General features: G+C 68.0%; 39 protein-coding genes. 17 read left to right on the top strand and 22 right to left on the bottom strand.

The window, feature by feature from the left end; translation table 11 throughout:
* Positions 1-160: 160 nt before the first annotated feature.
* Genes sufB through V7702_RS06225 form a run of 3 tightly spaced genes read right to left on the bottom strand, consistent with a single transcriptional unit; the run spans position 161 to position 3,218 of the window.
* Positions 161-1,630 (bottom strand): Fe-S cluster assembly protein SufB, encoded by a 1,470-nt coding sequence (gene sufB / locus V7702_RS06215; protein ID WP_335649271.1) that lies wholly within the window; start codon positions 1,628-1,630, stop codon positions 161-163.
* A gap of 11 nt (positions 1,631-1,641) precedes the next feature.
* Positions 1,642-2,784, bottom strand: coding sequence for a cysteine desulfurase family protein (locus V7702_RS06220; RefSeq protein ID WP_335649272.1), 1,143 nt, complete (start codon positions 2,782-2,784; stop codon positions 1,642-1,644).
* Entirely contained in the window at positions 2,781-3,218 is a 438-nt protein-coding gene (locus V7702_RS06225; protein ID WP_335649273.1) for an Rrf2 family transcriptional regulator, read from the bottom strand. The genes V7702_RS06220 and V7702_RS06225 overlap by 4 nt, the downstream gene beginning before the upstream one ends.
* 155 nt (positions 3,219-3,373) lie before the next feature.
* Here V7702_RS06225 and V7702_RS06230 point away from each other — a divergent pair, with 155 nt between their 5' ends.
* Entirely contained in the window at positions 3,374-4,024 is a 651-nt protein-coding gene (locus V7702_RS06230; RefSeq protein ID WP_300576728.1) for an alpha/beta hydrolase, read from the top strand.
* A 27-nt stretch (positions 4,025-4,051) separates the two neighbouring features.
* Here V7702_RS06230 and V7702_RS06235 read toward each other — a convergent pair whose 3' ends face one another.
* Both V7702_RS06235 and V7702_RS06240 read right to left on the bottom strand, forming a co-directional pair.
* On the bottom strand, positions 4,052-5,368 hold the full coding sequence (locus V7702_RS06235; RefSeq protein ID WP_335649274.1) for an amidohydrolase: 1,317 nt from the start codon (positions 5,366-5,368) through the stop codon (positions 4,052-4,054).
* 2 nt (positions 5,369-5,370) lie between these two features.
* On the bottom strand, positions 5,371-6,501 hold the full coding sequence (locus tag V7702_RS06240; RefSeq protein ID WP_442958400.1) for an anhydro-N-acetylmuramic acid kinase: 1,131 nt from the start codon (positions 6,499-6,501) through the stop codon (positions 5,371-5,373).
* A 258-nt stretch (positions 6,502-6,759) separates the two neighbouring features.
* Here V7702_RS06240 and tyrS point away from each other — a divergent pair, with 258 nt between their 5' ends.
* The 4 genes from tyrS (at position 6,760) to V7702_RS06260 (ending at position 10,489) form a co-directional block, all read left to right on the top strand.
* Positions 6,760-8,019, top strand: coding sequence for a tyrosine--tRNA ligase (gene tyrS, locus V7702_RS06245; protein ID WP_442958402.1), 1,260 nt, complete (start codon positions 6,760-6,762; stop codon positions 8,017-8,019).
* Positions 8,020-8,046: 27 nt separating this feature from the next.
* Positions 8,047-8,517: a peroxiredoxin gene (locus V7702_RS06250; RefSeq protein ID WP_335649277.1), complete on the top strand. Its 471-nt coding sequence runs from the start codon at positions 8,047-8,049 to the stop codon at positions 8,515-8,517.
* 258 nt (positions 8,518-8,775) lie between these two features.
* Positions 8,776-9,942, top strand: a complete 1,167-nt coding sequence (locus V7702_RS06255) for a M23 family metallopeptidase (RefSeq protein WP_335649278.1) — start codon at positions 8,776-8,778, stop codon at positions 9,940-9,942.
* Entirely contained in the window at positions 9,920-10,489 is a 570-nt protein-coding gene (locus V7702_RS06260; protein WP_335649279.1) for a bactofilin family protein, read from the top strand. The genes V7702_RS06255 and V7702_RS06260 overlap by 23 nt, the downstream gene beginning before the upstream one ends.
* Before the next feature lie 82 nt (positions 10,490-10,571).
* On the opposite strand, the gene prfB is transcribed toward V7702_RS06260, so the two are convergent.
* From prfB to V7702_RS06275, 3 genes are all read right to left on the bottom strand, one after another.
* Positions 10,572-11,685 (bottom strand): peptide chain release factor 2 gene (gene prfB, locus V7702_RS06265; RefSeq protein WP_335649280.1). Its coding sequence is split into 2 segments (ribosomal slippage): positions 10,572-11,615 and positions 11,617-11,685, totalling 1,113 coding nucleotides; the frame shifts between segments, so codons are not numbered across the junction.
* A gap of 86 nt (positions 11,686-11,771) precedes the next feature.
* A complete protein-coding gene (locus tag V7702_RS06270; protein ID WP_335649281.1) occupies positions 11,772-14,120 on the bottom strand; it encodes a penicillin-binding protein 1A in 2,349 nt (782 codons plus the stop codon).
* A gap of 155 nt (positions 14,121-14,275) precedes the next feature.
* Positions 14,276-15,466: an N-acetylmuramoyl-L-alanine amidase family protein gene (locus V7702_RS06275; RefSeq protein ID WP_335649282.1), complete on the bottom strand. Its 1,191-nt coding sequence runs from the start codon at positions 15,464-15,466 to the stop codon at positions 14,276-14,278.
* A 428-nt stretch (positions 15,467-15,894) separates the two neighbouring features.
* Here V7702_RS06275 and V7702_RS06280 point away from each other — a divergent pair, with 428 nt between their 5' ends.
* The 3 genes from V7702_RS06280 (at position 15,895) to V7702_RS06290 (ending at position 20,945) form a co-directional block, all read left to right on the top strand.
* Positions 15,895-18,615 carry an Rne/Rng family ribonuclease gene (locus V7702_RS06280; protein ID WP_335649283.1) on the top strand — a complete coding sequence of 907 codons (2,721 nt, stop codon included), beginning with the start codon at positions 15,895-15,897 and terminating at the stop codon, positions 18,613-18,615.
* A gap of 89 nt (positions 18,616-18,704) precedes the next feature.
* Positions 18,705-20,147, top strand: a complete 1,443-nt coding sequence (locus tag V7702_RS06285; RefSeq protein ID WP_442958401.1) for a M48 family metalloprotease — start codon at positions 18,705-18,707, stop codon at positions 20,145-20,147.
* Positions 20,148-20,219: 72 nt separating this feature from the next.
* Positions 20,220-20,945, top strand: a complete 726-nt coding sequence (locus V7702_RS06290) for a DsbA family protein (RefSeq protein WP_335649284.1) — start codon at positions 20,220-20,222, stop codon at positions 20,943-20,945.
* Positions 20,946-20,963: 18 nt separating this feature from the next.
* On the opposite strand, the gene V7702_RS06295 is transcribed toward V7702_RS06290, so the two are convergent.
* Positions 20,964-21,764 carry a thiazole synthase gene (locus V7702_RS06295; RefSeq protein ID WP_335649285.1) on the bottom strand — a complete coding sequence of 267 codons (801 nt, stop codon included), beginning with the start codon at positions 21,762-21,764 and terminating at the stop codon, positions 20,964-20,966.
* A gap of 1 nt (position 21,765) precedes the next feature.
* Positions 21,766-21,966: a sulfur carrier protein ThiS gene (gene thiS / locus V7702_RS06300; RefSeq protein ID WP_304714711.1), complete on the bottom strand. Its 201-nt coding sequence runs from the start codon at positions 21,964-21,966 to the stop codon at positions 21,766-21,768.
* A gap of 88 nt (positions 21,967-22,054) precedes the next feature.
* On the opposite strand from thiS, the gene V7702_RS06305 reads away from it, so the two are divergent.
* The 4 genes from V7702_RS06305 to aat are packed head-to-tail and all read left to right on the top strand — an operon-like array spanning position 22,055 to position 24,996.
* Entirely contained in the window at positions 22,055-22,492 is a 438-nt protein-coding gene (locus tag V7702_RS06305; RefSeq protein ID WP_305289252.1) for a type II 3-dehydroquinate dehydratase, read from the top strand.
* A 27-nt stretch (positions 22,493-22,519) separates the two neighbouring features.
* Positions 22,520-22,987 (top strand): acetyl-CoA carboxylase biotin carboxyl carrier protein, encoded by a 468-nt coding sequence (gene accB, locus V7702_RS06310; RefSeq protein WP_335649286.1) that lies wholly within the window; start codon positions 22,520-22,522, stop codon positions 22,985-22,987.
* Positions 22,988-22,991: 4 nt separating this feature from the next.
* Positions 22,992-24,344 (top strand): acetyl-CoA carboxylase biotin carboxylase subunit, encoded by a 1,353-nt coding sequence (accC, locus tag V7702_RS06315; protein WP_335649287.1) that lies wholly within the window; start codon positions 22,992-22,994, stop codon positions 24,342-24,344.
* Positions 24,345-24,348: 4 nt separating this feature from the next.
* Complete coding sequence (gene aat, locus V7702_RS06320; RefSeq protein WP_335649288.1) at positions 24,349-24,996, top strand: leucyl/phenylalanyl-tRNA--protein transferase; 648 nt, start codon at positions 24,349-24,351, stop codon at positions 24,994-24,996.
* Here the strand turns inward: aat and V7702_RS06325 are convergent.
* Together V7702_RS06325 and V7702_RS06330 are read right to left on the bottom strand one after the other, a co-directional pair.
* Positions 24,942-25,547 carry a DUF2155 domain-containing protein gene (locus V7702_RS06325; RefSeq protein ID WP_335649289.1) on the bottom strand — a complete coding sequence of 202 codons (606 nt, stop codon included), beginning with the start codon at positions 25,545-25,547 and terminating at the stop codon, positions 24,942-24,944. The two genes, aat and V7702_RS06325, sit on opposite strands and share 55 nt — an antisense overlap.
* A gap of 10 nt (positions 25,548-25,557) precedes the next feature.
* On the bottom strand, positions 25,558-25,953 hold the full coding sequence (locus V7702_RS06330; protein ID WP_335649290.1) for an NADH:ubiquinone oxidoreductase subunit NDUFA12: 396 nt from the start codon (positions 25,951-25,953) through the stop codon (positions 25,558-25,560).
* Between the two features lie 168 nt (positions 25,954-26,121).
* Between V7702_RS06330 and V7702_RS06335 the strand changes: the two genes are divergently transcribed.
* From V7702_RS06335 to V7702_RS06345, 3 genes are all read left to right on the top strand, one after another.
* Positions 26,122-28,614, top strand: a complete 2,493-nt coding sequence (locus V7702_RS06335) for a TSCPD domain-containing protein (RefSeq protein ID WP_335649291.1) — start codon at positions 26,122-26,124, stop codon at positions 28,612-28,614.
* A gap of 74 nt (positions 28,615-28,688) precedes the next feature.
* Positions 28,689-29,180 carry a pentapeptide repeat-containing protein gene (locus V7702_RS06340; RefSeq protein ID WP_335649292.1) on the top strand — a complete coding sequence of 164 codons (492 nt, stop codon included), beginning with the start codon at positions 28,689-28,691 and terminating at the stop codon, positions 29,178-29,180.
* 75 nt (positions 29,181-29,255) lie between these two features.
* Complete coding sequence (locus V7702_RS06345; RefSeq protein ID WP_335649293.1) at positions 29,256-30,137, top strand: pentapeptide repeat-containing protein; 882 nt, start codon at positions 29,256-29,258, stop codon at positions 30,135-30,137.
* Between the two features lie 25 nt (positions 30,138-30,162).
* Here the strand turns inward: V7702_RS06345 and aspS are convergent, their stop codons facing one another.
* From aspS to pyrE, 10 genes are all read right to left on the bottom strand, one after another.
* Positions 30,163-31,944, bottom strand: a complete 1,782-nt coding sequence (aspS, locus tag V7702_RS06350; RefSeq protein WP_335649294.1) for an aspartate--tRNA ligase — start codon at positions 31,942-31,944, stop codon at positions 30,163-30,165.
* 111 nt (positions 31,945-32,055) lie between these two features.
* On the bottom strand, positions 32,056-33,384 hold the full coding sequence (locus tag V7702_RS06355; RefSeq protein ID WP_335649295.1) for a serine hydrolase domain-containing protein: 1,329 nt from the start codon (positions 33,382-33,384) through the stop codon (positions 32,056-32,058).
* A 92-nt stretch (positions 33,385-33,476) separates the two neighbouring features.
* Positions 33,477-35,726 (bottom strand): DNA topoisomerase IV subunit A, encoded by a 2,250-nt coding sequence (gene parC, locus V7702_RS06360; RefSeq protein ID WP_335649296.1) that lies wholly within the window; start codon positions 35,724-35,726, stop codon positions 33,477-33,479.
* A 43-nt stretch (positions 35,727-35,769) separates the two neighbouring features.
* On the bottom strand, positions 35,770-36,501 hold the full coding sequence (recO, locus tag V7702_RS06365; protein WP_335649297.1) for a DNA repair protein RecO: 732 nt from the start codon (positions 36,499-36,501) through the stop codon (positions 35,770-35,772).
* Positions 36,502-36,514: 13 nt separating this feature from the next.
* Positions 36,515-37,447: a GTPase Era gene (era, locus tag V7702_RS06370; RefSeq protein ID WP_335649298.1), complete on the bottom strand. Its 933-nt coding sequence runs from the start codon at positions 37,445-37,447 to the stop codon at positions 36,515-36,517.
* Entirely contained in the window at positions 37,444-38,142 is a 699-nt protein-coding gene (gene rnc / locus V7702_RS06375) for a ribonuclease III (RefSeq protein ID WP_335649299.1), read from the bottom strand. The genes era and rnc overlap by 4 nt, the downstream gene beginning before the upstream one ends.
* A gap of 10 nt (positions 38,143-38,152) precedes the next feature.
* On the bottom strand, positions 38,153-38,932 hold the full coding sequence (lepB, locus tag V7702_RS06380) for a signal peptidase I (RefSeq protein ID WP_335649300.1): 780 nt from the start codon (positions 38,930-38,932) through the stop codon (positions 38,153-38,155).
* 120 nt (positions 38,933-39,052) lie between these two features.
* Complete coding sequence (gene acpS / locus V7702_RS06385; protein ID WP_335649301.1) at positions 39,053-39,451, bottom strand: holo-ACP synthase; 399 nt, start codon at positions 39,449-39,451, stop codon at positions 39,053-39,055.
* Positions 39,448-40,209 carry a pyridoxine 5'-phosphate synthase gene (locus V7702_RS06390; RefSeq protein ID WP_335649302.1) on the bottom strand — a complete coding sequence of 254 codons (762 nt, stop codon included), beginning with the start codon at positions 40,207-40,209 and terminating at the stop codon, positions 39,448-39,450. Before V7702_RS06390 ends, acpS begins: the two co-directional genes overlap by 4 nt.
* A complete protein-coding gene (pyrE, locus tag V7702_RS06395; RefSeq protein ID WP_335649303.1) occupies positions 40,206-40,790 on the bottom strand; it encodes an orotate phosphoribosyltransferase in 585 nt (194 codons plus the stop codon). Before pyrE ends, V7702_RS06390 begins: the two co-directional genes overlap by 4 nt.
* Positions 40,791-40,882: 92 nt before the next feature.
* On the opposite strand from pyrE, the gene V7702_RS06400 reads away from it, so the two are divergent.
* Together V7702_RS06400 and V7702_RS06405 are read left to right on the top strand one after the other, a co-directional pair.
* Positions 40,883-41,428: a GNAT family N-acetyltransferase gene (locus V7702_RS06400; RefSeq protein WP_335649304.1), complete on the top strand. Its 546-nt coding sequence runs from the start codon at positions 40,883-40,885 to the stop codon at positions 41,426-41,428.
* A 121-nt stretch (positions 41,429-41,549) separates the two neighbouring features.
* On the top strand, positions 41,550-42,682 hold a 1,133-nt coding region (locus tag V7702_RS06405; protein WP_335649305.1), incomplete at its 3' end, for a penicillin acylase family protein.

Here is a 42,682-nt window from a genome sequence, read left to right on the forward strand (position 1 = left end):
TGGCCCAGAGCCGCCTCCAGCGCCTCGGCGCGGCCGAGATCTTCGGCCTGGCGCTGCATCTCGGCTTCCTCGCGGGCGCGGCGCTCGTTTTCGCGGCGCGTGAGTTCGGCTTCGAAGGCGGCTTTGAGGGTCATCAATTTGGTCCGGCTTGGTTCCTGGGTCATCCGACGGACCCTTCCAGAGAGATGGCGACCAGCTTCTGGGCCTCCACCGCAAATTCCATCGGCAGGGTTTGCAGCACGTCCTTGACGAAACCGTTGACCAGCAGCTGGACCGCCTCCTCCTGGGAGAGGCCCCGCTGCATCACATAGAAGAGCTGGTCGTCGGACAGACGGGTGGTGGTGGCCTCGTGCTCGAAAACCGACTGGCCGTTGCGCGCCTCGATATAGGGCACGGTGTGGGCCGCGCTCTCCTTGCCGATCAGCAGGCTGTCGCACTGGGTGAAGTTGCGCGCGCCCTTGGCCTTGGGGTGGGCCGAGACCAGGCCGCGATAGGTGTTGGACGAGCGGCCCGCCGAAATCCCCTTGGAGATGATCCGCGAGCGGGTCCCCTCCCCCAGATGGATCATCTTGGTCCCGGTGTCGGCCTGCTGGCGGCCATTGGTGATGGCGATGGAATAGAACTCACCGACGCTGTCATTGCCGCGCAGGACGCAGGACGGGTACTTCCAGGTGATGGCCGAGCCGGTCTCCACCTGGGTCCAGGCGACCTTGGAGCGGTCGCCACGGCAGTCGGCCCGCTTGGTGACGAAGTTGTAGATGCCGCCCTTGCCGGTTTCCGGATCGCCCGGATACCAGTTCTGGACGGTGGAATATTTGATCTCCGCATCCTCCAGCGCCACCAGCTCGACGACCGCGGCGTGCAGCTGGTTCTCGTCGCGCATCGGCGCCGTGCAGCCCTCCAGATAGGAGACGTAGGCGCCCTTGTCGGCGATGATCAGGGTCCGCTCGAACTGGCCGCTCTCGGCGGCATTGATGCGGAAATAGGTCGACAGCTCCATGGGGCAGCGGACGCCGGGCGGCACATAGACAAAGCTGCCGTCGGAGAAGACTGCGCTGTTGAGGCAGGCGAAGTAGTTGTCCGAGGCTGGCACCACCGAGCCCAGATACTTCTTCACCAGCTCGGGATGCTCGCGCACCGCCTCGCTGAACGAACAGAAGATCACCCCGACCTCGGCCAGCTCCTTCTTGAAGGTGGTCACCACCGAGACGCTGTCGAACACGGCGTCGACCGCATAGCGCGGGGCGCCCTGGACGCCGGCCAGGACCTCCTGCTCGCGCAGGGGAATGCCCAGCTTTGCATAGGTGGCCAGCAGCTCGGGATCGACCTCGTCCAGGCTTTTGGGTCCCTCCTTCGCCTTCGGCGCGGCGTAGTAATAGGAGTCCTGGTAGTCGATCCTCGGGAAGCTGACCTTGGCCCAGTCGGGCTCTTCCATGGCCAACCAGCGCTCATAGGCCTCCAGCCGCCAAGCGAGCATCCATTCGGGCTCTTCCTTCTTGGCGGAGATGAAGCGCACGATGTCGGCGCTCAGGCCCTTGGGCGCGAACTCCTGGTCGATCGAGGTGATGAAGCCATGCTGGTATCGCTCCAGGGCTTCCACATGTTCGACGGTCTGTTTGACAGCAGGCATCGCAGTTTCCTTCAGGCCGCAGGCGCGCGACGGCGCGCGGCGTGGCGGTCGTAGGCCGTGATCCAGGCTTCGACCATCAGTTTCCAGTCTTCGGGCTTGGTGGACCACCCGCCGCTGACGCGGATCGCCGCGCCGGCCAGCTCGGTCTGGCCCATGGCTTCCAGCACCCGGCTGGCCTTGACCTTGCCCGAAGAGCAGGCCGATCCGGCGCTGACCATCACGCCGGCCAGGTCCAGCGTCATGACCTGAAGCTCGGCCGGAAAACCGGGACCGGCGAAGCACAGGGTGTTGGGCAGGCGCGGCGCGCCCTGGCCCATGATCACCGCGCCGGCCTTGACCAGAGCCTGCTCGGCGGCGTCGCGCCAGGCGACCTGGTCGGCGGCCGCGGTCAGTTCGCCCAGCGTCTGAGCGGCGGCGGCGCCAAAGCCGGCGATGGCCGGCACATTCTCAGTTCCGGCCCGACGGCCCCGCTCCTGCCCGCCGCCGTGCAGGCGGCGCACGAGGGTGGCGCGGGGTCCGAAGGTCAGCGCACCGGCGCCCGGCGGGCCGCCGATCTTGTGGCTGGAGATCGCCAGGGTGTCAGCGCCCAGGGCCCGGCTGTCGACGGGAATGCGCCCGGCGGCCTGAACGGCGTCCACATGCAGCCAGCCTTCGGCCTGGCGCACCAGGACCGCAGCCTCAGCCACCGGCTGGATGACGCCGGTTTCGTTGTTGGCCAGCATCAGGGCGACGAAAGGCCGGCCGTCGGCGGCGTCCCACGCCTCCAGGCGGGCGGCCAGCCAGCCGAGATCAGCCTGGCCCGAGCCCTCTACAGGCATGAGCTCGACCGCGGCGCCCGACGCTCGGGCGGTCTCGAGAACGGCGTCATGTTCGATGGCGCTGAGGATAAGCCGCCGTGAACCGGTGGCCACGGCGCTCTCGATCGCCAGGGCGTTGGCCTCGGTGCCACCTGAGGTGAAGATGACGGTGGAGGCCGGCGCAGCGATCAGCTCGGCCACCTGGGTCCGAGCCTGCTCCATCCGCGCCCGGGACGCCCGCCCCGCCGCATGGACCGAGGAGGGGTTGCCGCCGGCGATCATCGCTTCGCTGGCGGCCGCCAGGGCTTCGGGCCGGATCGGCGCGGTGGCGTTATGGTCGAGATAGACGGCGCTCATGCGGCCACCGTCCCCCGGTCGGCCAGCCGCCCCTGGACCACATCGGCCAGGGAGACCGATTCGAGATAGGTATGGATCTGGCGGCCCATCTCTTCCCACAGGTCGTGGGTCAGGCACTTCTCGCCACTGAGCATGCAGCCCTGGCGGGCGTCCTGCCCGCAGCGGGTGGCCCGCAGGGGCTCGTCCACGGCCAGTACGATCTGGGCGATATTGGTCTCGCTGGCGGTGCGGGCCAGTCGGTAGCCGCCGCCGGGACCGCGGGCGCTGACCACCAGGCCCTCGCGGCGCAGGCGGGCGAAAAGCTGTTCCAGATAGGAGAGCGAGATTTCCTGCCGCTGGGCGATTTCGGCCAGGGCGACGGCCTTGTCGCCCTCCCGCCGCGCCAGATCGGCCATGGCCATCACCGCGTAACGTCCCTTGGTGCTCAAGCGCATTGGGTCTGGCCCGCCCTGCAGTTTTCCCGCGCATCGGATTGAGCCTGTGTTACAAGCCCCGGCTTCGCAGCGGCGGTTTTTCCGATTGAACGCATGGGTGCGATCTAGGAAGACCCAGCTGCTTAGTCAAGTATTCGGCGGCACGAGAGGATGGCATGCCAGAGGTTGTTCTGACCGGCGCGGCTGGACGGATTGAAGGGCGCTACGCCCAGGGCAAGACGGAAAATGCGCCGGTGGCGCTGATCCTCCACCCCCATCCCAAGGCCGGCGGCCAGATGAACAATCCGGTGGCCGTCCAACTCTATCACCTGTTCATGAAGCGGGGCTTCTCGGTCCTGCGCTTCAACTTCCGCGGCGTCGGCCGCAGCCAGGGCGAATTCGATTCCGGCATCGGCGAGCTGGCCGACGCGGCCACGGCGCTGGACTGGCTGCAGTCGACCAACCCCGCGGCCTCGCAATGCTGGGTCGCCGGCTACGATTTCGGCGCCTGGGTCGGCATGCAGCTCCTGATGCGCCGGCCGGAGACCGACGGCTTCATCTCGGTCTCGCCGCCCACCAACATGTACGACTTCAGCTTCCTGGCCCCCTGCCCGGCCTCGGGCCTGATCCTGCAGGGCTCGGCCGACACCGTGACCCCACCGGTGGAGGTGGAGCGCGTCGTCTCCAAGCTGCGGACCCAGAAGGGTATCGTGATCGACTACGACCTCGTCGACCAGGCCAACCACTTCTGGACCGAGCAGCTTGTCGAGGTCGAAACCCGCGTCGGGGCCTATCTCGACAAGCGCATGGCGGCCTCGGAGGCCTGAGGCCTCCGAGCGCCTGGGGCGATCGCCTCAGTCGGCCGGGTTGCTCGCCACCCGGTCGAGATAGTCCAGCGCCGTCAGCACCTGCGCCCGCACGCCCACCTCCAGCGCCGCCTCGTCGATGGTGAAGAAGGGCGAATGGTTGGTGCCCGGCGGATATCCCACGCCCAGCCGGTAGAAGAGGCCCGGGACCACCGCCTGGAATTCCGCAAAGTCCTCGGCCCCGGTGATCAGGGCGGTTTCCGTCTCCGGCTGGCCGACCGCAGCGGTCGCCAGGGTCGGGGCCATGGCGCGGGCGAGGTCCGGGTCGTTGCTCACCACAGGCGTTGAGCCGCCCATGGTCAGCTCACCCTTTGCGCCGTAACGCGTCACGATGCTGTCCACCGCAGCCTGCATCTTCTCGATGGTCGCCTGGCGCATGTCGGGATCGAAGGTTCGAAGGGTGCCGGCCATCATCATGTCTTCAGGGATGATGTTGTGGCGCACGCCGCTCTGGATCACCGCCACGGTGATGACGGTGGGCGAGCGGGCCACGTCGAGCTGCCGCGAGGCGATCTGGTTGAAGGCCTGGACGATCTCGGCGCTCAGGGAGGCCAGATCGACCCCGTCCCAGGGCCGCGCGCCGTGGGTCTGCTTGCCCTTGATGCGGATCTCGTAGGAATCGGCGGCCGCCATCATCGGTCCGCTGCGATAGACGATGGCCCCCACGTCGCCGGGGCTGACATGCAGGCCGAAGATGGCGCCGGGCTTCGGGTTTTCCAGGGCGCCCTGCGCGATCATCATGGCCGCGCCGCCCTCTTCTCCGGGGGGCGCCCCTTCCTCGGCAGGCTGGAAGATCAGAACCACCGTGCCGGCGATCTCCTCGCGCATGCCGGCCAGGACCTCGGCCGCCCCCATCAGGATCGCCACATGGGCGTCGTGGCCGCAGGCGTGCATGACCGGGGTCGGCTGGCCATTATATTCCCCCACCACCTTCGAGGCGAAGGGCAGGCCGGTCTTCTCCTCCACCGGCAGGGCGTCCATGTCGGCACGCAGGGCGACGACGCCACCGGGCTTGCCGCCCTTCAGGGTCGCCACCACGCCGGTGTGGGCCACGCCGGTGCGCACCTCGTAGCCCAGGGCGCGGAGGTGATCGGCCACCAGGGCTGAGGTGCGCACCTCGCGGTTGCCCAGTTCCGGGTGCTCGTGGACATCACGGCGCCAGGCCACGACCTTGGGCTGCAGGGCCTCGGCGGCGGCGAACACCGCGCTCTTGTGCGGGCTCTCCTGAGCCAGGGCCGGCGCGGCCCAGGTCAGGGTCCCGAAGGCCACGCCCATCAGCGCGCCCCTGATAATGTTCCGAGTCATGGTCAGCCCTCCTCCTGGCCCTTGCCGGTCGGCGTGACGATGCGTCCGCCCTTCATCGGCGAGGGCGCCCCCGTGGTGCTTGGAAATGAAATCGGCAGGTCGCGCGCTGTGCGGGCAGCCAGATAGGCGAAGGCCTCGGCCTCGATGGAATCGCCGCGCCATTCGACATCTTCGGCCGTGACCACCTGCGCCTTCAGCCGCTCGCGCAGGGCCTTCATGATCTCGGGATTGTGCCGTCCGCCGCCACAGACCACCACCATGGTCGGGGCGGTCTCCAGCTTCTCGAACCCCATTCGGACCGCCTCGGCGGTGAAGGCGACCAGGGTGGCGGCCGCATCCTCCAGCTTGAGGTCTTCCAGCGGGTCGAGGGAGAAGTCGTAGCGGTCCATGGACTTGGGCGGCGGAGCGTCGAAATAGGGATGGGCCATCAGCGCCCGCAGCAGCCCCTCGTCCACCATGCCGACGCTGGCATAGTTGCCCTTGTCGTCATAACGCCCAGCCCCGCGGGCCTGGACCAGCAGGTCGATCATGCCGTTGCCGGGGCCGGTGTCGAAGGCGGTCAGTTCGCCCACCCCCGACCAGAGGGTGACATTGGCCACGCCGCCGATGTTCAGCACCGCGATGGGCGGGCTCATCTCAGAGGCCCTGGCCCGCGCCAGGTGATAGACCGGCGCCAGCGGCGCCCCCTCCCCCCCGGCGGCCACATCGGCGCTGCGGAAATCGAAGGCGACAGGAACGCCGGTAGCCTCGGCCAGCCAGACGGCATCGCCCAGCTGCACGGTCCGCCCGATCTGGCCATCCTTGGGGCGCTCATGCAGCACGGTCTGGCCATGCATGCCGATCAGGTCGATGTCGGCCCAGCTCAGGTCGTTCTCGGCGAGGAAGGCTTGGGCGGCCTCAAAATGCTCCTTGGCGACAGCCGCCGCGGCCTGGGCAAACACCTCCGGCTCCGGCGCCCCCCGCGGCCAGTCCCGGGCCGCCTCGGTCGCGGCCAGCACCACCTTGCGCACGGCGTCGGAAAGCTTGCGCTCACCGGCCGGGCCAAAGGCCTCGATCGTCTCGCCGTCGGTCTCCAGCACCGCCATGTCGACGGCGTCCAGGGAGGTTCCGGTCATGAATCCCAGTACACGCATGCCCATTGACTGCCATGGCTTGAAGCCGCTAGCTAGCCGCCATGATCGACGCCCGCGCCCACACCGGCCTCTATTACCGCGCCCCCTAAGCGGCGCGGCTCGATCCCCTTGCGCCCACCACCCCTGGTCGGCGCGCCCTTCGAACTCCTCGAATTCAGCGTTTCCGGCCCTGCGCCACCGGAGACTGCTCAGATGACTCTCGAACTATCCGATCCCAGCGTGCTAGAGCCCGGGCCTTCCCACTCGAAGCCCGGCGCCATGACCAGCGAACCTGCGTTCAAATCCGAATTCCTGCGTCTGATGCAGACGCGCGGTTACATCCACCAGATCACCCATCCGGCGGAGCTGGATGAGGCTGCCTCCAAGGGCGTCGTCACGGCCTATATTGGTTTTGACGCCACCGCGCCGTCCCTGCACGTGGGCTCGCTGATTCAGATCATGATCCTGCGCCGGCTCCAGCAGAGCGGCCACAGGCCCATCGTTCTGATGGGCGGCGGCACGACCAAGATCGGCGACCCTACGGACAAGGATCAGTCGCGCCCCCTGCTCACAGAGGCGCAGATCCAGGCCAATATTGCGTCCATCAAGACCGTGTTCGCCAAGTTTCTGACCTTTGGCGACGGGCCGACCGACGCCATGATGGTCGACAACGACGCCTGGCTGTCGAAGTACGGCTATGTCGAATTCCTGCGCGAGTTCGGCGTGCACTTCACGATCAACCGGATGTTGGCCTTCGATAGCGTCAAGACCCGGCTGGAACGCGAACAGCCGATGACCTTCCTCGAGTTCAACTACATGCTCATGCAGTCGGTGGACTTCCTGGAACTTGAGCGCCGCCACGGCTGCGTCCTGCAGATGGGCGGGTCAGACCAGTGGGGCAATATCGTCAATGGGGTGGAGCTGATCCGCCGCGTCGACGCAAAGCCCGCCTTCGGCCTGACCACCCCCCTGCTCTCCACGGCGTCCGGCCAGAAGATGGGCAAGACGGTTGGCGGGGCCGTCTGGCTGAACGCCGACATGCGCAGCCCCTACGACTACTGGCAGTTCTGGCGGAATACCGAGGACGCCGATGTCGGGCGTTTCATGCGGTTGTTCACCGACCTGCCCCTGGACGAGATCGCCCGGTTGGAAAGCCTCGAAGGCGCGCAGATCAACGAAGCCAAGAAGGTGCTCGCCAATGCGGCGACCACCTTGCTGCACGGCGAAGAGGCCGCCCAGGCGGCCGAGGCGGCTGCGGTCGCCGCCTTCGAACAGGGCCAGCTGTCCACCGACCTGCCGAGCTTTGAGATCCCGCGCGGCGATCTCGAGGCCGGCGTCGTGCTGGCCGCCCTGGCCGCCGATGCGGGGCTTGCCGCCTCCCGCGGCGAGGCCCGGCGTCTGGCGCAGGGCGGCGGCCTGCGGGTCAACGACACGGCTGAGACCGACGCCAACCGCACCCTGAGCGCCGCCGACCTGGTCGATGGCGTCATCAAACTGGCGGCGGGCAAGAAGAAGATCGTCCTGGTCCGGCCCGTCTGAGCCGGCTCCCTTTTGCGAGGAACCAACATGGCTGAACTTGAGGTGGGCGCTGAGGCCCCAGCCTTCGAACTGGAGGGGCCTGAAGGTCCGATCCGCCTGGCCGATTTCGCTGGCCAGACCCTGGTGCTCTACTTTTATCCCAAGGACGACACCTCGGGCTGCACCAAGGAGGCGATCGATTTTTCAGAAATGTTGGACGCATTCCAGGCGGCCGGCGCCGCGATTCTGGGCGTCTCCAAGGACTCTGTCGGCTCCCACGGGAAGTTCGCGGCCAAGCACGATCTGAAGGTCGCCCTGGGGTCGGATCCCAGCGGGGCGGTGGTCGAGGCCTACGGGGCGTGGGTCGAAAAAAGCATGTATGGCCGCAAATACATGGGAATCGATCGCTCGACCTTCCTCATCGACAACGCCGGAAAGATCGCCGGTATATGGCGTAAGGTGAAGGTTCCTGGTCATGCCGCCGCAGTGCTCAAGGCGGCGCAGGCGCTCAAGGCCTGAGCGGGCCCACAGCAACAACACCGGCCGATGGAACCTTTCGCCATCGGCCGGTGTTGTAGAATTGTCGCGTGACGCCGGAATGTAGAATCGCGCGGCGAGGCGCCTCTGATCCGTGTGGCGCGCCGATTCAGTCTCGTTTAACGAGACGTTCGCAATGTCGGCGATTTGCGGCCCTACGCTCTCTTGTGGCGGGAAGGGTCTTGCGCGCCGCATGCGTCTCATTGCATATCGTGCTCACTGCTCCTGGTCACTGTAGCGATGAGCATGACACGCATAACGCGCCTCCGCCGTTCGCTCGAAGAGCTGTTCCCCGAACGCCATCTCTATGTCCGTTCCGGCGGCGAGATGCGCGCCTACGTCCTCACCACCTCCAAGCAGCTTATGGCCGCCGCCGGCGTCGGCGCCGCAGCGCTCTGGATGGGGATCTGCACCGCGGCCATGATGGTCAACGGCATGCAGATGTCGGCGAGCGACCAGGAAATCGCCCGCACCCAGGCCAAGTACGAACGCTGGATCGCTGATCGGCAGGCCCGGCTGAACAGCGCCGTGGCCCAGTTGAACGCCACCAATGGCTCGATCGACGATCTGGCCCTGTCGGTGGAGAAGCGCCACGCGGCGCTGGCCATGCTGCTCAGCGACTACAAGACGACGCCGGGCGCCGCCGACGCCCTGGCTCCGGAAATTCATAAGGCGTCTGCCGACCTCAGCGTCACCGATCCGGTGCGCCGGATCGAACTGGTCCGCGCCGGCCAGGAGCGTCTGCTGGACTCCGCCGACTCCTTCGCCAAGGGGCGCGCCGAGCGCCTGCGCATGGCTTTCCGCCTGGCCGGCCTCAGCCCCAACGGCTATGCGCCCAAGTCCGGCGAACTGGGCGGCCCGTTGATCGAGGCCAAGGACCCCAGCGCCCTGGCCGCTGTTCTGGACGTGGACGAGGACTTCGCCGCCCGCATTCAGCACGCCGCCACCAACCTTTCGGAAGCCCGCACCCTGGGCGCCGCCGCCGAGAAGCTGCCCCTGGCCAAGCCGACTTCGGCGGGCCGGCAGTCCAGCGGGTTTGGCGTCCGCTTCGACCCCTTCACCAAGCGTCCGGCCTTCCATTCCGGCCTGGATTTCGGCGGTGGCTTCATGATGCCGATCCTGGCCACCGGGCCAGGCGTGGTGTCGTTCGCCGGCGTCCGCTCGGGCTATGGCAATACGGTCGAGATCGACCACGGCCAGGGCTTCAAGACCCGCTACGCCCACATGCAGGCCATTGCGGTCAAGCCCGGCCAGCGCGTGGCGGTGGGTCAGCGGGTCGGCGGCATGGGCTCCACCGGCCGCTCCACCGGCGTGCATCTCCATTATGAAGTCTGGGTCAACGGCCGGGCGCAGAACCCCAGCCGTTTCGTGAAGGCGGGCGAGTATGTTCAGCAAGCAGCAGACTAAGTCGGACCCGGCCAAGTCGCCGGCCAAGTTCGATCCGCCGGCGCTGTCGGCCCCTGACGCCGGCCCGCCCCGCAAGACCGCCCCCAAGGTCGCCTCCCTGGTGGCCGAGAACATCACCCTTGAGGGCTCGATCAGCGGCGAAGGCGAGCTTCACATCGACGGCGTCGTGCGCGGCGATGTTCGCATCGCCAAGCTGACCATCGGCGACACCGGTCATGTCGAAGGTGCGATCTACGCCGACGTGGTCGAGGCCCGCGGGCGGGTGATCGGCTCCATCACCGCCAAGCAGGTGCGCCTCTATGGCACCTCCTATGTGGATGGCGACATCACCCACGAACAATTGGCCATGGAAACCGGGGCCTTCTTCCAGGGCCGCAGCCTGAAGTTCCAAAGGCCGCCCGCGCCCCAGCCGGCCGCAGCCTCGCCGTCTTCCTCCTCGGCGCCCGCATCCCCCGCCAAGCCGACGGACCCGACGCCGGCCAAGTCCAGCCTTGACGTCCCGGCCGCGCCGTCCAGCAGCGCGCCGCAGCCCAAGCCGGTCTTCTAAGGCTTCAATCCTTGCTGGCGGCGTCAGGCGCCGATCGGCCGCTTCAAGACGAGGCGCAGGATCACCTGCGCCTCGTTTCGACTCAGGGCTCGCGGGTGACGCCGACCCGCTGGGCCAATGAGGCGCCCATGAAGGCGTCCAGATCCCCGTTCAGAACCCCGTCGGTGTCGGAGGTCTCCACGTCGGTCCGCAGATCCTTGACCATCTGGTAGGGCTGCAGGACGTAGGAGCGGATCTGATGGCCCCAGCCGATGTCGGTCTTCTGATCTTCCAGGGCCTGCTGCTCGGCCTCGCGCCGCTGCAGCTCCCGCTCATAGAGCCTGGCCCGCAGCATCTTCCAGGCTTCTTCCCGGTTGGCGTGCTGTGAACGGCCCGCCTGGCAGGCGACCACCACGCCGGTTGGCACGTGGGTCAGGCGCACGGCGGAGTCGGTCTTGTTGATGTGCTGGCCGCCGGCGCCCGAGGCCCGGTAGGTGTCGGTTCGCACATCGGCCGGGTTGATCTCGATCTCGATGGTGTCGTCCACCACCGGGAAGACCCAGACCGAGGCGAAGCTCGTATGCCGCTTGGCGTTGGCGTCGAAGGGCGAGATGCGCACCAGGCGGTGGACCCCGGCCTCGGTCTTGAGCCAGCCATAGGCGTTGGCGCCCTTGACCTGCAGGGTGGCTGACTTGATGCCCGCCTGCTCGCCTGAGGTTTCTTCGATCAGCTCGACGCTCATGCCGTGCTGCTGGGCCCATCGGCTGTACATGCGCAGCAGCATGCCGGCCCAGTCGTTGGACTCGGTGCCCCCGGCGCCGGAATTGATTTCCACATAGGCGTCGTTGCCGTCGGCCTCGCCGGAAAGCAGGGCTTCCAGCTCGGCGCGCGCGGCGCGGTCCTTGATGGCCCGCATTTCGGCGCGGGCTTCCTCCAGGCTATCTTCGTCGCCTTCTTCGTCGGCCATCTCGGCCAGGGCGACAGCGTCCTCAAGACCCCGTTCGAGGCCACGCACCGCATCGATCTGGCCAGCCAGACGCTGGCGTTCGCGCATCAGAGCCTGGGCCTGGGCCGCATCATCCCAAAGAGTCGGATCCTCGACCCGGGCGTTCAGTTCGTCGAGGTGTCGAAGGGAAGGTTCCCAGTCAAAGACGCCTCCTGAGCAGTCCGATGGACTGCTCGATGTCGGCCGCCATGGCCTCGACATCCGCTCTCATGGATCGCTCCTGGCAATCGGTGTGGTCCCCTGCCCCCTCGCGGCGGCAGGCGATTCAAGGGGTCGCGGGATAACGCGGCCGTCGGGCTAATACAATCCGCTCATGTCGTCGGCGGGCTTGGCGGCTTCCCCGGCATTGCCGGCGCCAGAGACGCGACCGTCGGGCCACACCTTGTTGTACGGCATGGGGCCACCGACGCCCGGCGTCACGGTGGGCGTCGGGGCCCGCGGCTCTGTGCCCGGACGGAAGGCCTCGCGGATGCCGCGCACGGTGGCGTACTTGGCGTTCTCCGGCGCCTTGAACTCGGTCACCGGGACGCCCTTGATCGCCTCCTGCATGAAGGCGGTGAAGACCGGCGCCGCCGCTGTCGTGCCGGTCTCCCCAAAGCCCAGAGGCCGGTTGTCGTCGAAGCCGATGAACACCCCGGCGACGATCTGCGGCGTGAAGCCGACGAACCAGGCGCTGCGGTACTCATTCGTCGTGCCGGTCTTGCCGCCCACCGGACGGCCGAGCACCGAAACCGATGTCGCCGTGCCCCGCTGAACCACGCCCTGCAGCATCGAATTGATCTGATAGGCGGTGATGGGGTCCATCACCTGCTCGCCGCTCAGCGGCACCCGGGGGCTCTCGTCGCCGTTGAAGCCGACATCGCAGCGGGGGCAGTCCCGGCGATCAGCCCGATAGATCACCTTGCCCTCACGGTCCTGCACCAGTTCGATCAGGTGCGGATCGATCTTGCGCCCGCCGTTGACGAAGGCGGCATAGGCCGCCGTCAGCCGGTAGGGCGTCGTTTCGCCCGACCCCAGGGACATGGCCAGCACCGGCGCCATCTCATCGACCACGCCCATCTTCACGGCCAGATCGCTGATCTTGCGCATGCCGACGCCCTGGGCCAGCCGAACGGTCATGGCGTTGCGCGACAGCTCCAGCCCCCGGCGCAAGGTCAGCGACCCATAGTAGCGGCGGTTGTAGTTTTCGGGCGTCCAGGTCTCGCCCTCGGTGGCGCCCTGAAGAGTGATCATGGAGTCCATCACCCGGCTGGCCGGGGTGTAGTCGTTTTCAAGCGCAGCGGCATAGACGATGGGCTTGAAGGCCGAGCCCGGCTGCCGCATCGCCTGGGTGGCGCGGTTGAAGCTCGACAGCGAGAAGGAATAGCCCCCCACCATGGCCAGGACGCGACCTGAATAGGGTTCGATGGCCACCAGCGCCCCGTTGACCTGAGGCACTTGACGCAACCGATAGGCGCCGCCGGCCTGGGCCGGGGGCTCGACGAAGATCAGGTCGCCCACGGCCAGGCCCTTGCCGGCCCGCGCCCAGGTGACGTCTTCGCCGGCCAGGGGACCTTCGGCGCCGCTCTCGGCGACCTCGATGCGGACATCGCCGCCGCTCGCGCGGGTGACGACGGCCGCCCGCCACTGGCGACGCTCGGCCGGCGCAGCCTGCTTGAGCGCCACCGCCTGCCAGCCCGGCGCGATCTCGACCTGGCCCCAGGCGCCGCGCCAGCCATGGCGGCGGTCGTACTGCTCCAGGCCGTTCATCAGCGCCACCCGGGCGGCGGTCTGCAGCCGCGGATCGAGGGTGGTGCGCATATAATAGCCGCCTTCGTTCAGGCGGGCGCCCAGGGTGTTCAGCCCCCGGCGACGGACTTCCTCGACGAAATAGTCGGCGTCCCGGTACTTGGCGCGGGTCGGGGCGTCCTGGACGACCAGGTCCTCGGCCATGGCCGCATCGGCCTCCTCGCGGGTCACCCAGCCGAGATCGGCCATTTCCCCGATCACCCAGTTGCGCCGGATGATCGCCGCCTCCTTGCGCCGCTGGGGATGATAGTTCTGCGGCCCCTTGGGCAGGGCGGCGAGATAGGCGGCCTCGGCCAGGGTCAGGTCGGTGATCGACTTGCCGAAATAGTTATAGGCCGCCGCCCCCACCCCATAGGAGCGGTAGCCGAGCCAGATTTCATTCAGATAGAGCTCGAGAATCTGCTCCTTGCCCAGGGTCTTTTCCAGACGCTGGGCGAGCACGGCTTCCTTGAACTTGCGGCCGATGGTGGCGTCGCTGGTCAGCAGGACGTTCTTGGCCACCTGCTGGGTGATGGTCGAGCCGCCCTCCAGCCGCCGCCCCTGGGCGGCGTTGAGCACGTTCTTCATCATGGCCCGGGCCAGCCCCATGGCGTCGACGCCGCCGTGTTCGAAAAAGTTGCGATCCTCGGCCGCCATGAAGGCCTGGACCATGTGGGCCGGCATCTGGTCGTAGGGCACGTAGATGCGCCGTTCGCGGGAGAATTCGCCGATCAGCGTGCCATCCCAGGCATAGGCCCGTGTCGAGGTGGGGGGACGATAGTCCACCAGATCGCCGGCGTCGGGCATGTCGTGGAAAAGCCAGGCGGCATAGATCGCCACGGCGAACCCCGCCACGGCGACAATGCTCAGGACCGCCACGCCGACGATCGCGACCCATCTCTCAGGGGGATGCAACTGTGCTGACCTCCGCGGGCGCCCTCACCCCGTAAGTCGTCATCTAGCGTGCATCGCGCCGGGCGCCAACGCCCCGGGACGCCGCAGCCGCTCTATGGCCGAGACGGTCCGAAGGCGGCTCAGCGGGCGGCGAGCTGGGTCTGCTGAACGAAATAGTCGTCGATGGCGTCGCCGACGCCGCCCATGAACTTGTTCAGGCGGCTCGCGTCGAGCAGGGCGGCCTCGTCCTCGGCGTTGGTGACAAAGCCCATTTCCAGCAGGATGGCCGGCACGTCGGGCGCCAGCAGCACGACAAAGCCTGCGTCCCGATGGCTCCGCCGCAACAGGGGCATGTGGTTGTCGGCCCGGGCCAGCACCAGTTCGGCGAAGTTGGCCGAGCGGTTCTTGGTGGCCCGCTGGGTCAGGTCGAACAGGATGTCGCGCACCCCATTGTCGCCGCCGTTGTGGCTCGTGTTCATGAACCAGTCGTCCTTGGACACGAATTGGGCGGCGCGGCCGGAGGCCTGCTCGGAGAGGGTGTAGACCGAGGTCCCGCGGGTCTTGGCGTCGGCGCCGGCGTCGGCGTGCAGCGAGATGAAGAGATCAGCCCCGGCCCGGCGGGCGATCTGCACGCGGCTTTCCAGCGGCACATAGACGTCGCTTTTGCGGGTCATCACCACCTTGTACTTGCCGCTGCGCTCGAGACGCGACTGGAGGGCCAGGGCGGCGGCGAGGTTGACGTCCTTCTCATAGGAGCGCGCGCCACGGGCGCCCGGATCCTTGCCGCCGTGACCGGCGTCGATGACGATCACCTTCTTGAGCGCCAGGGGTTTGGGCGCCGGCGCGGCCGGACGACTGGCGGGGCGTGCGGTGAAGCTCGCCGTGGGCGCGCCGACGGCGGCCACATCGATCACATAGCGATAATGGCCGACGCCGTCGGCCGGCGGCAGCAGGAAGCGACGCTTGATCACCCCCTGACCGGCCAGGTCGATCTGAAGACGGGCTGCGCCCTGAGACTGGTCGATCATCCAGGCGCGGATCAAGCCGCGGCCAGACCCCTGAAGGCTCGCCTTGGCGTCGACGCCCGGCAATGACATGACCACACGCCCGCCGGAGCCGTCCTGGGACACCTTGCCCGTGGCGCCGCGGTCCAGGTCGATGACCAGGCGCGTTTCGGCCGCATCGCCACCCAGGCGCACGCCCAGAACGCCGGCCTCGGGCGCGGCGGCGTGCGACACAGCGACCGCCGCCAGGCCGCCGATGGTCGCCGCAACGACACCGGCGCTCAGCAGTCGCGCCTTTCGGAAAACCTTGCCCAGCCTTGCGAGCATACGCCTACACACCCACCAACACGTTTTTTGAGTTCAACGTGCAGTAGATCAGATCGCCGTGGAAAAAGGGTTAAGGGACCCCAACCGGTTGAGCGTCAGGGCGGGCGCTGCGACGACGGCTTTCCTTTTTCCATCCACTGTTGCAAAGTCGCGCCGCGCACGGAGGGGCGTGACTCACTCTGCCCCCCACCCGCGCGAAACACTTGCGTCGGCCCGGCCACGAGGTTCGGAGACGACGCTTCACCGATCCTCGCCTTGCAGGCGTGACTAGGACACACCCATGGGCAGCGTCGCCCCAGCCCCATTCCGGCGACCGGCCGGCCTCGCGGCCGCCTCCGTTGCTGTGAACAGAGACCCTGCGCGCGCCCTCATAATTAGCCGGCAGCGCCCGAACTCGACGTTCGTGGCGCGCCGTGGAGATTCACTAAATGTCGAAGAAGATGCTTATCGATGCAGCCCACGCCGAAGAGACGCGCGTGGTGCTCATCGACGGAACGCGTGTTGAAGATTTCGATTTCGAGAGCAAGAACCGGAAGCAACTCAGAGGGAATATCTACCTCGCCAAGGTGACCCGGGTTGAGCCCAGCCTCCAGGCGGCTTTCATCGAGTACGGCGGCAACCGCCACGGCTTCCTCGCCTTCAACGAAATCCATCCGGACTACTATCAGATTCCCGTGGCCGACCGCGAAGCCCTGCTGCGCGAAGAGGCCGAGGAAGAAGACGCCTTCGAGCCCGGCCGGGCCGCGGCGTCCGATCCGGACGATGAGGATTCCGAGGCCGTCGTCGATGAAGACGATGTCATGGAAGAGGAGGTGGCCCGTCGTCGGCGCCGCCTCATGCGCAAGTACAAGATCCAGGAAGTGATCCGCCGCCGGCAGATCATGCTGGTCCAGGTGGTCAAGGAAGAACGCGGCAACAAGGGCGCGGCGCTCACCACCTATCTCTCCCTGGCGGGCCGCTACGGCGTGCTCATGCCCAACACCGCCCGCGGCGGCGGCATCAGCCGCAAGATCACCACGGCCACCGACCGCAAGCGCCTGAAGGGCGTGGTCCAGGGCCTGGACGTGCCGCAAGGCATGGGTCTGATCGTGCGCACCGCCGGCGCCAAGCGGACCAAGGCCGAGATCAAGCGCGACTACGAGTACCTGCTGCGCCTGTGGGAGAATATCCGCGAGAACACCCTCCACTCGATCGCGCCCGCGCTGATCTACGAGGAAGAGGATCTGGTGAAGCGGGCTATCCGCGACCTCTATGACAAGGACATCGAAGGGGTGTTCGTCGAGGGCGAGGCCGGCTTCAAGGAAGCGCGCGACTTCATGCGCATGCTGATGCCATCCCAGGCCAAGAAGGTGCAGGCCTATCGTGACCCTGAGCCACTGTTCGTGCGCTATAAGGTCGAAGACCACCTGTCTCAGATCTACAGCCCGGTCGTTCCCCTGAGGTCCGGCGGCTATCTGGTGATCAACCAGACCGAGGCCCTGGTGGCCGTCGACGTCAACTCCGGGCGTTCGACTCGCGAGCGCAACATCGAAGCCACGGCGCTCAAGACCAATCTCGAGGCCGCCGAGGAGACGGCCAGGCAGCTGCGGCTGCGCGATCTGGCCGGCCTGATCGTCATCGACTTCATCGACATGGATGAGTCGAAGAACAATCGCGCCGTCGAGAAGAAACTCAAGGACGCCCTGAAGGACGACCGCGCCCGCATCCAGATGGGCAAGATCAGCTCTTTCGGTCTGATGGAAATCAGCCGCCAGCGCCGCCGGACCGGCGTGCTGGAAGGCACCACCCATGTCTGCGAGCATTGCGACGGCACCGGCCGGGTCCGCTCGGTGGAGTCCAGTTCGCTGGCCACCCTCCGCGCCCTGGAGATCGAGGCTCTGAAGGGCGGCGGCGAGGCGACGCTGAAGGCGCCGCGGGCTGTGGCCCTCTACATCCTCAACGAAAAGCGCGCGCATCTGGCCCGCATCCACGAGACCTTCGGCCTGTTCGTCACCGTGGTGGTCGATGACGCCATGCCGCACGCCGATTACGAGATCGAGCGGACGGCCAGCGAAACGCGTCCTGATCACGCCGTCGTCGCCCGCACCGGGCCCCGGATCGATCCGGTCTATGACGACGCCGAGTTCGACGATGTCGATGAGGATGAGGACGACGAGGACGAAGACGAGGCTGAAGACGAGGTCCGCAGCTCCCGGGTCGTCGAAGACGACGACGACGAGGATGATGTCCGCGCCGAACGCCCCCGCGAAGAGTTCGCCGCCGAGGATGACGCCGATGGCCGCACCCGCGGTCGTGGCCGCCGCCGCCGTCGTCGCGGCGGTCGTCGTGACGAGGAAGATCGCGCGCCCGCCTCGCCGGAGGCCGCCGACGCTTCCGATCCGCGTCTCGAAGACGAGAATGGCGGCCGTCGCCGGCGTCGTGGCCGTCGAGGCGGTCGACGCCTGCGCGAGGACCGTCCGGGCGAAGCCTTCGCCTGGGTCCGTCCCTGGGTGCCCTATGGCGAAGACCCGTTTGTCTGGTTCGACCTTTCGGAAGACCAGCGGATGGCCGTGCCCGAGCCCGGCGACGCCCGCGAGGAACGCCCGGCCCAGGTGAGCCAGGCCGCGCCGCAAGCCGAGGTCGAGACCCCGCCCCCTGCGACCTCCAAGTCCGCGCCCGCCGCCCATGGCGAGGATGACATGTGGGTGGAGCTGCCTGAGCCGGAAGAAAAGCCGAAGCGTCGCCGCTCGCGGTCCAAGGCCAAGCCGGCGGCGGAAGCCGTCGAGGCGGTCGCGACCGAAACCGAGACGGTGGAAGCTGCGCCGGCCGCAGAAGCAGAACCGGCGGCCGAAGCCCCAGCAGCCGAGGCTGAGCCTGAAGTCGTAAAGCCCAAGCGCACCCGCACCCGTCGCAAGGCTGAACCGAAGGTCGAGGCCGCGCCTGAGTCGCCCAGCGACGAGGCCCTGGTCACCGATGCGCCTCCGGCCCAGCCGGCGGTCGAGCCCGAGGTCGTCGCCCAGCCCGAACCTGAGCCGGTGATGGCCCAGGCTGCGGCGGCCGCCGAGCCCGAGCGCGTTCCGGAACCGGCGTCGGCGCCAGCCGAACCCGATCCGGCGGAGATCACCTCCCCGCCCGCCAAGCCCCGTCGAGGCTGGTGGCGGCGCGGTTGACGCGGTAGGCTCTGCTTCAAGGGCGTCGGGGGGAAGCGATCGAGAGTGTGTGCATGGCCTCCCCCCTGCCTTCCCTAAGCGGCTCACCCTTGAGCGGCACGTCGGCTCACCCGCGCCAGCCCTTTCGCGCTGGGCGGGATCTGCTGAAGAAGACAGCGGCCAGGCTCGCCCTGTCAGCGGCCCTGGCCGTTGCGCCGATGGCCGCCCAGGCCCAATCCCGGGACCAGATCTCCCTCATTCGGGACACCGAGATCGAAGCGATCCTCCGTGCGGACTCCGAGCCGATCCTGAAGGCCGCCGGCCTCAATCCCGACAGCATCGAAATCCTGTTGATCGGGGGCAAGGACCTGCAGGCCTTCGCCGCGCCAGGCACCATGGGGATCTATACGGGCCTGATCCTCGAATCTGAGAACCCTAACCAGCTGCAGGGCGTCATCGCCCACGAGGTCGGCCACCTGGCCGCCGGCCACAGCGCTCGCTCCGGCGAGATGCAGCGGGCCGGCATGCAGCCCTTCCTCCTCACCATGGGCCTCGGGGTCCTGGCCGCCTTCGCCGGCGCCGGCGACGCCGCCATCGCCCTGATGGGCAGCGCGAGTCAGTTCGGCACCCTGGCCGCCCTGGGCTATAGCCGCGAACAGGAGAGCCGCGCCGATCAGGCCGGCCTCAACCTGCTTGATCGCTCCGGTATCTCAGGCAGGGGGCTGGTCCAGTTCTTCGACAAATTCCGCTACCAGGAAGTCTTCCAGGAAGCCCGCCGCTACGCCTATTTCCGCAGCCACCCCCTGTCGTCCGAACGGATCGACACCCTTCGCCGCAAGGCTGAGACCCTGCCCGATTGGGAGAAGGCTGACAGCGAGGAGGCCATGCTCGAGCACGAGATCATGAAGGCCAAGCTTCAGGGCTTCATCAATCCTCAGCGGGCCATCGTCGATTATAGCGAGAAGGACGACGCCTATCCGGCGCGCTATGCCCGGGCGATCGCCTATTACCAGATGAAGGAGCCCGACCGGGCTCTCGACCTGATCGAGGCCCTGCTCGCCGAGCAGCCGGACAACGCCTATCTCTGGGAGCTCAAGGGCCAGATCCTGTTCGAATTCGGCCGCACCACCGAGGCCGAGGCCCCCCAGCGCAAGTCGGTGGAGCTGATGCCTGACGCACCTCTCCTGCGGGTCAATCTGGGCCAGACCCTCATCGCCATGAATGACGAGGCCAAGCTGGACGAAGGCATCGCCGAACTGCGCCGGGCGCTCGCCCAGGAAGACGACAATGCGGTCGCCTGGCGCCTGCTGGCCCAGGGCTATGATCGCCGCGGCGACGATGGTTCGGCCAGACTCGCCACGGCGGAGTACAATTTCCATGTGGGCGACCGCCAGCAGGCCCGGGTGTTCGCCATGCGCGCCCGCGACATGCTGACCCGCGACACGCCCGAATGGCGCCGCGCCACCGACATCGTGCTCACCTCCAACCCCTCCCGCGAGGACCTGCGCGAACTGGCGCAGGAAGGCGCGATCACCACCGGCTCGGTCCGCTAAGGCCCCCGGTCCGGCCCTTGCGGCCTGCTCCGGGGTCGCATTGCGCGCCAAACCTCCCTATCTGGACGTCTGATGAGAAAGCCCTTGCCTGTTCTTGCGGCGCTGTGCGCCTCCGCCCTTGCCCTGTCGGCCTGCGACCGGGCCTCCGACGACGCCTTTGGAGAGCGCGTGCGCGCCTATCTCCTCGAACATCCGGAGGTGATCGAGGAAGCCGTCCAGAAACTGGGGGAAAAGCGTGAGCAGGAGGCCGCCCAGGCCGCCGTCTCAGCCATCGAGGCCAATCGCGCCGCCCTTGAGCAGGACCCCCGCGACTTCGTGGCCAATCCGAACGGCGCGATCACCCTGACCGAGTTCTTCGACTACCGCTGCGGCTACTGCAAGATCGCCGCGCCGGAGATCCAGGAGATCATCGACAACAATCCCGACGTCCGGGTGGTCTTCAAGGAATTCCCGATCTTCGGCGAACAGTCCGACGAGACCGCCGCCATCATGCTGACCGACCAGGCCAAGGCCAAGACGCTTGAGCTGCACGAGCGGCTGATGGCGGAAAAGAGCCTGGACGATGCGGCCCTGGACCGCCACCTGACGGCGGTCGGCATCGATCCCGCCGCCGCCCGCGAGGCGGCCCAGGCGCCGGCCATCCAGAAGCAGATCGCCGACACGCACGAACTGGCCCAGACCCTGGGCATCAACGGCACGCCGGCCTTCGTCATCGGCGACCGCCTGATCTCGGGCGCCGACATGGAGTCGGTCAAGGCCGCCATCGTCAACGCCAAGGCCGCCAAGCTCGGCTCCTGATCGCCTGGGCCTGTCGCGCTAGATCAGGCCCGCCAGCGGCGAGGACGGATCGGCATACATGCGCTTGGGCATGCGGCCGGCCAGAAACGCCTCGCGCCCGGCGATCACCGCATGGCGCATGGCGCTGGCCATCAGGATCGGGTCGCGGGCCTCGGCGATGGCGGTGTTCATCAGCACCGCGTCGCAACCCAGCTCCATGGCCACGGCGGCGTCCGACGCCGTGCCGACTCCGGCGTCCACCAGCACCGGCACCGTGGCCTGTTCGATAATCAGTCCGAGGTTCAGCAGGTTCTGGATGCCGCGCCCTGACCCGATGGGCGCGCCCAGGGGCATAATGGCGGCCGCGCCCGCCTCCTCAAGCTTCTGCGCATAAACCGGATCGTCGCTGCAATAGACCATGACCTCGAAGCCGTCGGCGATCAGCAGCTTCAGCGCCCGCAGGGTCTCCTCCATGTCCGGCAACAGGTGCTTGGTGTTGGACAGGACCTCCAGCTTGACCAGGTTCCAGCCGCCGGCCTCCCGGGCCAGGCGCAGGGTGCGCACGGCGTCCTCGCCGGTGAAACAGCCGGCGGGGTTGGGCAGGAAGGTGAAGCGATCGGGTTTCACATGATCGACCAGCATGGGCTGGCTAGGATCGGACAGGTTCACCCGGCGGATCGCCACGGTGACGATCTCCGCGCCTGCGGCCTCGGCGGCCGCCGCATTGGTGGCGTAGTCCTTGTACTTGCCCGTACCGACGATCAGGCGCGAGGTGAAGGTGCGGCCAGCGACGGTCCAGGTGTCTTCAACGCCTGCGGGCCTTTGGCTTGCGTCGTCCATGTCAGCCGCCTCCAATGAAATGCACGATCTCGATCCGGTCGCCGTCAGCCACCGGGGTGCGGTCATAGGCCGAGCGCGGCACGATCTCCAGGTTGCGCTCCACCGCCACTTTCCGCGGGTCCAGGCCCAGTTCGCTCACCAGCGCCGCCAGGTGTGGCAGGGGCGGCAGGGTGCGGGCTTCCCCGTTGATCGTCAGGTTCATGCTCAACTCTCACAGCGGCCTGCCGCCGGGATGCTTGTGACCCCCGCCTGCGAACGTTACAAGACACCGGAATCGCCGGCGGAGCCGAATGTCCAAACCGATCTATGTGTTGAGCGGGCCCAATCTCAACCTCCTGGGCGTCCGTGAGCCTCAGATTTATGGGAAAGAGACCCTGGACGACGTTCGCACAGCCTGCGAGCGGCGGGCCGACGCTCTTGGCCGCACGGTGGTCTTCCACCAGTCCAACCATGAAGGCGTGCTGATCGACTGGGTGCAGGAGGCGCGGACCGCCGCCAGCGCCCTGGTGATCAATCCCGCCGGCTATGGCCACACCTCGATCGCACTTCTGGACGCCCTGAAGACCCTCGAGATTCCGGTGGTGGAATGCCACCTGTCGAACCCGGCGGCGCGCGAGACGTTCCGTCGACACACCTATGTGTCCCTCGCCGCGACGGGAGTCGTGTCAGGCTTCGGCGTGGCGAGCTATGAACTGGCCGTCGAGGCCGCGGCGCGGCTCAGCGCCTGACGCCCACCAGCAGCAAGGATCCCCTCCATGGCTAGCAGCCCCAAGGCTTCCGCCGATCCCCTCGACGCACGTCTGGTGCGCACCCTGGCCGACATCCTGACGGAGACCGGCCTGTCGGAAATCGAAGTCGAGCGCGACGGCCTGAAGATCCGCGTCGCCCGTCAGTTGAACGTGACCGCCACCGTGGCTGCCCCGGCCCCGGCGGCCGTGGCGGCTGCCCCCGTAGCGGACGCCGCGCCGGCGCCTGCGGCCCGCGCTGCCGGCGACGCCGTGAACTCGCCCATGGTCGGCACCGTCTATCTGCAGCCGCAGCCCGGCGCCGCAAGCTTCATCAAGGTCGGCGACACGGTCGCGGCCGGCCAGACCCTGATGATCATCGAAGCCATGAAGACCATGAACCCGATCCCCGCACCCCGCGCCGGCAAGGTGGTCGAGATCATGGTGACTGACGCCCAGCCCGTCGAGTTCGGCGAGCCTCTCGTCATCATCGAGTAGATCGATGTTCGAGAAAATCCTGATCGCCAACCGGGGCGAGATCGCCCTTCGCGTTCACCGGGCCTGCAAGGAGATGGGCATCTCCACCGTGGCCGTTCACTCCGAGGCCGATTCCGGCGCCATGTGGGTGCGCCTGGCCGACGAGAGCGTCTGCATTGGCCCAGCCTCGGCCGCCAAGAGCTATCTCAACATCCCGGCGATCATCGCCGCGGCCGAGATCACCGGCGCCCAGGCCATCCATCCGGGCTACGGCTTCCTGTCGGAGAACGCCCGGTTCGCCGACATCGTCGGCGCTCACGGCTTCACCTTCATCGGACCCAAGCCCGAGCACATCCAGATGATGGGCGACAAGATCACCGCCAAGCAGGCCGTGATGAAGGCCGGCATCCCCGTGGTCCCCGGCTCGGCCGGCGCGCTGACCACCGAGGAAGAAGCCCTGGCCGCCGCCGACGAGATCGGCTTCCCCGTCCTGATCAAGGCCGCCGCGGGCGGCGGCGGGCGCGGCATGAAGGTAGCCCTGGACCGCGAGAGTCTGGCCGAAGCCGTCAGCACCGCACGATCCGAGGCCCAGGCGGCGTTCGGCGATGGCGCGGTCTACATGGAGCGCTACCTCCAGAAGCCCCGCCACATCGAAATCCAGGTCATCGCCGACGCCTTCGGCAATGTCTGTCACCTCGGCGAGCGCGACTGCTCCCTGCAGCGCCGCCACCAGAAGGTGCTGGAAGAGGCCCCCTCCCCGGCCATCGATGCTGCGGCCCGGGCCAAGATCGGCAAGGTGGTCGTCGATGCGATCAAGGCCATCGGCTATCTCGGCGTCGGCACCATCGAGTTCCTCTACGAGAACGGCGAGTTCTTCTTCATCGAGATGAACACCCGCCTGCAGGTGGAGCATCCGGTCACCGAGGCCATCACCGGCATCGACCTGGTGCGCGAACAGATCCGCATCGCCGCGGGCCTGCCGCTGTCCTTCACCCAGGAGCAGGTGGTCTTCGAGGGCCACGCCATCGAGTGCCGGATCAACGCCGAGAATGCGCGGACCTTCACGCCATCCCCGGGCAAGGTCACCGACTTCCACGCCCCCGGCGGCCTGGGCGTTCGCCTGGATTCGGCGGTCTATGCCGGCTACGTCATTCCGCCCTATTACGACAGCCTGATCGGCAAGCTCATCGTCCACGGCCGCGACCGCGAGGAGTGCCTGGCCCGGGTCAATCGCTGCCTGGGCGAGATGGTGGTCGGCGGGGTGGACACCACCATTCCGCTCTTCCAGGACCTGATGCTGCAGCCCGACATCATCGCCGGCGACTACAACATCCACTGGCTGGAAAAGTGGATCAAGGCCCAGGCTGACGAAGCCTGAGGCCATGGAAGCCTTCGGCCCGCTGCAACTGCTGGCCTGCTACACCCGCGGCGTCTTTCCCATGGCCGACGCCCGGGAGGACGATCGCATCTTCCTGGTCGATCCCGAGCATCGCGGTGTCCTGCCGCTGAAGGGCTTCCACGTGCCCCGGCGGCTGGCGAGGACAGTGCGGTCCGGTCCGTTCGAAATCCGGTTCGATACGGCGTTCGACACCGTCGTGGCCCTCTGCGCAGAAGCCGCGCCCGACCGGCCCGAAACCTGGATCAACCCGGTCATCCAGGACCTCTATTCCGAGCTGCACGCCATGGGCTGCGCCCACAGCGTCGAGTGCTGGCGCGACGGCGTCCTGGTGGGCGGCCTGTACGGCGTGTCCCTGGGGGGCGCCTTTTTCGGCGAGAGCATGTTCTCTCGCGCGACGGACGCTTCGAAGGTCGCCCTGGTGCATCTGGTCGCCCGCCTGATCGCCGGCGGATACCAGCTGCTGGACGCCCAGTTCATCACCGAACACCTGACCCAGTTCGCCGCCGAGGAGGTTCCACGCGCCGACTATCACCGACGTCTCGCCCTGGCCCTGGGTGAGCCCGCCGACTTCGGCGATCAGCTGCCGCTGGCCGGCGCCGAGGCCCTGCAGGTGATCAGCCAGGCGTCATAGACCGGATGCTCCAATGGATGCAGCGCCGGCGAGGCCGCGTACATCCAGCCGCGATAGGCCTGCCTGGGCGGCGGCGTCGGCAAGCCCGCCCGCGGCCGGGGCTGGGAGTCGATGGTGATGTAGGCGATGGCGTCCGGCGCCTGCTCGTCCGGCGCGGCCAATTCGCAGGCCCGCACCGTGAAGACCAGGCTCTTATAGCGGATCGGCTGACCCACGGGGGCTTCGAACCGGATGGTCTCGGCGCTGATCTTGTCCAGGGCCTGGATGATGGCGACGTCATAGCGCGCCCGCTTCATGGGTGGCTTGGGTTCCGGCTCAGGTTCAGGCTCGCGAGCCGCCTGCGTCTGTTCCGGCGCTTCGTCGATCTCCGGCGCCGGCTCCGGCGGCGGGGCGATATCGGGCAGCTCCAGGATCGGGGCGGGCGTGACCAGCGGCGTCGGCGGCGAAGGCTGGGGCTGCGCGGCAGGCGATTCCGGCGCAGTCTGGGCGACCACGGCGCCGGCCGCGAGTCCGGCCAGGCCGAGGCTGAGGATCAGGGCGCGCCGGCGCATCGGCCGACGCCTATTCCGGCGTCCAGGGCAGGTAGTCCCCCGTCGCCTTCTGACGCTCGCCGCCCCGGGCCAGGGAGCCCTGAGGCCGGTAGGCGTGGATGGTGCCCGTCAGATTGGGACGATGATCCTTTTCCCAGGGCTGGCGCAGCAGGGGCGCGGTCACCGGGGACTCATCGAAGGTGTAGTGCAGCCAGCCATGCCACTCGGCCGGGACCTTGGAGGCCTCGGCATAGCCTGAAAAGATCACCCAGCGACGCTTGCGGCCGTCATAGGAGTCCGAGGTGTCCTTGGCCTCGTAGTAGCGATTGCCGTAGTCGTCCTGGCCCACGAAGACGCCGCGGCGGCCGATGTGGAAGCGGGCGCCGAGCGAGGCGCCGTTCCACCAGGTGAAGATCGCTTTGAACACGTTGGACTGACCCGGCTGGCAGGAATTTCGGGCGGACTATAGGTCCCCGCCCCCGGATCGTCCAGCGCCCCGCAGCCCTCAACATCTTGGGGATGAAGCGGTTGTCGCACGCAACATCTATTGCCCGGCCGGCTGGCGCTTTCTACGCTGCGCCCAAGGGAGTCTGAGATGAGTCTGGAGAGCGGCAGGGTGGAGCGGCGCACGCTGGAGCGCAGAGGCGACGTGGTCGAGGTCGCCGCGCCGTCCGCCTGGCCCAACGCCCAGGTCGAGGCCTGGCTCGACTGGGCCGGCGGCGACACCGATCTGCCTGCCGCCATCTTCCGGTTCGCCGAGGCGCAGGTGAAATCCGGCCAGCGGCTGGGTCTGTTCGAGGGCGTGGGCGCCCGGGGCCGATTCCGCCGGGAACTGGGCGCGGCCCTTCTGGCCGGGCGGATCGCCCTGCGCGCCGTCTCGCCCGCCACCCCCGACCAGCTCGAGGATCCCGAGACGCTGCTGGAAGGCCTCGCCCGCTACCGGGCCGCCTACCGAGGCCGACGCAGCGCCATAGAGGCCGCCGCCGTTCTGGGCGAGAGGCTGCAGGCCTTGGCCGACGCCATTCATCGCTGCCACGGCGATCCCGACGCCTGCGCGGATCCCCAGCGCAATCCTAGCCTGGCCCGCGCCGCCGAGGCCGCCCGTGCGACCGGCGCTTCCGACTGGGCCATCCTCGACGCGATCAGCCTGGCCAAGGCCGGCGAGACCCGCCTGCCCGCAGCGGCGCCGATCCTGGCCGACCAGGCGCCGCTCACGGCCCGCGCCCCTTCAGAGGCGATCCCGGCCGTGGACCGTGCGCTGGCCCTTACCGCCTGGGAAACCAGCGGCCTGACCGTCGCCTTCGAGGCGCCGGCGCCGCCGGCCCACGCCCTGGGTTGCGTCAATCTGATGGCGTTCGGCGGCGGCGAAGACTTCGATGTCAACGGCTTCGAGACGGCGGTGGCTCTGCTGGCCACGGCCCTGGCCTGCCTGGCCGAGGGGGAATCCGCCGTGCTGGGCCTGGCGGGTCTGGCCGAATGGCTGGCCGCCCAGGGCCTGGCCTATGATTCCGACCAGGGCCGGCAAGCCGCCCGCGACCTGTTCGAGCGCACACGCCTGGCGGCCCATGCCGCCTGCCCCGCCCTGAACGGCGGACCTGGCGTGTTCGATGATCCGGAGCTCGCCCTGATGCTCGGCGGGGCCAGCGCGGCTGGCGAGCCCTGGGAAGGCCCCGTCACCTTCGCCGAAACCTCCGATGGCCACATCGTTCGGGTGGTGAGTGAAGCCGCCCTCTGCGGCCTGCAGGCCATCGGCGCCGACCTGGACGCCGCCCGCTGGCGCTTGCTCGGTCACGGCAGCCTGGAGCATGCGCCAGGGATAGACCACGCCGCCCTGACGGCCCGCGGCTTCACCGAACACGAGATCGGCGCGGTCGAGGCCGCCCTGCCCTATTGCCTGGCCCTGCGCGAGGCCTTCCGTCCCGAGGTGGTCGGCGAGGGCTTCCTGGCCGACGTCCTGGGGGCGCCGGGCGAGGACCTGCACGATCCGCGGTTCGACGCCCTGCGCGTCATGGGATTCACCGAGGCGGAGATCGCTGCGGCCCAGGCCTACGCCCTGGGCGCCAACCGCCTGGAGGGGCCAGACCTGGACGCCGCCCAGCAGGCGGTCTTCCTTACCGCCGATGACCTGGGGCCAGGGCCCTATCTCACCCTGCTGGCGCACATCCAGCCGACCCTGGCGCAGCCGGCTCTGGCCGACTTCACCCTCCCCTGGGACGCCAGCCTGGACGACGTTCAGACCCTGATGGCCCATGCGAGACACGCCGGGGTCTGCGCCGTGCGCATCCAGCGCGCCGAGCCTTCGGCCTATCAAGCGCTCGACCTGCCGCCTGTGCGAGAGGCGGCCCGGGCTGAACCGCTTCGCACCGGGCCGCCGCCGGCCGCCTCGGCGTCCCCGCCGGAAGAGCGGATCGTCGAGCGCGAGCGCGAGCGCCGCAAGCTGCCGGACCGCCGCAAAGGCTATATCCAGAAGGCCTCGGTCGGCGGCCACAAGGTCTATCTGCACACCGGCGAGTATGACGAAGGCGAGCTCGGCGAGATCTTCATCGACATGCACAAGGAAGGTGCGGCCTTCCGATCGCTGATGAACAACTTCGCCATCGCCGTCTCCATCGGCCTGCAGTACGGCGTGCCCCTGGACGAGTTCGTCGAGGCCTTCGTCTTCACCCGGTTCGAGCCAGCGGGGCCTGTGACCGGCAACGACTCCGTGCGCTCGGCCACCTCGATCCTGGACTATGTGTTCCGCGAGCTGGGCGTCTCCTATCTGGGCCGGGATGACCTGGCCAACGCCGATCCCGACGAGCTCAACGCCGATGGCCTAGGCCGCGGCAAGGCCGATGAGCCAGCGCTCGCCACCGGCGAGCCACAGCCGGCCTCGCGCTATATCTCCAAGGGATTTTCCCGCGGCGCTGCGCCGGACAACCTGGTGGTCCTCTCCCTCGCCGATCATCGGGCGAGCCGGGCTCAGAGCGCCCAGGCGGCCGATGTCTGCGCGGCCTGCGGCGACATCGCCGTGGTGCGCAAGGGCGCCAGCCTGATCTGCGAAACCTGCGGCGCGCGGGCCGGACGGATTGACGACGCCGCGGGCTAGAGCTCAGGCGCACACCTGGCCTTAAGCTTGCAGGTCTAGGGCAGACCTGTTCCTTTGCTTGCAAGGCCTCGCCTATGAGACTGACGACATCCCTCCTCGCCCTTGCGGCTGTCCTGGCGACGGCCGCCCCGGCCGCCGCCCAGAATGCGAGCCAGATCGGTCAGGCCCGCAATGGGGCGAGCTGTCCCAAATGCAATCTCTTCCAGGCTGATTTCAGCGGCCTGACCCTCAGCGGCAAGAGCTACGCCGGGGCGCGGCTTCGCCAGGCCGACCTCAGCCTGTCGATCATGACGCGAACCAGCTTTGCCGGCAGCGACCTGCGCGATGTCGAGGCCTATGGCGGGGTCTTCACCGGATCAAATTTCGGCGGCGCGAACCTGACTAACGCCAGCTTCGTCGGGACCCATCTGCAAGGCGCCAGCTTCCGCGGCGCCAACCTGACCGGGACCAACTTCTCCGGCGCCGAGATGGATCGGGCCACCGGCCTGAGCCAGGGTCAGCTCAACGCCGCCTGCGGCGACAGCGCCACGCGCCTGCCGGGAAATCTCCGCATCCCCGCCTGCTAAGGTCGTAAAATTACTGCGATTTAAGTGGTCTTTCCGCCTGGGTCGTCACAGATGGAGGCTCGACACGGAGCCTATATGACCCGACTGACCCGTCTTCTCGTGCTGATCGCCGCCCTGGGCGCCCTTGCGCCTGGCGTCGCCAGCGCCCTGACCAGCGACAAGGCGGTCGCCCGGATGGTGGCGTTCGGCGGTTCGTGCGCCAATTGCGAACTCTCGGGCCGGAAGCTGGCCGGCGCCCGTTTCATCGGGGCCGACTTCACCGGCGCCGCCCTGGTGGGTTCGGACCTGCGCGGCGCGCGCTTCCACGGCTCAGCCTTCGGCAACGCCGACCTGTCGCGGGCCGACATGTCCGATAGCTCGATGATGGGCGCGAGCTTCGACGGGGCGAACCTTTCGGACGCCGTGCTCCGCTCGGCTGAAGCCAACGGCGCAGATTTCGCCAGGGCCGATCTCAGCGGCGCGGACCTGCGCGAACTGGAAGGCGGCGGTTCAAACTTCGCCTCGGCGAATCTTCAGGAAGCGCGGCTGGACGAGGCCGAACTCAATGGGGTGAACTTTTCCCGGGCCAACGCCCGTGGCGCCAGCTTCCGTGAAGCCGAACTCACCGCCGCCAATCTCCAGAGCGGGCGCTTCGACAACGCCTCGTTCCGTGAAGCCGAGCTCGACATGGCCAGCCTTCGGGGCGCCACCTTCGCCGGCGCAGACTTCCGCGGGGCCAGCCTGGACCGCACCGATATCGGCGGCGTAGACCTCTCCCGCGCCCGCGGCCTCAATCAATCGCAGCTGGATGACGCCTGCGCCGACAGCGGCACCAAGGTCCCTTCAGGCCTCACCGCCAAGACCTGCGCCGGACGGCGCGTGGTGGTGCGCGTGCGGGCTCCGCCCGCGCCACCCGCGCCGCCGGTCCCACCTGCGCCGCCCGCCGGGCCACGCTATCTGGCGCCCCTGGCCGACTAAGCGATCAGGCCAAGGCAACCAGGCCTCAGGCCGGCTTGATCGGCAGAGCCAGACGCAGGCTGAGTTCCTTGAGCTGGCGCTCATCCACCTCAGACGGCGCGCTCATCATCAGGTCCTGGCCCTGCTGGTTCAGCGGGAAGGCGATGACCTCGCGGATCGCGCTCTCACCGGCCAGCAGCATGACGATGCGGTCGATGCCCGGCGCCAGGCCGCCGTGCGGCGGTGCGCCATAGCGGAAGGCGTTCAGCATGCCGCCGAACTGCTCCTCGACCACCTGCTGGCTGTAGCCGGCGATCTCGAAGGCCTTGATCATCACATCGGCCCGGTGGTTCCGCACGGCGCCGGAGCACAGCTCGTAGCCGTTGCAGACGATGTCGTACTGGTAGGCCAGGATATCCAGCGGATCCTTGGTCTGCAGCGCCTCCATCTCGCCCTGCGGCATGGAGAAGGGATTGTGCGAGAAGTCGACATGGTTCGACTCCTCGTTCATCTCGAACATCGGGAAGTCGACGATCCAGACGAACTCGAAGCGGTCCTCGTCCACCAGCTTCAGGTCGGTCCCGACCTTGGTCCGGGCCGCGCCGGCGAACTTGTAGAAGACCTTGGGGTCGCCGGCGGCGAAGAAGGCCGCATCGCCCTGGCCAAGGCCGAGCGCGCGCATCAGGCCGTCGGTCTTCTCTGCGCCCAGGTTCTTGGCGATGGGGCCGCCCCAGCCACCCTGGTCCTCGCTCCAGAAGATGTAGCCCAGGCCTGGCTGCCCTTCCCCCTGCGCCCAGGAGTTCATCCGGTCGCAGAAGGCGCGGCTGCCGCCCTTTGGCGCAGGGATGGCCCACACCGCGTTCTTGGCGTCTTCCAGGATGCGGGCGAACAGGCCAAAGCCGCCGCCGCGGAAGTGGTCGGACACGTCCTGCATTTCGATGGGGTTGCGCAGGTCGGGCTTATCGGAGCCGTACTTGGCGATCGCCTCCCGATAGGGGATGCGCGGGAACGGATAGGGGGTGACCGGCTTGCCCTGGCCGTACTCCTCGAACACCCCATGCATCACCGGCTCGATGGCGGCGAAGATATCGTCCTGGGTGACGAAGCTCATCTCCACGTCGAGCTGATAGAATTCCAGGCTGCGGTCGGCCCGCAGGTCCTCGTCGCGGAAGCAGGGGGCGATCTGGAAATAGCGGTCGAAGCCCGCGACCATCAGCAGCTGCTTGAACTGCTGCGGCGCCTGGGGCAGCGCGTAGAACTTGCCCGCGTGCAGGCGCGAGGGCACCAGGAAGTCCCGGGCGCCTTCCGGCGAGGACGCCGTCAGGATCGGGGTCTGGAACTCGTTGAAGCCCTGGTCGGTCATCCGGCGACGGATCGAGGCGATCACCTGGCTGCGCAGCAGGATGTTGCGATGCAGGGTTTCGCGCCGCAGGTCGAGATAGCGGTGTTTGAGGCGGATTTCCTCCGGATAGTCCGGCTCGCCAAACACCGGCAGCGGCAGTTCGGCGGCCTCAGACAGCACGTCCACGCCCTTGGCCTGCACCTCGATCTCGCCGGTAGGCAGGTTGGGGTTCACCGTGTCAGGCGTGCGGGCGACGACCTCGCCTTCCACGCAGATGACGCTCTCGGCCCGAAGGCGCTCCACCGTGGCGAAGCCCTGGGTCTCCGGCGCAAACACCAGCTGGGTCAGGCCGTAATTGTCCCGCAGGTCGATAAAGACCAGCCCCCCATGGTCGCGCTTGCGATGAATCCAGCCGGAAAGGCGGACGGTCTTGCCCGTGTCGGCGGCGCGAAGCTGGCCGCAGGTGTGGGAGCGGTAAGGGTGCATGAGGAGTCGCAGAAAAAGCAGGGAAAACGAGGCGCGGAAGGGCGCATGCGGGGCCTGCCTTGTCAAGGCGGCGGGCCGGCTCAAGCCAGCCCGCGCTCTGAGATCGGCGGCCTATTTCGCGGGATCGACCAGGGCCTGGTAGACCAGGGTCCGGGTGGTGGTCCCCAGATCGGGCCCGCCGGTGCCGCCGAAGCGCTGGATCATGCCGACGAACACGATGTCGTTGGTGGGATCAACCCAGAACCAGGTGCCGGCCGCGCCGCCCCAGCTGAGCGTCCCCTTCCCTTCCAGGCCGCCGGCCTTGCGGGGGTCCTTGATCACCGCGAAGTCGAGGCCGAAGCCGACGGCGTCATTGAAACGCTGGCCGACCGAGCCGTTGGACGACACTAGAGCGTCCTCTGGGATCATGTCGGTTCCCATCAGCTCGACCGTAGCCGGCGCCAGGATGCGGACGCCATCCAGTTCGCCGCCATTGGCGATCATCTGGGCGAAGCGGGCATAGTCGGACGCCGTCGAGACAAGGCCGCCGCCGCCGGATTCCATGCGCGGAGCCACGGTGAAGTCCTGGGCCGGCGCCCCGGCCAGCTCCTTGGCTTCGAACAGACGCCCGCCATTGGGCGCGCCCACATAGACGGCCGCCAGGCGATCAGCTTGTCCGGTCCGGACCTGGAAGCCGGTGTCGGTCATCTTCAGCGGCCGGAAGATGCGCTCGGCCATGAAGTCGCCCAGGGTCTGGCCGGTCAGCTTCTCGACGATATGGCCCTGGATATCGACGGCGACGGAATAGCTCCAGTCCGTGCCGGGCTGGAACATCAGGGGAATGGTCGCGGTCTTCTCGACCATTTCCTGCAGGGAGGCCGAGCTCAGGACGCGCTTTTCGCGGAACATCCGATCGACGGCGTGCTCCTCCGACAGACCGTAGCCGAAGCCGGCCGTATGGCTCATCAGCTCGCGCATGGTCGGGTCGCGGGTGACCGGCTCCAGGATCGGCTGGCCTTCGGCGTCCGTCCCGGTCATCACCTTGAGGCTGGCCAGTTCGGGGACGTACTTGCTGATCGGGTCGTCAAGACGCCAGCGGCCTTCCTCGAACAGGATCATCAGGGCCACGCCGGTCACCGGCTTGGTCATGGAATAGATGCGGAAGATGGCGTCCTTCTCCATCGGCCGCTGATCGGCCAGGCTCGCCTGACCATAGGTGTTGAAGGCCACCACCTTGCCGTGACGGGCCAGCAGCGTGGTCATGCCCGCCACACGACCGTCTGTGACCGCCTGGGCCATGGCGGCGTCCAGCCGCTTCAAGCGCTCTGAGGAGAAGCCCACCGATTCTGGACTGGCGGCGGCCGGCAGGGGCGCGGGCGCCCGCTGGGCCAGGGCTGCGGGCGGCGCAGCCAGCAGGGCGACGGCCAGCGTCGCCGCGGCCAGGCGGTTGAAGTGGAACATGTGAGGCCTCCCCTAAAGCTCTTTGGGAGGGACCCTATCGGAGCTTGCGGCCGCCGCAATGGCCAAGCTGACCATGGCGGGGCGCGGCGGGTTCATTTCGGCTTGAACCGCTTGCTGGTGGGGAAGCCGCGGGGGGCGAGTTTGCCGGCCCCGGCCCGGCGGCCCAGCCAGTCGCGCCACTCCGGCCAGACCCGTGTGCGGCCGGCCGGATCGATCCAGACAGCGCCCGTCTCAGCCTCGAACACCGTAGCGTCCCTCAGGCCGCCCTCGCGATAGGCCTGCAGCTTGACCCCCTTGCCCCGGGGCATTTCGGGCAGCTCGGCGATGGGGAAGATCAGGATCTTGCCGTTGTCGCCGATCACCGCGATGTGGTCGCCGCGCACGGCCAGGGTCGGCAGGGCGCCGCGCTTGTCCACGGTCAGCACCTGCTTGCCGGCCCGCCGAGCGGAGACGGCCTCGTCCTCCAGGAGCACGAACCCGTAGCCCGCCTTGGAGGCCAGCACACGGCGCACGCCTGGCTTGTGGGCGAAGACATCGACGATCTCGACCTGGTCCTCCAGGTCGATCATCAGCCGCAGCGGCTCGCCATGCCCTCGGGCCGAGGGCAGCTTGTCGCAGCCGATGGTGAAGAACCGCCCGTCCGAGGCCAGGATCAGCAGCTTGTCGGTGGTCTCGGCCGGCACGATGAAGCCGAGCTTGTCGCCCTCCTTGAACTTGAGCTCAGAGGGATCCTCAACCTTGCCCTTGGCCGCCCGGATCCAGCCCCGCTCGGACAAAATGACCGTGATCGGCTCGCGGGGGATCAGGGCCTCGATGGCGGCCTCGGCGTCCACCTCGGGCGCATCGGCGAAGATCGAGCGGCGCTTGCCCACGGCGGTGTCGGGACCGAGGACCTTGCGGACCTCCTTGAGGCCTACCCCGACCAGCTTCCATTGCCGGGGCTCGGACTCCAGCAGCTTCAGCAGGCCGTCGCGCTCTTCCGACAGCTCGCCATGCTCGCGGCGGATTTCCATCTCTTCCAGCCGCGCCAGTTGGCGCAGGCGGGTGTTGAGGATGGCGTCGGCCTGAAGGTCCGAGAGCTTGAAGGTCTCAATCAGCTTGGCCTTGGGCTCGTTCTCGTGCCGAACGATGCGGATCACCTCGTCCAGATTGAGATAGGCGATCAGCAGGCCGTCGAGGATGTGTAGCCGGGCTTCGATCTTGGCCAGGCGATGCCGGGCGCGGCGCACCAGCACCTCGCGCCGGTGGTCGAGGAAGGCGCGCAGGGCCTCCTTCAGGCTCATCACCCGCGGCGTGCCGCGGGCGTCCAGGACATTGAGGTTCACCGAGAACCGGCTCTCCAGATCGGAGAGCTTGAACAGGCTCTCCATCAGGACTTCCGGCTCGATGTTGCGGCTCTTGGGTTCGAGCACCAGCCGCACATCCTCGGCCGACTCGTCGCGCACATCCCCCAGCAGCGGCGCGCGCTTGTTCTCGATCAGGTTGGCCAACTGCTCGACCAGGTCAGCCTTCTTCACCTGATAGGGAATCTCGGTGACGATGATCTGGTAGGTCCCGCGCCCGGTGTCCTCGCGCACCCAGCTGGCCCGGGTGCGGATACCGCCGCGGCCGGTCTCATAGGTCTCCAGCATGGAGGCGTGGGATTCGACGATCACCCCGCCGGTGGGGAAGTCCGGTCCCTTCACATGCACCATCAGGTCGGCGGTGCTGACGTCGGGGGCGTCCAGCATCAGCAGGCAGGCGTCGATCAGCTCGGCGGCGTTGTGCGGCGGGATCGAGGTGGCCATGCCCACGGCGATGCCGCTGGAGCCATTGGCCAGCAGGTTGGGGAAGCCGGCCGGCAGGACCACCGGCTCCTCGTCCTCGCCATCATAGGTCGAGCGGAAATCGACGGCGTCCTCGTCGATGCCATCCAGCAGGAGCTGGGCCGCGTCGGTGAGCTTGCACTCGGTGTAGCGCATGGCCGCGGCGTTATCGCCGTCGATATTGCCGAAATTCCCCTGGCCATTGATCAGCGGGTAGCGCTGGGAAAAGTCCTGGGCCAGGCGCACCAGGGCCTCATAGACCGCGGTGTCCCCGTGGGGGTGGTACTTACCGATCACGTCGCCGACCACCCGGGCCGACTTCTTGGCCGAGGAGTTGGGGTCCAGACGAAGCTGCCGCATGGCGAACAGCAGCCGGCGGTGGACCGGCTTCAGGCCATCGCGCACGTCCGGCAGGGCGCGGCCGGTGATGGTCGAGAGCGCATAGGCCAGGTAGCGGCGCGACAGCGCCTCGCTCAGCGGCTCATCGATAATGCGGTCGCCGTCGCCATCGAACGGCGGAGGTGTGTGCTTGCTCATTGATTCTCCGTGGCCGCGATTCTAGCGCGCCGCGTCCCGTCCGTCACAGTCGGTCAGCGTCCGACAGGCGGTCGATCATCCAGACCCTGGCCGGCGGCAGGGGCCTGTTCAGGGGATTGAAGACGAAGGCCTCCAGGAAGTGGCCGGTGAGATCAAGGCCTGAGCCGATATCCCCGGCCTCCAGCCCCCACTGGGCCGACAGCATGAAGGGCGGCAGGCGCAGAAGCTTGTCCTTGTAGGGCTCGCCCGCCTGGGCGCTGACGGCACGGCCCGTGCGGGGGCTGACATAGATCAGGTCGTCCACCGACCCCGTGGCCGCGCACTTGGACAGGTCCAGGCCAAAGCCCAGGTCCTGCAGCAGGCCGGCCTCGTACCGGACGAAGACCGCCGGCCAGATATCGGGGACCGCCAAGGCCCTGATCAGGGCCTCCAGGGCCAGATAGGCGCCATGGTGGGGTTCCCGTTCCGGCAGGGCGCCGGCGGCCACCGCAGCGGCCGCAGAGAGGCCATGCAGGGCCAGGGGATCATCGAACAGGGCGCCGGGCCCCTCGCCCATCGGCTCCAGGGTGGCTGCGCCCAGCTGTTCGGCGACCCGGGCCCGGAACCGCACCCGCACCTGGGCGCCCGGCTGCAGGAAAGGCTTCAGCCGCCGCGAGGCCCCGCCGGCCACATGGGCGGCGTAACGGCCATGCTCTGAGGTCAGCAGATCGACGATGGCGCCGGTCTCGCCATGGGCTCGGGCCGAGAGCACGAAGGCGTCGTCCTCGAACTCCATCAGACGCGCCCCATCAGACGTCGAAATCGAGGCCCACGTCGCCGTAGAACTCGCGCTTGTCGGCCCAGGTCTCGTCGACCTTCACATGCAGGAACAGGTGGACCTGGCGATCGAACAGCTCGGTGAGCTCCTCGCGGGACTTCTGGCCGATCCACTTCAGGGTCTGGCCGTTCTTGCCCAGGATGATCGGCCGCTGGCTGTCGCGCTGGACATAGATGGTCTGCTCGATGCGCACCGAGCCGTCGCGACGCTCCTCGAAGGCGGTGGTGTCCACAGCCGCCGCATAGGGCAGTTCCTCATGGACCCGCAGATAGAGCTTTTCCCGGGTGATCTCGGCGGCCAGCAGGCGGGCCGGCAGGTCGGCGGTCTGTTCGGCAGGATAGAGCCAGGGCCCCTCGGGCACCAGTTCGGCCATCCGGCGCTTCAGGTCGTCCACGCCTGAGCCGTCGGCGGCCGAGATCATGAACACCTCGGAATAGACGCCGGTGTCGAACAGGCGCTGGGCCAGGGCCAGCATGCGCTCGCGCTTGACCCCGTCGATCTTGTTGAGCGCCAGGATGGCCTGACGGCCGGAGGCCTTGAGCCCGTCGATGATGGTCTGGACGTCGATCACCGCCCGCTTGTCGGCCGGGCTGCCCTGGGCCTCGCCCACGGCGAGTTCCGCCTGGACATCGATCAGGTGGACGACGCCATCGGCCTCCTCGGCCCCGCCCCAGGCCGAGCGCACCATGGCGCGGTCCAGGCGCCGGCGGGGCGCGAAGATGCCAGGCGTGTCCACCAGCACGATCTGGCTCTCGCCCTCGATGGCGACGCCGCGCACCGGGAAGCGCGTGGTCTGGACCTTCTGGGTCACGATCGAGACCTTGGCCCCCACCAGACGGTTGGTGAGGGTCGACTTGCCCGCATTGGGGGCGCCGATGATGGCGACGAAGCCGGCGCGGGTCATTGAGGTCCTTCGCGTTTGAGAAGCATCACCAGGGCGGCGGCCTTTTCGGCCTCCTGTTTGGAACGTCCCTGGGCGGCTTCGGGATCATACCCCTCAATCGTCACCTGTACGGTGAAAGATGGGGCGTGGTCAGGGCCTTCGCGGGCCACGACCTCATAGGTGGGCAGGGCCAGGCCACGGCCCTGAGCCCATTCCTGCAACTGGGTCTTGGGATCCTTGCCTCGCGGCGCGTCGAGCTCGGCGAAGGCCTTGGCCCAGAAATGCAGGAAGAAGGCGCGGGCGGCGTCCAGGCCGGCGTCGATATAGAGGGCGCCCATCAGGGCTTCGCAGGCGTCACCCAACACCCCGTCGGATTCCCGAGCGCCGATCTTGGTGGCGCTGGCCGACAGCCGCAGGGCCTCGCCCAGGCCGATGTCGCGGGCGACGTCGGCGCAGGCGTGAAAGTTCACCAGATTGGCCAGCCGGCGGCTGAGTTCGCCCTCGCGCGCCTCGCCGTCCAGGCTCATCAGCCGTTCGGCGGCCAGCAGGTTCAGCACCCGGTCGCCCAGGAACTCCAGGCGCTCATAGTGGCGCACCTTGGTCGCGCCCTCGCCGACACTGGCATGGGTCAGGGCGCGCTCCAGCAGTTCACGATCATGGAACACATGGCCGATCCTCGCCTCGAGTTCGGCGACGGCGGCCTCCCGGCGGTTCATAGGCGGCCGGTCACTGGAGGATATTGAAGAACCGGCCCGGCCGCGCCTCGGTCACCCAGGTCCAGGGCTTGAACAGCGAGGCGGCCCGTTCCCAGGACAACAGGATGATCTCGGCCTTGCCCACCAGGTTTTCGGCCGGGACATAGCCCACGCCGATCTCGGCCGGCGCGCGGCTGTCGAGGGAGTTGTCCCGATTGTCGCCCATGAAGAAGTAGTGGCCTTCGGGGACGACGAACGGACCCTTGTCGTCCATCTCGCCGTCGGGACCCAGGTCATAGGTCACATAGCTGCGACCATCGGGCAGGGTCTCGCGGAACCGCATGACTTCACGGGTGAAGCCATAGCCGGTGTCGATCAGGCCCGGCGACATGGCCTCGCGGGGGATCGGCTGGCCGTTCAGGATGATCTGTCCGCCGCGGACCTCGATGCGGTCGCCGGGCAGGCCGATCAGGCGCTTGATGTAGTCGGTGCGGCCATCGCGGGGCAGCTTGAAGACGATGATGTCGCCGCGCGACGGGTCGCGGGCGGCGATCCGACCCTCGAACAGCGGCGGGCTGAAGGGGATGGAATGCCGGGAATAGCCGTACGCATACTTGGAGACGATGATGTAGTCGCCTTCCAGCAGGTTCGGCTCCATCGAGGCCGAGGGAATGGTGAAGGGCTGGAACAGCAGGACCCGCAGGACCAGGGCGATCAGCAGGGCGTAGACGACCGTTTTCACGATCTCGACGATCTCCTGCACCGCGTCGGGCTTATCGGACGCCGGCGCGCTGTGCACATTCTCGCTCATGCGTGTTCTCTGCGGCGCGCTGCAGCGCGCGGAATGGGTTTAGCTATCGTCTGGCGCCGGCTCTAGCAAGCCAGCCCCCCGTGAACTCGCCGTAATCGGCGATTCGCCGCAGGGCTGCGGCTATTCGGGCACGGCCTCGATGATCACGAAAGCCTGGGCGTAGGGGTGGTCGTCGGTCAGCGTCACATGCACCACGGCCCGGTGGCCGGCGGGCGTGATCTCCTGCAGCCGCTTCAACGCGCCGTTGGTCAGCGCCATGGTCGGGGCGCCGGACGGCATGTTGGCCACCCCCATGTCGCGCCAGAAGACGCCCCGGCGGAACCCCGTGCCCAGCGCCTTTGAACACGCCTCCTTGGCGGCGAACCGCTTGGCGTAGCTGGCCGCGCGGTCGGGCTTACGCTCGGAGCGGCGGACCTCGATCTCGGTGAAGATGCGTTTGACGAACCGCTCGCCGAACCGCTCCAGGGTCTTTTCGATGCGCCGGATGTCGGCGAGATCGGAGCCAAGGCCGATGATCACGCCGCCAGCTCCGTCCGGGCCTGATCCATCAGGGCGCGCATCCGTTGGATGGCGGCCGGCAGGCCGATGAAGATGGCCTCGCCGATCAGAAAATGGCCGATGTTCAGCTCGGCCACCTGCGGGATGGCGGCGATTGGCTTGACCGTCTCATAGTCGATCCCATGGCCGGCATGGACCTCGAGACCCAGGCGCGTCGCCTCCACGGCGGCGGCCCTCAGCCGCTCCAGCAGTTCTTCAGCCCGGGGGTCGCCCTCGCGGACGGCGTCGCAATAGGCGCCGGTGTGAAGCTCCACCACCTGGGCGCCCATGGTCTTGGCCGACGCCACCTGCTCCAGGTCGGCGTCGATGAAGCAGGAGACGCGGATCCCCGCCGCGGCCAGCCGGCCGACCACGGGAGCGATGTGATTGTGGCCCTTGACCAGGTCGAGGCCGCCCTCGGTGGTCACCTCTTCCCGCCGCTCGGGCACGAGGCAGGCCGCGTGCGGCAGGTGGCGCAGCGCAATGGCCTCCATCTCGGCCGTGACCGCCATCTCCAGGTTCAGCGGTCGGCCGCGCCGCTTCACGATCACCGCCAAGGCGTCGATGTCGGCGTCGGAGATATGCCGGCGATCCTCGCGCAGATGGGCGGTGATCCCATCGGCGCCGGCGGCGATGGCCATTTCGGCGGCTCTGACCGGGTCGGGATAGGTGGCGGCCCGGGCGTTCCGGATGGTCGCCACATGGTCGATATTGATCCCCAGGCGCAGGCTCCTGCTCATGAATTCAGCCTCCGGCTGCCGGGGTCTTCCACCGGGATGGCGGCGAGTTCGGGCGGCAGTTGGTCGGCGGGATAGGCCGGCACGTCCAGCTTCGCCAGCGACAGGAACGGCGCGCCGATCTCGGCCCGCCCGCCAGACCGATCGACCAGGGCTGCGGCGCAGACCACCTCGCCGCCGGCCTCGCGGATGGCCTCGACACATTCCCGCGACGACAGACCCGTGGAGACGATGTCCTCGACCATGGCCACACGCGCGCCAGGCTTCAGGGCGAAGGCGCGACGGAACTGGAGACGGCCATCGACCCTTTCCACATACATGGAGGGCACGCCCAATTGCCGGGCGGTTTCGTAGCCGGGGATGATGCCGCCCACGGCAGGGGACACACAGACATCCACATGACCGACCTCGCGCCGGATCAGGTCCGCCAGGGCCTTGCACAGCCGCTCGGTCCGGTCAGGATACTGGAAGACGAGGTTCTTCTGCAGAAAGATGCCTGAATGGAGCCCAGAAGAGAGGACGAAATGGCCCTCACGAAGGGCGCCGGCGCCGCGGAATTCCTCAAGGACTTCATCAGTGGTCATTTGGGCGCCTCCTTGTGGGCGAAATATCTGAGGGCGGCCTAGATGTCACCTTCGCCCTCCAATCTAGGGTTGGAGATTCGTAGGAGCCGCCGATGCCGGGGATTATCACAACCGAGCGCCTGACGCTGCGACCCGCCCGGGCGAGCGATCTGGAGGCCATGCACGAAATCCTGTCTTCGGCCCACGCCATGGCCTTCTGGTCAACCCTGCCCCACGAGAAGCTGGACGAGACCCGCCTGTGGCTGGAAGGGATGATGGCCACCCGCAATGACGACTTCATCGTCGAGACGAAGGCCGGCCAGGTGGTGGGCAAGGTCGGCTTCTGGGCCGATCCGGAAATCGGCTACATCCTTCACCCCGACGCCCAGGGTCAGGGCTACGCCCAGGAGGCCGTGTCGGCGGTGATCGACCGGGCGTTCAAGGACCGCGGCCTGAACGAGGCGACGGCGGACGTGGACCCCAACAACACCAGTTCGCGCCGGCTGCTCGAACGCCTGGGTTTCGTGGTCGTGGGCAGCGCCAGGAAGACCTATCTTCTGGGACACACCTGGGCCGACAGTCTCTATCTGCGTTGCACGCCCGAGACCTTCACCGGCGCCAAGACCCCCTGGACCTGGCGCGCCGTGCAGATGGCCTGAGGCGCTTTCGGCCGCCTCCTCTGAGATTAGTTGCGACTGGATTGCAACTATCTCGCCCCTAAGGTTAAGGTTGGGCCAGAGGCGTGATCGACGCCCGGTTCGATATCCGAGGAAACGGCCCATGTATCTCCAATCCAGCTCGCCGCCGGCGATCGGCGGGGCGAGGCGCCTGCGCGGCGTCCTGGCGTCCCTGGCGGCGATCACCCTGGCGGGCGCAGCCCAGGCCCAGACGGCCGATCTCCCGCTGGACCAGGGTGAGGTGGAGATCCGACGCACCGCCCACGGCGTGCCGCATATCCGCGCCCTGGACCGGGAAGGCCTGGGCTTTGGCGCCGGCTACGCCTACGCCCAGGACAATATATGTCTGATGGCCGACCAGATCGTCACCCTGAGCGGCGAGCGGGCGCTTACCTTCGGCGCCGAGGGCCAGACCACGGTGTCCTTCCGCCCCATTCCCAATGTCGAGGCCGACGTCTTCTTCCGGTCGATCTTCGATATCGACGCCCTGCGGCAGGCCTTCGGGGAGGTTGACCCCCGCTACGCTGACATGGTCCGGGGCTATGTGGCGGGCTATAACCGCTATCTCAGCGACACGGGCCCGGCGGCTCTGCCCGCCCCCTGCCGTGACGCGGGCTGGGTCCGGCCGATCACCCTCGACGACCTGCTGCGGCTGAACGAGGAAAAGATGATCCAGGCCAGCGCCGGGGCCTGGCTGTCGGGAGTCGTGGCCGCCGGTCCGCCGGGCGGCGCAGCGCAGGTGGCCCTGCGGGCGCCCGAGCCGGCGCAATATGCCGGATTGGGCAGCAACGGCTGGGCCTTCGGCAAGGCTGTTACGGCCCAGGGGCGGGGCCTTGTCCTGGCCAATCCGCACTTTCCCTGGGCGACCACCAACCGGTTCTACCAGATCCACCTGACCTTGCCGGGGGAACTCAACGTCATGGGCGTGACCATGGCCGGCCTGCCCGGCGTCTCCATCGGTTTCAACAAGGACGTGGCCTGGACCCACACGGTCTCGACCGACCGCCACTTCTCGCTCTTCCAGCTGGATCTGAAGCCCGGCGACCCCATGACCTATCTGGTCGATGGCTCCCCGCAGCCGATCGAGCCGGTCACGGTCGAGGTTCCGGTCAAGGGCGAGGCCGAGCCGCGGCGTCGGACCGTCTATCGCACGGCCTACGGCCCGATCGTCGCCGCCCCGGCCAGCGGCTTTGCCTGGGACACGGCCCACGCCTACGCCCTGCGGGACGCCAATCG

This window comes from Phenylobacterium sp. (assembly GCF_036963605.1).
Lineage (GTDB): Bacteria > Pseudomonadota > Alphaproteobacteria > Caulobacterales > Caulobacteraceae > Phenylobacterium.

What these genes read in the sequence shown, in the direction of transcription:
- sufB (WP_335649271.1), bottom strand. Translation starts at nt 1,630, where the DNA reads ATGCCTGCTGTCAAACAGACCGTCGAACATGTGGAAGCCCTGGAGCGA.
- V7702_RS06220 (WP_335649272.1), bottom strand. Translation starts at nt 2,784, where the DNA reads ATGAGCGCCGTCTATCTCGACCATAACGCCACCGCGCCGATCCGGCCC.
- V7702_RS06225 (WP_335649273.1), bottom strand. Translation starts at nt 3,218, where the DNA reads ATGCGCTTGAGCACCAAGGGACGTTACGCGGTGATGGCCATGGCCGAT.
- V7702_RS06230 (WP_300576728.1), top strand. Translation starts at nt 3,374, where the DNA reads ATGCCAGAGGTTGTTCTGACCGGCGCGGCTGGACGGATTGAAGGGCGC.
- V7702_RS06235 (WP_335649274.1), bottom strand. Translation starts at nt 5,368, where the DNA reads ATGACTCGGAACATTATCAGGGGCGCGCTGATGGGCGTGGCCTTCGGG.
- V7702_RS06240 (WP_442958400.1), bottom strand. Translation starts at nt 6,501, where the DNA reads ATGCGTGTACTGGGATTCATGACCGGAACCTCCCTGGACGCCGTCGAC.
- tyrS (WP_442958402.1), top strand. Translation starts at nt 6,760, where the DNA reads ATGACCAGCGAACCTGCGTTCAAATCCGAATTCCTGCGTCTGATGCAG.
- V7702_RS06250 (WP_335649277.1), top strand. Translation starts at nt 8,047, where the DNA reads ATGGCTGAACTTGAGGTGGGCGCTGAGGCCCCAGCCTTCGAACTGGAG.
- V7702_RS06255 (WP_335649278.1), top strand. Translation starts at nt 8,776, where the DNA reads ATGAGCATGACACGCATAACGCGCCTCCGCCGTTCGCTCGAAGAGCTG.
- V7702_RS06260 (WP_335649279.1), top strand. Translation starts at nt 9,920, where the DNA reads ATGTTCAGCAAGCAGCAGACTAAGTCGGACCCGGCCAAGTCGCCGGCC.
- V7702_RS06275 (WP_335649282.1), bottom strand. Translation starts at nt 15,466, where the DNA reads ATGCTCGCAAGGCTGGGCAAGGTTTTCCGAAAGGCGCGACTGCTGAGC.
- V7702_RS06280 (WP_335649283.1), top strand. Translation starts at nt 15,895, where the DNA reads ATGTCGAAGAAGATGCTTATCGATGCAGCCCACGCCGAAGAGACGCGC.
- V7702_RS06290 (WP_335649284.1), top strand. Translation starts at nt 20,220, where the DNA reads ATGAGAAAGCCCTTGCCTGTTCTTGCGGCGCTGTGCGCCTCCGCCCTT.
- V7702_RS06295 (WP_335649285.1), bottom strand. Translation starts at nt 21,764, where the DNA reads ATGGACGACGCAAGCCAAAGGCCCGCAGGCGTTGAAGACACCTGGACC.
- thiS (WP_304714711.1), bottom strand. Translation starts at nt 21,966, where the DNA reads ATGAACCTGACGATCAACGGGGAAGCCCGCACCCTGCCGCCCCTGCCA.
- V7702_RS06305 (WP_305289252.1), top strand. Translation starts at nt 22,055, where the DNA reads ATGTCCAAACCGATCTATGTGTTGAGCGGGCCCAATCTCAACCTCCTG.
- accB (WP_335649286.1), top strand. Translation starts at nt 22,520, where the DNA reads ATGGCTAGCAGCCCCAAGGCTTCCGCCGATCCCCTCGACGCACGTCTG.
- accC (WP_335649287.1), top strand. Translation starts at nt 22,992, where the DNA reads ATGTTCGAGAAAATCCTGATCGCCAACCGGGGCGAGATCGCCCTTCGC.
- aat (WP_335649288.1), top strand. Translation starts at nt 24,349, where the DNA reads ATGGAAGCCTTCGGCCCGCTGCAACTGCTGGCCTGCTACACCCGCGGC.
- V7702_RS06325 (WP_335649289.1), bottom strand. Translation starts at nt 25,547, where the DNA reads ATGCGCCGGCGCGCCCTGATCCTCAGCCTCGGCCTGGCCGGACTCGCG.
- V7702_RS06335 (WP_335649291.1), top strand. Translation starts at nt 26,122, where the DNA reads ATGAGTCTGGAGAGCGGCAGGGTGGAGCGGCGCACGCTGGAGCGCAGA.
- V7702_RS06340 (WP_335649292.1), top strand. Translation starts at nt 28,689, where the DNA reads ATGAGACTGACGACATCCCTCCTCGCCCTTGCGGCTGTCCTGGCGACG.
- V7702_RS06345 (WP_335649293.1), top strand. Translation starts at nt 29,256, where the DNA reads ATGACCCGACTGACCCGTCTTCTCGTGCTGATCGCCGCCCTGGGCGCC.
- aspS (WP_335649294.1), bottom strand. Translation starts at nt 31,944, where the DNA reads ATGCACCCTTACCGCTCCCACACCTGCGGCCAGCTTCGCGCCGCCGAC.
- V7702_RS06355 (WP_335649295.1), bottom strand. Translation starts at nt 33,384, where the DNA reads ATGTTCCACTTCAACCGCCTGGCCGCGGCGACGCTGGCCGTCGCCCTG.
- parC (WP_335649296.1), bottom strand. Translation starts at nt 35,726, where the DNA reads ATGAGCAAGCACACACCTCCGCCGTTCGATGGCGACGGCGACCGCATT.
- recO (WP_335649297.1), bottom strand. Translation starts at nt 36,501, where the DNA reads ATGGAGTTCGAGGACGACGCCTTCGTGCTCTCGGCCCGAGCCCATGGC.
- era (WP_335649298.1), bottom strand. Translation starts at nt 37,447, where the DNA reads ATGACCCGCGCCGGCTTCGTCGCCATCATCGGCGCCCCCAATGCGGGC.
- rnc (WP_335649299.1), bottom strand. Translation starts at nt 38,142, where the DNA reads ATGAACCGCCGGGAGGCCGCCGTCGCCGAACTCGAGGCGAGGATCGGC.
- lepB (WP_335649300.1), bottom strand. Translation starts at nt 38,932, where the DNA reads ATGAGCGAGAATGTGCACAGCGCGCCGGCGTCCGATAAGCCCGACGCG.
- V7702_RS06390 (WP_335649302.1), bottom strand. Translation starts at nt 40,209, where the DNA reads ATGAGCAGGAGCCTGCGCCTGGGGATCAATATCGACCATGTGGCGACC.
- pyrE (WP_335649303.1), bottom strand. Translation starts at nt 40,790, where the DNA reads ATGACCACTGATGAAGTCCTTGAGGAATTCCGCGGCGCCGGCGCCCTT.
- V7702_RS06400 (WP_335649304.1), top strand. Translation starts at nt 40,883, where the DNA reads ATGCCGGGGATTATCACAACCGAGCGCCTGACGCTGCGACCCGCCCGG.